Source organism: Sphingomonas sp. SRS2 (assembly GCF_000971055.1).
In the GTDB taxonomy this organism is placed as follows: domain Bacteria; phylum Pseudomonadota; class Alphaproteobacteria; order Sphingomonadales; family Sphingomonadaceae; genus Rhizorhabdus.
This window is the reverse complement of record NZ_LARW01000110.1, coordinates 1-55,209: the sequence shown is the minus strand read 5'-3', so window position 1 is coordinate 55,209 and position 55,209 is coordinate 1. Positions and strand designations below refer to the sequence as shown.

Here is a 55,209-nt window from a genome sequence, read left to right as displayed (position 1 = left end):
CCTCTATCTCGGGGCGAGCAATCTCGTCATCGGCATCATGGCGAGCGCGCCATTCCTCAGCCAGCTTCTCCAGGCTCCCGCCGTTCTGCTCATTGAGAAATTGCGTGAGCGCAAGCGCATCGCCGTGCTGTCGAGCATCATCGGACGATCGATGCTGGCGGTGATGGGGTTCGCCGCTCTCCTCCCCCCGCCGCTGGCCCTCGCCGCCATCGCCATGGGGCAGATCGTCTTGTGCAGCATGAGCGCGTTCGGCAGCTGCGCCTGGAATGCCTGGTTGCGCGACCTCGCGCCCGAAGGCCGGCTCGGACAGGTTTTCGCGCGGCGCACCACCTGGGCGACGGCGGTGAGCCTGATCGCCGGAGTCGCCGCCGCGGTGGTACTGGACCGTACCGCGGCCGGATCATCCGGCCGGGCGATCGCCTTCGCGGCCCTCTACACTGTCGCCTGCATCGCCGGACTGATCTCCGCCGCCATCGTCGCGCGTATTCCGGAGCCGGTGATGAAGGAACGTGCGGAGGGAGCGCTCAACCTTGGAGCCCTCCTCCGCGAGCCACTGCACGACCGCAACTTCCGGCGCCTGATGATCTTCCTGTCGAGCTGGCAGTTTGCGGTGAACCTCGCCACGCCTTTCTTCACTGTCTTCCTCGTGCGCCAGCTCGGCTACTCGATGACCTTCGTGATGATCCTGACGGTCGTGAGCCAGCTGTCCAACCTCGCCGCGCTACGCAACTGGGGGACATTGAGCGACCGTTTCACCAATAAGTCCGTTCTGCTGGTAGCGGCCCCTACCTACATCGTCTGCATCGTGGCGATGATCGGCGCATCCCAGATCGATCACCGCGAGACGCTGACCGCCTATCTTGTCCTGCTTCACCTCGCGATGGGGGCCGCGGTCGCGGGGGTGACGCTGGCGACGACCAACATCGCGCTCAAGCTCTCTCCGAAAGGCTCGGCGACAGCCTATGTCGCCACCAGCGCGCTCGCGACATCGGCCGCTGCCGGTCTCGCTCCGATCATCGGCGGAGCCTTCGCCGATTTCTTCAGCGCGCGGCGGCTCGAATTGCTGCTGCGCTGGACGAGCCCCGATGGTGTCGTCCTGCTGTCGCCGTTGCGGCTCTCGCATTGGGATTTCTATTTCCTGACCGCCGGCATCCTGGGCCTCTTCGCGCTGCACCGCCTCAGCCTCGTCCGCGAAAAAGGCGAGATCGAACGGCGCGAGATGATCGAGCAGCTGCTCCACCAGACGCGCCGCTCGGTGCGGAACCTGTCGACCGTGGCGGGCTTGCGCGCTCTGACCGAAATCCCGGCAACGCTTGTCCGCGATGCTCATGTCCGGCTGCGGTTCACGCGAAAGCGCCGGCAGAGGGCCTCGACATGACGCGCCGCCGCGCTCCGGTTGGGGCACGAACCGCCGGGGCTCGATCAGGCGATGCCCGGATTGCCCTCACTGCTAACAAGGAGAGAGACAGATGACCGACATTAGCGACGCACATACCGAACAGCCGAGCCTCGATGGGCGCAAGGCGATCGTCACCGGCGGCACCACGGGAATTGGCCGCGCCATCGCCGTGCTGCTCGCGAGCGAGGGCGTGAAGGTCTTCATCTGCGGACGGACCCGCGAACATCTCGATGACGCCCTCGCCCGCATTCGAGAGGTAGGAGAAGGCGACGGGATCAATGTCGATCTGAGTAAGCGGGAAGATGTCGAACGCTTCTTCAAGGCCGCCGACGCCTATCTTGATGGGCTCGACATCGCGGTCATCAATGCCGCGATCCCCGCCGATGCGCTCGCCGACACCACGGAAGACGATCTCTATTACCAGACGGCGGTCGATCTCACCTCCTATCTCGCCACGACGCATGGCGCGGTGAAGCGGATGAAGGCGGGAAGCGATGTCATCCTGATCGGATCTATGTCGGCGGTGTCCAGATCGCCCGGCTCGTCGGTCTACGTCGCCGCCAAGGCCGGCATCGAAGGCTTCTCCATGGCGCTGCGCAAGGAGCTGTCGGGAAAGGATATCAAGGTCGGACTGATCGAGCCGGGCTTCACCGGCGCGGACTTCCAATATCCCGACTTTCCACCGGAAAAGCAGGTCGAACTGATCAAGGAGCACAAGATGCTCCGCGCCGAGGACATCGCGGTCGCCGCGCAGTTCATGTTGACCCAGCCTCGGCGCGCCGCAGTGTCGATGATGCGGGTGGAGACGAGGCTGAATCATCCATGAGGTCGGCGCGCCGGTCTTAATCCGCGACGTGGCGATCCACGACGATGAAGTGGATTAGCTCCGGCCCGTTCCGAAAATCATAAACTGCACGCATGCATATGGATCTGGACAGCGATTATTATCTCACCCGCGCCGAAGCGGAACTCGTCCTCGCCCAGCGAGCGAGCCACCCAGCCGCAGTTCGCGCCCATTATTATCTGGCCGGACACTATCTCGACAAGGCGTATAGCAGGGGGATCGAGAAGGCCCCTTCGCCCCTGCAAAAAGCCATGGGCATGTCCTTGTCGATGGACGTCGCATAGCTGCGCTGTCGGTCGGGATAATTCAACTAAACCTATGTTAATAGGTGTTTTTATTTCGCATCTGCGCGACTGACGCCGGAACGGCGTCCATCTGCGATTGTTATGCGAAGGCATGGCTGCCGGAGATAGACATGACCGATGCGCACCCGGATTCAATGAGCGGCAACGATCCTGAAGCGCGGACCGACGGCGTTTCGCGCCGCACCGTCATGGCCGGCACCGCCATCGGGCTCGCCGCCGCCGCCGCGCCGGCGATGGGAGCGGCCGGCCAGAAGGCCCAGGCCGATCCGCGCGCCAAATATCCCAAGCCACCCTTCGCCGAACAGAAGCAGCCCTGGCCCGGCCTTGCACGCGACATGCAGCCGCGACCCGACCATGGCGAAACGAGCTAGAAGGGCTCCGGCCGGCTCGCGGGCCGCAAGGCGCTCATCACCGGCGGCGATTCGGGCATGGGACGCGCCGCCGCGATCGCGTTCGCTCGCGAAGGCGCCGATGTCGCGATCAACTATTATCCGACCGAAGAACCCGACGCCCGCGAGGTGATCGACCTGATCCGCCGCGAAGGCCGCAAGGCAGTCGCGATCCCCGGTGACCTGCGTCAGGAAAGCTTCTGCAAACGGCTGGTTGCCGATGCTCTCAGCGGCCTCGGCGGGATCGATATCCTCGTCATGAACGCGGCGCGGCAACAGACCAAAGCATCGATCCTGGACATCACCACCGACGATTTCGACGCCACCATGAAGACGAATATCTACGCGCCCTTCTGGATCATCAGGGCGGCGCTACCGCATCTCAAGCCGGGCGCCGCGATCATCGGCACCGCGTCCGAACAGGCGGAAAACCCATCGGGCGAACTCTACGACTACGCCCAGACCAAGGCCGCGACCACGAATTATGTGAAGTCGCTCGCCAAGCAGCTCGGCCCCAAAGGCATCCGCGTCAACGGCGTCGCACCCGGACCGATCTGGACACCACTTCAGGTCAGCGGCGGGGCGACGATGGAGAAGCTGCGCGAATTCGGCGGCGACACCGCGCTGGGCCGGCCCGGCCAGCCTGCGGAGCTTGCCGGCATCTATGTGCGCCTGGCGGAGGATGACGGCAGTTTTGCGAGCGGCGCGATCTACGGCGCGAACGGTGGCGGCAAGATCTGAGGAGACTATGGTGGAACAGCAAAAGTCCGATACCCCTCAAAATGAGGGCAAGTCGAGCAGCGAGCCTGCGGAAGGGGCCAACGACACCCCGCCGCCGACGAAGGATTCGCCCTCAGAGTCAACCGACATGGCCACACAGGCGGGCGCGACGGAAGCCCCACCTGAGCCGCGATAAAAGAGCTCACTCGATCTTTTTTGGACCGAAGCCAAAGGATCGAAGCGCGGCACCCGTCCTTCAGCGCCAAAGGATCAGCGCCGCTCTTCGGCATGGATCTTCGGCGCGATCTGCCCCGCTCAGGGCAAGGCCGCCGGCATCGTTATGCCACGGTGCAACAGCGAGGCGATGAGCATGCACCTTCGGGAGATCGCCTTCCACGTTGTGCCGGGAGCGCACGCCGTGGTCCTGCTCGACCAGGCCGGATGGCATGGATCGGCCGAACTGGTCGGGCCGCCCAACATCACGCTGATGCCGCTGCCGCCGAGATGTCCAGAGCTCAATCCCGTCGAAAATATATGGCAATTCATGCGCGACAATTGGCTGTCCAACCGCATCTTCAAATCCTACGACGATATCGTCGACCACTGTTGCCATGCATGGAACAACCTCGTTGATCAGCCTTGGCGGATCATGTCCCTCGGCTTACGCCAATGGGCGCATGGGTCATGATCAATGCGCGTTGGTATTAGGCTGCCCTTGCTGGCACTTTGATGCTGCGGTCACTTCCGGCCAGCGCCCCCCACCGAGCCGACATCTTCGCAGAGTATTCTCCGGGAATGATATTCATGATTGGCAGCCCTCCAGGGCTGATCCATAGCGGTGAATGATCAACCAATTTCTTATTGTATAGACAAAATATCTATGTAAGTTTCGCCCGCTACGGAGCCGGCGGGCAGCATGGCATTCGATCCGCAACGCGTGCTAGCGAACGGATGTTGATCTCTCCCGCCGAACGCCACCCGATCCCGAAGGACCATCATGACCGATCGTCGTCGATTTCTCGCTGGAGCCGCCGCGATGCCGGGCGCAGCCCTCATCGGATTTCAGGGGTTGCTCGCCGCGCCCGCCGCTTCATCCGCTCTTCCGCCCAGCTATGCAGGGCTCGATTTCGCCGGAATGCAGCGCAGGCTCGTCGCGGCCTATGACGTCGATACGGCAGTGATCAACTTCGACGCCGGCTATTATGGCGCAATGACCCGCGCGGTGCAGGCCGCCTATGTCGAGCGGATCGGCTGGGTCAATCGCTACAACTCCACCTTCCTGCGCGGCGGCGTTCCCGGCAAGCCGCTCGCCGGCGAGTTGAACAAGGCGCGCGCCGCCGTCGCTCGGACGATCGGCGCGGATATGGAGGAAGTCGCGCTCTGCGGGGGCGGCACCGACGCGCTCTACGCGCTGATCGCCAATTACCGCGACATCAAACCGGGCGATGCGGTGCTGTACTGCGACATCGATTATGACGAGATGCAGTGCGCGATGGACTATCTGGAAACGAGCCGCGGCGCGAAGGTCGTGCGCTTTTCGCTGCCCGAGCCGCATAGCCGCGCGAGCATCCTCGCAACCTACCAGAAGATGCTGGACGAGACACCGCGCGCCAAGCTGCTGTTGCTGACCCATGTGTCCAACCGCAACGGACTGATCCCGCCAGTTGTCGAGATCATTGCGATGGCAAAGGCGCGCGGGGTCGACGTCATTCTCGACAGCGCGCAGGCGGTCGGCCAGATGCCCTTCGATGTCCGCGCAACCGGCGCCAACTTCGTCGGCTTCTCGCTACACAAATGGCTTGGCGCGCCTTTGGGCACCGGCGGAATCTACATCAACAAGAAGCGCCTGTCCGATATCCTGCCGTGGTTCGGGAACCGGGTCTATCCGGCCGACGACATCATATCGCGCCTCCCCACCGGCACGGCCGATTTCGCCGCCCGCCTCACCATCCCGATGGCGGTTGCGCAGCAGGAGCAGATTGGCATCGATCGCAAGTTCGCGCATCTGCGAGCGCTTCGCGACCATTGGGTTTCCCGCGCCGCCGACATCCCCGGCGTCACCATCACCCTGCCGCCGGAGCCGGACAATTATGGCGCCATGACCGGCTTCCGCCTTCGGGGGATGCACACGCCCGAACAGGCGAAGCGCGCCCAGGCGGTCTTCCTTGAAAAGCACAAGCTGCTGGTCGTCGCCAAGGCCGGGCTGAAGGCCGGCCCGGTTCTGCGGGTGACGCCATCGCTGTTCAACACCACGGCGCAACTCGACCGGCTGGTCGATGCGATCAAGACCGAGCGTAAGCTCTTCGAATGAGAGACAGCCGGAGGCCGCCGCCGGGTGGCCTCCGAAACGGCTAGAGGACCTTCGAGAGAAATTCCCTGGTCCGCGGATCGCTTGCGCGCGCGAAGAAATCCGCCGGCGGGGCATGTTCGACGATGACGCCCCGGTCGGTGAAATAGATATGATCGGCCGCCTCCCGGGCGAAACCCATCTCATGGGTCACGAGGATGCAGGTCATGCCGCCTTCGGCTACGTTCCTGACCGCTGACAGCACCTCCTTCACCATCTCGGGGTCGAGCGCGGCCGTTACCTCGTCGAACAGGATGACTTCGGGCTCCATGCAAAGCGCCCGGGCGATCGCCACGCGCTGCTGCTGCCCGCCGGACAGTTCACCGGGATAGGCGTTCGCCTTGTCCGGCAGGCGCATCTCGGCAAGCAGCAGCCGGGCGCGCGCCTCCACGTCGGTTCGCGGCTGCTTCAGCACCTGGATCGGCGCCATGGCGACATTCTCCAGCACCGTCTTGTGCGGGAAAAGATTATATTGCTGGAAGACCATGCCGACGCGGTGGCGGAGCTTCACCTTGTCGACCTGCGGATCGTCGACCCGGATCTCGCCGACGCTGATCGTGCCCTCGTCGATCGGAGTCAGTCCGTTGATCGTGCGCAGGATCGTCGACTTGCCCGATCCAGAGGGGCCGATGATGGCGACCACCTCGCCCTTACGGATATCCATGTCGATGCCGCGCAAGACCTCCACGGCCCCGAAGGACTTGCGGACGGCGCGCAGCGAGATCAGCGGCGGCGATGAAGGGGAAAAGGTCATATCGGTCTCATTTCGCGCGGAAGCGGCGTTCGAGCATCAGGGAAAGGCGGCTGATCGGCCAGGTGTAGAGGAAGAACATCGCCAGCAGCATCAGATACATCGGTATCAGCATTCTCGAATCCGATAGAGCCTGCACCGCCGCCTGCGTCCGGCCTAGCACCTCCTCCACGCCGACGATCACCGCCAGCGGGGTCGCCGTCAGCAGCAGCGCGTAGAGGTTCATCCAGGGCGGGATCATCCGGGTGATGCACTGGGGCAGGATGATCCGGAACAGCGTCGCGCGCCGGCCATAGCCCAGTGCTTCGGCGGCTTCCCATTGGCCGCGCGGGACGGAGCTGACCGTTCCCCGCACGATCTCCGAAAAATTCGCCGCGACCGGAAAGGACAGGCCGATGGTCGCGCGCAGCCAGCTGGGCAGGACGATCGCCAGCCCTCCTATCTCGATCAGATAGGGCACCAGGAAAATACAGTAGAACAGCAGAACCAGCCACGGCGCATTGCGAAACAATTGCGTGGCGAACCGCGAGGGCACCCGCGCGATGCGCAGCGTCGAAAGCTGTCCCAGGCCAAGAAAGGTCCCGAACACCGTGCCGATGACGATGGCCAGAATGCTCATCAGGATATTGAGCCCGAAGCCGCTGAGGACGAACGGCATCCATTCCATCGCGCGGACGAGCAGGTTCGCGTCCTCTGTCATGCGCCTTCCAGCCCAAAGCCCGGCAAGCGCATCGCCGCTTCGATGCGATTGATGATGAAAACGACGCCGCCGGTCAGCGTCAGGTAGACCAGCAGCATCACGTTCATCATCTCGATGGTGTTCAGCGAATCCGACCAGATCTGGTTCGACACATAGAGAAGCTCCGCCACGCCGATCGCATAGGCCACGGTCGTCGCCTTGGTGAGATCGACCAGATTATTCGACAGCGAGGCGAAGGAGAAGCGCAGCGCCAACGGGACCGTGACGGAAATAAACGCCTGCACACGCCCGAAACCCAGCGCCAGAGCGGCTTCCTCATAGGAACTATGGACCGCTCCAATGCCCGACCGGAACGTCTCGACGTTGAACGCGCCGGCATATAGCGAAAGCGAGATGACCGCCCAGCTGAAGCTGCCAAGCAGCGGCACCGGCAGGCCAAGCTCATCCTGCGACACCGGCATCATGCCGCCGATCGCGAAATAGAAAAAATACATCTGCACCAGCAGCGGGGTATTCCGGAACAGCGCGACATAGGCCCGCACCAGCGCCGCGCCAGGCCCTTTGCCGAGCGTCAGCACCGCCGCCCCCAAAGCGCCGATCACGATGGACAGAAAGGCGCTCAGCACGATCAGCAGAAGCGTATTGCCCAGACCCGTGACGAAGCGGCTGAAGTCGAACGCATCATAGAAGATCGTCAGATTGATGCCGGAATCCGCCAGCTCGCGAAAAAAGCGCTGCACTTCAGCAAGCATGTCCGGCCACCCCTAAATGCGATCCCTGAGCGCTTCGTGCATCCGGGCCAGATAGGCTGAATTGGCGATGCCGTTGCTCTTCTCGAGCGCGAGCAGAGTACCGTCACGGTGCATCTGGGAGATTACCCCGGCCAGAAAATAATAATATGGCGATTGCTTGTCGGATTGCCTGACCGCCATGCCCCACGGCGTCTCGTCCTCGACCGGCAGCGGCATGTGATAGCCGGTCCATTTCGGGCTGCTGAGCCGAACGTTGATCTGGTTGTCATCCTCGATCAGGCCCAGGCAACGCCCTTGGATCATCGCGGCTTCGGTTTCGGCGGTGCCCGCAAAGGCGAGGATATTTACGCCGAATTTCTCCTGCGCGGGCTTGTTATACCAGGCCCCCTGCACCGCGCATAATGTCTTGCCCGACATCCGGCGCCAGTCGTCCATCTTCACGACCTTGGGCAGCAGCGCGGTATAGCCGGAGGAATAATAGTTGGGATGAACGAAGGCGACCACCTTGCGCCGCTCCGCGGTGTCGGACGCGGACGCGATCATCAGGTCGATCTGCCCCTGCGCCAGGAATTCGAAGCGGTTGGCCGAATTGACTTTGACGAACTCGGCCCTGACGCCGAGCGCGTCGGCAATCCGCTTGCCGATGTCGACTTCCATGCCCTTGAAGCTGCCGTCGGGGGCCCGATAGGACCAGGGAACATAATCGTCCTTGGTTCCGATCCTCAGCACGCCAGCGGCCTTGATCCGGCAGAGCGTATCGCCGCCGCAATCGGTGGTGCGGGCGCAGGCAGTGCCGACGATCAGAAGGAGGCAAGCCGCTAGCGTCTTCAGCTTGGCCATCTTTGTCTCTCTGATCGATCCAAACTTGCGTCCCCTTTGATCCGCCCGGTCCATCCGCTGCTGAACAGCGACGATCCGACGCCATCGAACCTGTTGAAACTTCCGCCTTGCGGCAATGCGTAAATCCACATTATTAATAGATCTACTAGAAAACATTATAATGGCTGCTCATGCCCCTTCCAGACCTATACGCACTCGAGGTCGCCGCGACCGTGATCCAGGAAGGCAGCATGAGCGCTGCCGCGGCCCAGCTCGGCCTTACGCAGTCCGCGGTGTCGCAGGCGATGAAGCGCGCCGAGGCTCAGGTCGAGGTGACGCTGGTCCATCGCGATCGACGGCCGCTCGTCCCTACCGAAGCGGGTCGGGTTCTTGCCGCCCATATTCATGAGATCGCGGTTCGGGTCGAGCGCGCTATCGAGGACATTCGGGCCGCCGCATCGCGCCCCGAACATCAGGATCTTCGCCTCGGGATGGTCGACACCTTCGCGTCAACCGTCGGGCCGCTCCTCATCCGCGATCTCATGGAGGGCTCGATCGCCCTGCGCGTCACCGCCTTTTCCGGGCTCGCGCATGCGCATGCCGACGCGCTCATGCGCCACGAGATCGACGCCGCGATCAGTTCGGATCTGATGGACGAACTCGACGGCCTCACCCGCTTCCCGCTTTTTCGGGAGCCCTTCGTTCTTGTCTGCCCCGCACCCCTGGCAGAATCCCTCAACGGCCGGCCGCTGCGCGATGTGCTCCTCGAACATCGGCTGATCCGGTACAGCGCCCGATCGCACATGGGCATGCAGATCGAACGACATCTGCGGCGGCTGCGTATCGAACATGAGCAGGTTCTCTCCTTCGACACATCGGATTCCTTGCTGGCGATGGTCGCGGGGGGTGTGGGCGTGGCGATCACCACGCCGCTATGCCTGGCGCAGGGCGCGATGAACCGGTCCGCGCTTGTCGTGCTGCCGCTGCCAAGCCCCGGCTTCTCCCGGGAACTGACCCTCATCACCCGGCGCGACGAATTCGATACGCTGGGGCCGCGCATAGCCGATGCGGCACGCGGCATGCTTCGGCGGCACATGGTTCCGCAGATCGCGGCGCAGATACCCTGGCTGGGCGAACTGGCGGACGAGATGGTCTGGAAGCCGCCCGCTCCAGACGAGGCTCAGAGCGACTGAAATACGGTCCGGATCGCGGCGGCATCATCGCCCCGCGCGAGACAGAGCGCGAGCAATATTCTGGCCTTTTGAGGATTGAGATCGTTGCCCGCGATGATCCCCAGCCTTTGGTGATGGGCGCTGTCGACCACCGGCCCCGCCCCGGTGCGAGCTGACTGGACGACGACGACCCCCTGCACGATCGCATCGGCAAGAGCCTCCGTCTCGGCCGGCGTTCCCAGTCCGGGGCCGAACCCTGCCGACACGATCCCCTTCGCGCCAGCCGCTGCAAAGGCGCTGATCGCCGATCCATCGGCGCCGACATAGCTGTAGACAATATCGACGCGCGGTAAGCGGCGCAGCAGATCGCCCGAGAAAAGCGGAGACCTTTCCCGCTGCTCCCGCCGCCCGATATTGACCGCCGGTCCATCGATGGTGCCCAGCGGGCCAGACCATGGCGACTGGAACGCGTTGAGCCGCAGCGTGTGCGCCTTCGTGACCGTGCGCGGCGAATGAATCTCGTCGTTCAGGACGACATGGACCCCGCCCCTGCCCGTCGGATCGGCCGCGACGCGCACTGCCGCTGCAAGATTTGCTGCGGCATCGGAAGACAGACCGGTCAGCGGCCGCATGGAGCCCGTGACGACGACGGGTATTTCCAGGTCGAGCACCAGCGACAGCAGCCATGCCGTCTCTTCCAGACTAGCTGTCCCGTGCCCGATCACGATCCCGTTCAACGCCGGATCGCGCGCCAGCTCTTTGCACAGGTCCGCGAGATCGGCCCAGTCTTGCAAGGAGATCGCCGTGCTGTCCAACTGGCGGAAGTCGACCGGAACGATCTCGGCGATCACGCCATCCAGGCCAGTGCGGTCGAGGATCGTGGCCGCGTCCACGCGTTCGCCGGAGGCATTATAGTCCAGCAAGTCGAACGGATCGCTTCCGATCGAAGCTATCGTACCCCCGGTTCCTATGAAGGCGATCCTGACCGGCAACCCATAGCCCTCCGCAGCAAGGTAGAATGATTACCGGGTCGGACGCGCGACCCGCAACGCTCTGCGGTGATAATAAGCTTAAATTATCTTATGCAGTAAATTGCCTTAAGATCGCCACGCATGGTTCAAATCATAAGGCGGGTTTGTCATGCTTGGCCACATCATATCGCTTGTGGAAAATCATGCCAGGCATCCGTATCGACGAAGTCTCAGCGCGCGTCCAGCACGCCACCGCTCGCACAGCCGGCGCGCCGCGGTGCGGGCGTCGCGGAAGTTGTGGCGCATGAGCGTTTACTCGGCATTGTCGGTCCTTCGGCAAGGCCTGGCCGGGAACAGGCAGTGGAGCCGCGCATGGCGCGACCCGCAGCCGAAACCCGCTTATGACGTGGTAATCGTCGGCGGCGGCGGGCACGGCCTCGCCACCGCATATTATCTGGCCAAAGAGCATGGCATCCGCAACGTCGCGGTGATCGAAAAGGGCTGGCTCGGCGGCGGCAATGTCGGCCGCAACACGACCATCATACGCTCGAACTACATGATGCCCGGCAACACCCTGTTCTACGAACGGTCCATGAAGCTGTGGGAAAATCTCAGCCAGGACCTCAACTACAATGCCATGGTGTCGCAGCGGGGGCAGTATAATCTCTGCCACTCACCGGCGCAGATGGATGCCGCGCGCCGCCGTGGCAACGTCATGCGGGCCAATGGCATCGACGCCGAACTGTTCGACCGGGCCGAGGTCATGCGCCGGATCCCCTATCTCGACTATTCGGCCAATGCCCGCTTCCCCATCCATGGCGCGATCTATCAGCCGCGCGCCGGCACGGCCCGCCACGATGCGGTCGCCTGGGGCTATGCGCGCGGCGCGGACCGAGAAGGCGTCGACCTGATCCAGCAGTGCGAGGTCACCGGCTATATCTGGGACAAGGACCGGATCGTCGGCGTCGAAACCACCCGCGGTCCGATCCGCGCGAACAAGGTTGCGCTGGCGGTGGCCGGACATACGGGCCATCTCGCCGCGAAAGCCGGGCTTCGCCTGCCGATCGAAACGCATGTGCTCCAGGCGTTCGTGACCGAGCCTCTCAAGCCGCTGATCGACAGCGTCATTTCCTTCGGGGCCGCCCACTTCTACATCAGTCAGTCCGACAAGGGCGGTCTCGTGCTGGGCGGCGATCTCGACGGGTTCAATTCCTATGCTCAGCGCGGCGGCCTGCCGATCGTCGAACATGCGTTGGCAAGCGCCAAGGCGCTGATGCCGTCGCTGTCGCGCCTGCGCCTGTTGCGCCACTGGGCCGGGGTGATGGACATGTCGATGGACGGTTCGCCGATCATCGCCAAGATGCCGGTCGACGGCCTCTGGCTGAACGGTGGCTGGTGCTATGGCGGCTTCAAGGCGACGCCGGCATCCGGCTGGTGCTTCGCCTGGACGATCGCCAAAGGCGAGCCTCACCCCGACAACGCCGAGTTCACGCTCGAGCGCTTCGCGCGGGGCTATCAGATCGATGAAAAGGGCGCGGGCCCTCAACCCAACGCGCATTGAGGTCAGGCCATGCTACGAATCCATTGCCCGGTCTGCGGCGTGCGGGACGAAACCGAATTCACCTATGGCGGCGACGCTACGGTCAAGCGGCCGGACATGGCGGAAGCCGATCCGCAGGTCTGGGTGGACTATGTCTTCATGCGCGATAACCCGCGGGGACCGCACAGCGAATATTGGCATCATGTCGCCGCCTGCCGGCAATGGCTCGTCGTCGAACGTGATACGCTCACGCATGACATCGGTTCGGTGAGACTGGCGCGCGAGGCCGCATTGTGAGCGCGCGCAGGCTCCCCACCGGCGGACGCATCGACCGAAGCCGGACCCTCGAACTGACATTCGACGGCCGGTCGCTCACCGCCCACCCCGGCGATACGCTGGCATCGGCCCTGCTGGCCAGCGACCGGAAACTGATCGCACGCAGCTTCAAATATCATCGTCCGCGCGGGCTGATGGCGGCGGGCGTCGAGGAGCCCAACGCGCTCGTCCATCTCCGCGACGGAGCGCGGCATGAGCCGAACGCCCAGGCGACGACGATCGAAGCCTTCGACGGGCTGAAGGCCTATCCGCAAAATGCCTGGCCCAGCCTCCGGTTCGATATTGGTGCGGTCAACGGGCTGCTGTCGCGCTTTCTGGGAGCGGGCTTCTACTACAAGACCTTCATCGGGCCCTTCAGCGGCACGGGCTTCTGGATGCTGTGCGAGCGCTTCATCCGCAGGGCAGCCGGCATGGGCCGCGCCTCGACGCGCGACGATCCCGACTCCTATGAGAAGATCAACGCCTTCTGCGACACGCTCATTGTCGGCGCGGGGCCATCGGGCATCGCCGCCGCACTCGCTGCGGGTCGCACAGGCGCCAACGTCATCCTGATCGAACAGGATCATCGGCTGGGCGGATCGCTTCTGGATGAAGTCGCCGGCGGTGAAAGCGATGTCTGGCTGCGAGATGCCGAAGCCGAACTGCGCACCCTCCCGAATATCCGCATCCTGACGCGGACCACGGCGTTCGGCGCTTATGACAGCGATGTGTTCGGCTGTGTCGAGCGGTTCCAGGATCATGTCGACGTTCCCAACGCAGCCATGCCGCGACAGCGCTACTGGCTGATCAGGACGGCGCGCGCGGTCCTCGCGACCGGGGCGATCGAACGCCCAATGGTCTTTTCCGGGAATGACATCCCCGGGGTGATGCTCGCTTCCGCCGTGCGCAAATATCTCAACCGCTATGCGGTGCTGGCCGGCAGCACGATCGTTCTCACGACCAACAACGACAGCGCCTACGCGCCGGCTGTGGATCTCGCCAAAGCCGGCGCGCGCGTCACGGTCTGCGACCTTCGCCACGATGTTCGCGCGGATCTCATCGACGGCCTGCACGACGCCGGCATCGATCTGCGACCCGGACATGCCGTGCTGAAGGCCGAGGGCGGAAAGTCCGTGCGGGCCGTCCATATCGTCCCGGTCGACGGCCAGGGCGGGGTCGTCGGCAAGGCAACCCGCATCGCTTGCGATCTTGTCGCCGTCTCAGGCGGCTGGGCTCCCGCATTGCACCTGTGGAGCCAGCGCTTCGGCAAACCGGTTCATCATGCGGAGCTCGACGCCTTCCTGCCCCCGGCGAAAAAGGGAGCATTTGCCTGCGTCGGTTCGCTGATCGGCGCGGCGTCCTTGGCCGAGGCGCTCTCGCAAGGTCATGAAGCCGGAGGCGGCGGCGGAAAGAAACCTTCGCTGGCCGGACGCGACGATTTCTGGGGTCGCGGCCTGATGCCGGTGACGGTCATCACCAGACCGGATGGCAGCACGCCCGGAAAGGCGTTCGTCGACTTCCAGCATGACGTGAAGCTGGCGGATATCGATCAGGCGCATCTGGAAGGCTATGTCTCGGTCGAGCATCTGAAGCGCTACACCACGTCCGGGATGGCCGCGGATCAGGGCAAGACGTCCAACCTGAACGCCCTCGCCCGCATGGCCACGCTCCGCGGCATGGATATCCCTTCGGTCGGCACGACCACTTTCAGGCCGCCCTACACACCGGTCGCGATCGGCTCGATCGTCGGCCACGATCACGGACTGCATTTCCGCCCCATCCGCCTGTCGACCATTCACGACTGGCATGTGGAACATGGCGCGGAGATGATCGAGGCGGGCCCGTGGCTCCGGCCATGGTACTATAAGGCAGATGGCGAAAGCCTCCGCGAAGCCTATGTCCGCGAAGCAGCCCATGTTCGCGAGCATGTCGGCATCATTGACGTCTCCACGCTGGGCAAGATCGCGGTGCAGGGTCCCGATGCCGCCGAGTTCCTCAACCGCGTCTATATCAACGGCTTCAAGACCTTGCCGGTCGGCAGCCTGCGCTATGGCGTGATGCTGCGCGAGGACGGCTTCGTCATGGATGATGGCGCGACCGCGCGGCTCGGTGAGAATGACTATTTCATGTCGACCACCACGGCCAACGCCGCAAAGGTGCTCGCCACTGCCGAACATCTTCTGCAAACCGCCTGGCGCGATCTCAAGGTCCATGTCACGACCGTGACCGACCAATGGGCGGCAGTCGCGATTGCCGGGCCAAAGTCCCGCGACGTGCTGACCGGTCTGACGCGCGCCGACCTGACTGGCATAGCGCTCCCCAATAACCGCTTCACGCATGTCATCATCGCCGGCGTCCCGTGCCGACTTCACCGGATGAGCTATTCGGGCGAACTCGCCTACGAGATCTACATCCCGGCGAAGTCCGGACGAACGGTCTGGGAGGCGCTCGTCGAGGGCGGCGCGCGTCACAACCTGCTGCCCTATGGTACCGAAGCCATGGGAGCGCTGCGTATCGAGAAGGGCCATGTCGCCGGCGCCGAAATCGAGGGCCGGACCACATTGAAGGATCTCGGGCTCGAAGGGTTCGCTTCCGGCAAGAAGCCCTTCATCGGCTCGGTACTGCGCAAGCGTGCGCTGCTCGACGATCCGGCCCGGCCGTCACTCGTCGGGCTGGAGATTGTCGGCGATACCGGCGCGCGAGCCGGATCGCTGCTGTTCGCGGCGGACGGAGCGGTCAGCGGACATGGCGACGGGTGGGTTTCCTCGACGACCTACTCCCCCGCGCTCGGCAGGAATATCGCGCTCGCCCTTCTGTCACGCGGACCGGAACGTCTCGGCGAAAAGATCCGGGTGGTCGATTTTCTCGGCGACCAGACGCTTGAAGCCACGGTCGTTTCGCCACGTTTCTTCGATCCGGAAGGACATCGTCAAAATGGGTAGGCCTTCCCTCCCGTTCACCGGCGCCACCAGCGACGGCCACCTCGTCACGATGCGTGAGGGCGATGTCCCGATCCTGACCCAGTTGGCCGGTTGGGACCGTTTCGAGGAAGTCGCAGACGCCCTGCTGCACCCCTTCTCGCTTTCGGTCCCGCGCGATTATCGCCGGCCGATCCGACGTGACATGGACAGCATATGGCGCACCGCGCCGGACCGGGCGCTGATCCTGTCGGCAAAACCGCTCGGCCTGGAAAGCTCCGGCGACATCGCGGTGCTCGATCTTTCGCATGCACGGAGGCGGCTGATCGTGGAAGGTCCCGGCGCTGGAGATCTTCTTAGCCGCGTCATGGCGCTCGATTTCTCGGAGCAGGCCTTTCCGGTGGGAAGCTTCGCCCAGGGCTCGCTCCACCATGTCGGCGTGCTCGTCGATCGTCACGCCGCCGACAGATTCGACCTGCTCGTTCCGACGACCTGGGCGAAATCACTGATCGACCTGATGGCGGATCATCTTCGCCGAGCTTCGTAGTGGACAGGAAAGTCCGAAGGACACCCAGCATGAAACATTATGTCCTCACGGTCCAATGCCCCTCCCGCAAGGGCATCGTTGCCGCGATTGCCGGCTTTCTGGCGCAGAGCGACTGCAACATCACCGACTCAGCGCAATTCGACGATCCGCTGACCGCCAGCTTCTTCATGCGCGTGACCTTTCATTCGGAAAGCGGCACGGCCCTCGAAGCGCTGCGCAGCGGCTTCCAGTCGGTCGCCGATACATTCGAGATGACCTTCGCATTCCATGACAGCGCGCACCGCACCCGCGTACTGCTGATGGTCTCGAACTTCGGTCATTGCCTCAACGACCTTCTGTACCGCTGGCGCATCGGCGCCCTGCCGATCGACATCGTCGCGGTGGTATCGAACCACCTGACCTATCAGAAGCTCGTGGTGAACCACGACATCCCTTTCCACCACATCAAGGTGACGAAGGACGGCAAACAGGCCGCCGAAGATCGCCTGATGGAAATCGTCGAGGATTCGCAGGCGGAGCTCGTGGTCCTCGCGCGCTACATGCAGATCCTGTCAGACCGCGTGTGCACCAAAATGGCGGGCCGCGTGATCAATATCCACCATTCGTTCCTGCCCAGCTTCAAGGGCGCCAGCCCCTATACGCAGGCTCATGATCGCGGCGTGAAGCTGATCGGCGCGACCGCCCATTATGTGACGGCCGACCTCGACGAAGGCCCCATCATCGAACAGGACATCGTCCGCATCACCCATGCACAGTCGGCGAAGGACTATGTCGGCCTGGGCCGTGACGTCGAGGCGCAGGTGCTGGCACGGGCCATCCACGCCCATATCCATCATCGCGTCTTCCAGAATGGCAACCGCACCGTGGTCTTTCCGGCCAGTCCCGGAAGCTACGCGTCCGAACGCATGGGCTGACGTACGGCCCTCAACAACATCGGCCGCCGCCGCGTCCCCCGTACCGGCTCAGCTGCCGTTCGCGAAAGAAGGCGACCCTGTTCATCGGTTCGCGATCGGGATGATGCTCCCTGACGTGCCGGCAATAGCGGTCATAGTCCGGCAGTCCGATCATGTGCAGCGCCGCTTCGACGCAGCGCGCCCGCAGCCTCGCGAAGCCCGCGCGGATCATGCGGCCGCCTGCGCATAATGGATTTCGGTCACGCTCGGCCCGGGCGCGGCATGCGCCGCACGGCAGGCGCGAACGGCCTGGACGAGGATCACGGCCATGACGATCAGGAAGAGCCCGCACATCGCGGCATCGACCCGGTCGTTGAGGATGATCTGTTCCATCTGCGCCAGCGTTTTTGCGGGCGCCAGGATCGTGCCTGCGCGCTGCGCATCGACGAACTTCGACGCATGCGCGAGGAAGCCGATCGCCGGCTCGCTGGAAAACAGCTTCAGCAGCCCCGCATAGCCGGTACAGATCACCAGCCACCCGGCGGGTATCGCCGTGACGAGCACCAGCCTGCCGCGCTTCATCCGGAACAGCACCACCGTCGCCAGCATCAGCGCCATCGCCGCCAGCATCTGATTGGCGATCCCGAACAGCGGCCATAGCGTATTGACGCCGCCAAGCGGGTCGGTAGCGCCCTGATAGAGGAAATATCCCCAGCAGACGACGCACAGCATGGTCGCGATCACGCCGCCCAGAAAGGAGTGAACCTTGGCCCGCGGCGCGATGGCGCCGAATATATCCTGCAGCATGAAGCGGCCTGCGCGTGTCCCCGCATCGACCGCGGTCAGGATGAACAGCGCTTCGAACAGAATCGCGAAATGATACCAGAAGGCCTTCATCGCGTCGCCGCCGACCGCCCGGCTGAATATCTCGGCCATGCCCATCGCCAGCGTGGGTGCGCCCCCGGCGCGCGAGATGATCGTATGCTCGCCGACGGAGGCGGCCGTATCCGAAATCGTCTGCGCCGTGGTTGGATATCCCAGCAACGATACGGCATCCGCCGCCGACTGCGCCGTCGTCCCCAGCAACGCCGCCGGGCTGTTCATCGTGAAATAGATGGCGGGGTCGAGGATCGATGCCGCGATCATCGCCATCAGCGCGACGAAGCTTTCCATCATCATCGCGCCATAACCGATGAAGCGGGCGTCGGCCTCGGTCGCGATCAGCTTGGGCGTGGTCCCGCTTGCGATCAGCGCATGGAAGCCGGACACCGCGCCGCACGCGATGGTGATGAAGAGGAATGGGAATAGCCCACCCGACCATACGGGCCCGCCGCCACCGGCGAAGGGCGTGATGGCGGGCATCCGCAGCACCGGCTGAATCACGACGATGCCGATCGCCAGCGCGACGATCGCGCCGATTTTGAGAAAGGTCGAAAGATAGTCGCGGGGTGCGAGCAGCAGCCATATCGGAAGGATCGACGCGATCGCCCCATATATGATCAGCGTGATGCACAATGTCGTGGCGTCCAGCGTGAAGGCCGCGGCCCAGGCCGGCGAGGCCGCGACCCACTGGCCGGCGACGATCGCCAGCAACAGCCCCCCGAGCCCGATCAGCGATGCCTCGCCGACGCGTGCGGGGCGTATCCACTGCGTATAGATGCCCATCAGCAGGGCGAGCGGGATCGTCGCCGCCACCGTGAACAGACCCCAGGGGCTATCCGCGAGCGCCTTTACGACGATCAACGCGAGCACCGCGAGGATGATCACCATGATCATGAAGGTGCCGAACAGCGCCACCAGCCCGGCGAAATTGCCGAGCTCCATCCGGACCAGTTCGCCGAACGAGCGCCCGTCGCGCCGCATGGAGATGAACAGGATGATGAAATCCTGCACCGCGCCCGCGAACACCACGCCGGCCAATATCCACAGCGTCCCGGGCAGATAGCCCATCTGGGCCGCCAGCACCGGGCCAACGAGCGGCCCGGCCCCGGCGATCGCAGCGAAATGATGTCCGAACAGGACGTATCGGTTGGTCGGCACATAATCGAGGCCGTCGCATCGCCCCACCGCGGGGGTGATCCTGTCGGGATCGATCGCCAGCACCCTTCGGGCAATGAACATTCCGTAGAATCGATAGGCGATCAGATAGACCGAGACGCCCGCCGCCAGCAGCCAGACCGCATTGACCTGCTCGCCGCGGTTGATGGCTACCATCGCCATCGCGAATACGCCGAGCGTTCCGATGGCGATCCAGGGCCAAGGCCCGAAAGTGCGGCTCTTCGTCATCTGCTCTCCTCGCCTCAGCGTTTTCGCGCGGCAATCATGCTTATCTCGATCCGCGCCCCGCGGGGAAGCGCCTTAACCTCGACCGTGGCCCGCGCGGGCGGGGTCTTGAAGAAGCCGGCATATGTCTCGTTGATCGCCGAAAATTCGCTTAGGTCGGTCACGAAGACATGCGCCATGACGGCATCATCCAATGTCATGCCGCGTGCCGCAAGCACCGTTTGCAAGTTCTTCAATACCTGCTCGGTCTGCTTGCGGATGTCGCCTTCGACGATGCTGCCGGTCTTGGGATCGAGCGGCAGCTGGCCCGAAAGGTAGAGCGTATCGCCAGCCGTGACGGCCTGAACATAGGGGCCGATCGCCTTCGGCGCTTCGTCGGTTGTGACGACCACGCGTTGCGCGTGCGACGGGCAGCCAAAGCCAAGGCCAGCAACGACGAGCGACAGGACCGCAGTGCGAAGATGCGACATGACTTTCCCTTTTTTTTACACGGTGATGCGATCGATGGGCGCCAGCTTCACTTGGCTTTGCGGCGCGGCAGCTCTCCCGATTGGATTTTCTGCAGGAAGGTGAGCGTGGTCAACACCTGGGAGCGAACGCCGACCTCGAGCGCGCCTTCATCGACGACGTCGAAAAATGGCGAGTGGTTGGTGCCCTTCGGAAAGCCGATGCCGAGATTATAATAGATCGACGGATATAGGCGCGAGAAATAGGAATAATCGTCGGAGCCCGTCGCGGGGTCGATCTGGTTGTCGATGCCCGCCTTGCCCGCCGCCTTGCGTAGCGCATCGGTCATCGCGGCCGTGAGTTTGGGGTCGTTGATCACGGCAGGCGTAGGCGCGGTCCAGATGAACTCGGCGCTGCCGCCGTAAAGCGCCGAAATAGAGGCTACGCTCGCCTCCGCCTTAGCCATCGCCAGCTTCCGCATTTCAGGATCGAAGGTGCGCAGCGTGCCGAGCAGCGTCATGCTTTCGGGGATGATGTTGAACCGGTTGCCGCCGTTGATCGCGGCGATCGTCAGCACGGTCGGCGCATGGGTTACGTTCACCTGGCGCGACGCGATATGGGCGAAGTCCTGGACGATACCGCTGGCGATGGCCGGCATGTCGGTGCCGTCCCACGGACGCGCGCCATGCGTCTGCTTGCCGGACAGGCGGATCTCGATCCGGTCCGACGCCGCATACATGCCCCCCGAACGCCAGAGCAGCTTGCCCGATTCACCCGGCACGACATGGATCGCGAAGATCGCGTCGGGCTCCAGCGCGCCGAACAGGTTTTCCTTGATCATCAGCTCGGCGCCACTGACGCGGGGGCCGAGCGTGCCCTCCTCGGAGGGCTGGAAGACGAAGATGACGGTGCCGGCAATGTCGGCTTTCATGCCCGCCAGGATCTTGGCCGTGCCCATCAGCATGGCGACATGGGCGTCATGGCCGCAGGCATGCATCACGGAAGTTTGCTTGCCGTCGTACATCGCCTTCACCTTGGACGCGAAGGGCAGTCCGGTCTGCTCCTCGACCGGCAGCGCGTCCATGTCGGCGCGCAGCGCCACGACCCCCCCGGGCTTGCCGCCGCGCAAGATGCCGACCACGCCGGTCTTGGCGATACCGGTGCGGACCTCGAGGCCAAGCGCGCGAAGATGATCGGCGACGAGCTTGGCGGTCCGGACTTCCTCTTCGGAAAGCTCAGGGTGCTGATGAATGTCGCGACGCCACTTCACGACGTCCGCCTGTACCGCGGCGGCCTGCGCTGCGGCTCGCTCATCGAGCGAAACGGCGCTCTGCGCCGCCGCCGGCATTGCCATGAGGAGAGCCAGTGACGCCGCGCCTCCCAGCGCAGCAATTCCAGTGAGCATCTTCATTCTGGATACCTCCCTCGCGATACGACCGTCGATACGAAGTGTTCGAGCAAATATGATCTAATGTCTATACATTTTTGCGCGGCGAGACGCAGGCGGGAAGATTCAGCAGAGTGGATATCGTCGATCGCGAGAGATCGCCAGCGTGGTCCTTGCCTATGCCGATCACCGCATGTTGCCTATGCCGATCACCGCATGCTTATTGTTCCGGGCCCGCCATGGTTGATTGCATCTCTGGCGATGGGCATAAGCTCCCGACCGCCATCGACGAAAAGCCGTAGGCGGTTCGATACGGCAGTGCTTTGGGGAAACTGATCGCGTGAAGCAATCGCTGTACGAACGAATACGCTCCGACTTCGAAACGCGCATCCTCCGCGGGGAAATGGCCCCCGGCGACCGGCTGCCGATCGAGCAGGATCTGGTCCAGCAATATGGCTGCTCGCGGATGACCGTGAACAAGGCCCTCACGGCACTCGCCAACGCAGGCCTTATCGATCGGCGCAAGCGGGCCGGCACCTTCGTCGCGCGTCCCAAGGTCCATTCGATGGTGCTCGACGTCCCCGATCTGGCGGCGACGGTACGCGCCCGGGGACAGGATTATGGCTATGTCGCGCTCAGGCGCCACGTTCGGACGCACAAGGAGCAGCTTCCGGAACACGCCGCTCTCGCTGCGGGCGGTCCGCTGCTCGAGCTTGACTGCCTTCACCTTGCGAACGGCATACCGCTGGCGGTCGAGCACCGCCTGATCAGCGTGAAATCGGTTCCCGAGATACTCGCGGCGGATCTTGAAAGCGTACCGCCCGGAACCTGGCTGCTCCAGCATATTCCCTGGACCGAGGTCGAAACGCGTATCTCCGGGGTTGCGGCGGAACCGCACGAGGCCAGCCACCTGAAGGTCAAGACGGGCACGGCATGCCTGCAAGTCGAAAGGCATACCTGGCGCGGGTCCGACGCGATTACCTATGTGCGCCAGATATTTCCGGGCGACGCCTATGATCTCGTCGCACGCTTTGGCCAGAGCGCAACGGCCGACCCTGCGCCGCGAAGCTGAGCTCCGAAGAAGTGAAACGGGGACGCGTCGCACGGCGCACGGCGCATCCCCGGCCTCTTACTTTACCGAGAAGCTGTATCCTCCGGCAGCTTTGCGCTTGTCGGCGGCGACGGCGTGCCACTTCACCTCATATGTGCCGGCCACCAGCGCGCGCGGAAAAGTGATGGACATCGTCTTGCGGTTGGCGCTCAGCGCGGTCTTGGAGCCCGACATCTTCATCGGGCCGTGATGCGCCATGCCGGGCATGCCAGTCATGATGACCTCCGCGCCGGATGCCTTGTCCGAAACCGCCTCGGAAAAGGTCAGCGACAGAACGGTGAGGTTCGACACTTTCGCATTGGCCGCGGGGGTGGCGCTGACGAGCTTGGGGGCAGCTGCCATGGCGCTCGTCCCGGCGAATGCCATGGCGATGAGAGCGGAAGCGGCGACCGGATAGAGATGACGCATTGGCGATCCTTCGATTTTTACAATGTGGACAGGGCCAATACGCGCGCCGCCTTCCCTGCCCTCATCGATATGAGGGATTTTTCCGGCAAGTGCGTATAGTCCGGGCCGGAGGAGTATAAGATGAACGACGTTGACGATCTGCTGGGCGGCCTGCGCGACACGGCCGCGGATCCCCGCCTGGACGATATCGGCGCCGCGGTGATGGCGGGCGCCGCCGCTCAGCGCGCGCGCAGAGTGGGCCGCCGCAGCCTCGTGCTGGCGGGCGTTCTGGCGATGAGCGTGGGTGTGATCACCAGCCTCGCGTCCCCGCAGCGCGCGCAAGCGGAACAGACCGTCGCCCTCAACGCCATTCCCGCCAATGCGCCGTCCAGCCTCCTGCTGGGCGCCCGCTAGATCATGGCGCGCTATCCGGTCCTGTTGATCATCCTCGCATTCGTTGCGGCGCTGGCGGGGGTTTTGGCGGGGCGCATGCTGTTTCTGCCGCAGCCGCCGATCGAAAACCGCTTTCACGCGATGATCCATCGCGAACTCGATCTCGATGCCGGCCAGAAAGCCCGGATCGAGGCACTGGAAGAGCGCTTCGCCGCAGAACGGCAAGGCTATGAGCAGGAGATGCGCGACGACAACCGCCGGCTCGCCGCCGCCGTCCAGGCCGAAAAGGGCTATGGTCCCAAGGTCGGGGATGCCGTCGATCGATCGCATCAGGCCATGGGCATGCTGCAGAAAGCGACGCTCAGGCACCTGTTCGCCATGCGCGCCGTGCTGCACCCCGAACAGGCGCGCCGCTTCGATCAGGCGATGGTAGACGCGCTCACCGCGCCGCAGCAGTGACCGCGAGCGAAAACGGGGTCCAGGCCGACAGCGACCTCGCCGCGCGGGCGATCGAGGGTCAGGAAGATGCCTGTCGCGCGCTGATGGAACGTCACCGCGCAGCGGTCTACCGTCTGATCCACGCGCAGATCGACGACGCCGATGCCGCGCTCGATGTCACGCAGGACAGTTTCATCGCGGCCTTCGCCAATCTTCATCGCTATGATCGCACACGCCCGTTCCGCTTCTGGATCATGCGGATTGCGCTGAACAAATGCCGCGACTGGCGTCGGCGGCGCGCGGTCCGCAGCTTTTTTTTCCGCGCCAAACCGATTGAGGAAAGCGTCCACGTCGCCGACGACTCGCCCGGTCCCGAACTGGAAATCGACCGCCGCCGGGAGCTTGCGCGCGCACGCCGGGCCATCGACCTTCTGCCGGAAAACCTGCGTTCGGTGCTGCTGCTGCGCACGATCGAAGGGATGAGCCAGGCAGAGGTTGCCGCCCTCCTCGCGATCAGCGAAAAAGCGGTGGAGACGCGGCTTTATCGCGCGCGCGCGAAATTGACGGCAATGTTGAGGGAAAGCCCTGCGACGCGCGTATGATCAGATATGGCTTGAGCGTGCGGCGCCAATGAGCCTGGTGAATTGGGTGGATTCCTTTGGCAAGGAATCGAAAATGGGGGAAATCGCGATGACCATGGCATATCAAGAGCGGGTGAAAACGCCTTCCATACTCCCCGTCGGTCAGGTCTGACGAACGATGTCCCCTGCCGCACAGCGCCTGCTTTATGCCCTTCACCGCTGGGGCGGCGTCGCCCTTTGCATCGTTCTCTTCATGTGGTTCGCGACCGGCATCATCATGATGTATGTCGGCTTTCCGAAGCTGACCCAGGCCGAACGGCTGTCGCATCTCGGCGACATCACCACCGCCAGCTGCTGCGCGCCGCTTGCCGACGCGATGGCGCATCAGCACCAGCATTCGCACAGCGAGCCCGCCAGCATCCAGGCGCTGGTGGTGGCCGGCCAGCCGATCTACCGCTTTGGCTACCATATGAGCTACAGCCGCGCCGATGCACGCACGGGTCAGCCGCTGCCCGACGTAAACTCTGCCGAAGCGCTCCGTATCGCCGCCCGATATCTGCCCGGTTCGACCGGGCGGCACGACGGCCTGATCGAGGAGGATGTGTGGACGCGCACGATGCGTTTCGCTGCGCACCGCCCGATTCACCGCATCCAGATGAACGATCCGGATTCGACCCTGCTCTACATTTCCTCGCGAACGGGCGAAGTGGTGCGGGACGCGCCGCTCAGCGAGCGGATCTGGGGCTATGTCGGGGCCTGGACGCACTGGCTTTACATGTTCAAGACCAAATATTCCGATCCGGTCTGGCAATGGGTGGCCGTCTTCTTCTGCGTGGTCAGCATCGCCCTGGTGATAACCGGCACATGGATCGGCATCTCCCGCTGGAGGTTCAAGGGTCGATACAAGTCCGGCAGCAAATCGCCCTATCCCCAGCCGATGTACCGCTGGCACCATATCGGCGGTCTCCTCTTCGCCTTCTTCACGCTGACCTGGCTGCTGAGCGGCCTCGCGTCGATCAACCCGATGGGCATATTCGATCGCAAGGCCGCCAGCGTCGATAAAGTAGCCTATCACGGCGGGAGCCTGTCGCCCGATCGGTTCGCACTCGACCCGGCCGCGGCGATCGCGCGGCTCGGCCCGTCCTTTAAGCCGCGCGTGCTCGACTGGACGTCGATCGGCGGCGATCCCTATATCGTCGCGACCGACGCGAACAATCGGGTGCGCGTCCTGCCCGCCGGGGAAGGCGCCCCCGCCGTCCTAACGCGCATCCCGGCGGCATCGATCAACCGCGCCGTGCAACAGCTGATCCCCGGCGCCGCCGTCGAGAAGATCGAGCTGCTGACCGACTATGACAGCCATTTTTATGCCCGCGCCCAGCACACCTTGCGCGGCGACGAGAACCGCCGCCTGCCGGTATTCCGCGTGAGCTATGATGATCCGTCCCGTTCGACCGTCTACATAGACGCGCATACCGGCGAGATCGTAGCGCACCACGATCGGTCGACGCGCGTATGGCATTGGACATTCAATTTCGTGCATAGCTGGGAATGGGCCCCGCTGCTGAATACGCGGCCGTCCTGGGACATCGCCATGATCGTGCTGAGCGCGGGTGGCCTCGTCATGAGCGTCACCGGTCTGATCCTCGGTATCCGCCGGCTGAAGTTCACTTTCCGCAAGCGCCGTCAGAAGCGCCGCCCAGCCTGAGACGCCGCCGCCGTCTGCCCCGTCCCCGCACGCGACGTGCGGAGACGGGCCTATCAGCCGCAACGCATATCTGATCGCCAGACGGGGAGCCTCTGACGGGTGCCTCCTGCTGGCGACCCGGCTTGAGGGCGTGGACGCGTAGCTCGACCGCATGCCTCCATCGGTCCGGCCGGATCTCACGATGCGGGGCTGTCGAAGCAGATGGTGATCATGCCCGCGCGCCGGACAAAGCGGTCACCCGGCCAGACGCCGAAACCTCGGGTCAAGTCTGCCGCTTGCCGCTGCGACATCCCAACGGTCCTTCCCTTCGGAGAAACGGCCTATGGACCTTGTTAATCAGGCCGCTGCCATGCGGGCTCGATAATCGAGCGCTAAGACGGCCTCGCCGACAAGAGCTCCCAGCTGCGCCCGCCGGCTCACGAACACACAATAAAAAACGAGGCGCCGGCCAACCGACGCCTCGTTTTCTGTTGGATGACAAGGAGCAATTTCACAGCGGACTATATTAGATGTCCGCTAGAATATCATGCTTCAACGAGATGCCGGAGCAGCAGATCCGATAGGCTCGGATCAGGGCCGCTCCGGCCCGTCGCCTCAGAAGCCCTTGCGCAGATTGATACCGATCGTGCGCGGCGGCGAGGATGTCGTGTTGTTGGACGACGGCCACGAAGCCTGGGTCTGCCGGTTGATCGCGACCTTGTCGAACATATTGTTCACGAACAGGTAGAGCCCGGTGTTGCTCTCCTCGAAGTCGACACCGATACGTGCGTTGACCAGCGTATAGGATTCGACCTTTTTGCGGTTCACGTTGGTGGGACGGAACTCCGAGTAGGACGCGCCGACATAGTTGGCGTCGGAGCGCAGGAACAGATCGACACCGTCGCTGACCGGCACCGTATATTCAAAGCCGATCGCGCCGGTCCAGCGTGGAACGAACGGGATCCGGTCGCCCTTCCGGCCTGCTGCCGTGATGTTGGCGTTGATCTGGTCCTCGGACAGCTTGGCGCTGTTGTAGTTGCCCGACAGCGTGAACTGAAGGCCCCTGGTCGGACGGAGGAAAGCCTCCGCTTCAAGGCCGCGGATCCGGGCTGCGCCGGCGTTGGACAGGAAGCTGTACACACCGTCCAGCGTGCGGCCGCGCACGATGATATTGTCCCAGTCGACCTGATAGGCGGCGAGGTTGAGCGTCAGCTTGCGGTCGAGCAGCTGGAGCTTGGTGCCCGCCTCGTAGTTCCACAGCCGATCCGCCTCATAGCTCGTCAGCGCACCGGGCAGCCCGATCACCGAGTTGGCGCCGCCGGGCCGGAAGCCCTGTGCCGCCGTGGCATAGAGGAAGATATCCGAACTCGCTTCCCACGATGCGTTGAACTTCAGCAGCGTGCCCTTTTCCGAAGCGTCGACGAACTTGGGCGGCAGCGCGCCTGCGCCGATCAGCGGCAGCGGAATGTCGACAAAACCGCCGACCGTCTTGTCATAGTCGAAATAGCGGATGCCGGCGGTCAGCTTGAGCTCGGGCGTAACCGCGAAGGTGCCCTCGCCGAATGCCGCGAGCTGGCGAAGCTCGTCCCTGACGCGCCGCCGATATGCCGGCGCCGTCAGCGGCTTGATGATCTCACCGGTTGCCGCATCGGCCAGGACGTCCTCATAACGGCCCTCATTCTTGCGCTTCTGGTAGAAGCCGCCAAGCGTCCAGCTGAACGCGCCCTCGCCCGTCGAGGACAGACGCACTTCCTGCGCGAAATCCTTGACCTTGGCGTTCACGACGGCCGCCATCGGAAAGAGGCTGTCGACATAGTCGAAGAAGCCGGTCAGCTGTGTGGGGGAGCAGGCTGCCCCGCCATTGACCACCGTGGCGCAGCGCCCCGGGGTGCGGAAGGTGGCGGTATACCAGGTGTCGTCGAAGCCGTCTTCGGTCTTCCGCTCCTGATAGGACGTCACCGAGGTCAGCGCGGCAGGACCGAAATCCCAGTTCGCGGTCAGGCTGTAGAGCTGAGAATTGCCGTTGTTGGGCGCAAGGACCTGCTCGAAATTCTTATAGGCGCCGAGATTGGCCTGCCAGATCGGCGAGATCGCCTCCACATCCTCATACATCGCCGATGCGTCGAGGGTGAAGGTTTCGGTCGGGGTGAAGCGCACCGTGAGCCTGCCGCCCGTCACCTTGGCTTCGTTGACATTGTCGCGGCCGAGGAAGGTGTTGTCGACATAGCCGCCGCTGAAACGGCGATACATCACGGCACGCGCCGCGATCAGGTCTTCCACCAGCGGCACGTTGACCATTGCGTTGATGGCGTGGTTCTTGTCGCCGCCCCGGGTGGTCGAAATCTGCGCGTCGACCAGGCCTTCGAACTTCTGGGTCGGCTTGTTGGTGATGACGCGAATGGCTCCGCCCATCGCACCGGCGCCATACAGCGTGCCCTGCGGGCCGCGCAGCACCTCGACACGATCGACATCGAACATCGTGAAGTCGCCGGTGCGCCCTGCGGCGTCGCTCGCCGTGCCCACCGATCCGGTCAGCGCGACATCGTCGAAATAGGTGCCGACGGTCGGTTCGCCCGATGCCTGAATGCCGCGAAGACTGATGCGCCGCTGGCCCGGCCCGAGATCGATGATGCGAAGGCTGGGAGCGAACTTGGCATAATCCAGCACATCGACGACACCGGCATTGGTCAATGTCTCGCCCGTCAATGCCGTGATTGCCATCGGGGTGGTCTGCACGGTCGATTCCCGGCGCAGAGCCGTGACCACAATCTCGTTCTGCGATGTATCGGCATCAGCCGCCGCTCGCGACTCGCCGGACTGCGCAAGTGCGGGCATCGAGACGCCACCAACCAGAGCCGTCAGCGCAGCACCGACACTCAAGCGAAGCACCATCTTGGATTTCAGCGATATTCTGGTCACATTAAACCCCCTTAGTTATCGGTTGAAGATTGGCGGCAGCGCCTGGAGCTTATGTTTTACGCTACCCCGCCTCCGGAAGTGGAGATTATATACATACATTTAATTGTCTAGACAAAATAACACCGAGACTTCTGCCAAGAACGATCAAGCCAATCGGCTTGACTGAATTGCGTTGATTTCGATGAAATTTTTCTTATAAAAAGCCCTATCAGACTTCAGCTTTACTTACGCATGGGTCATAATTTCGAGAAAGGCCTTTAGCCTCGCCTCGTTGATGACGAGCAATACGGCACGAATTGCCGCAACCTCCTGCGTTGCTGAATCCGGCCAGCTTCCCTTCGATGGAAATCTTTCCCATCTTGGTTCGGCATGTCGCTTGGGGCACCATAACGGCACTCGGCGAACCCGATCATTCTTCAGACTTAAAAGGCAAATTCAAATATTAGTGACGATTATTAGAAAAGTTAATATATCATATTAGAGGAGCGACTGGCATAGCCGCTGCATCTAGCATCGCCCCTGACAAATGCAAAATGCGGCGCTCAACCATCAGTGGCCCCGTCCCTAGACAGGCCTATCAATAGCTGGACGTAAACGGGCATGGCTGAACATCGTACCTTCAACGATCGCGTTACGGTGGAGATCAGTGATCATGTCGCGCAGGTCCGGCTCGATCGGGCCGAAAAGCTCAACGCGCTCGACATGGCGATGTTCGAAGGGTTGTGCGCGGCGGCCGACTGGCTTGCCGCGCAGCAGGATGTCCGCGCCACGGTCCTGTCGGGTGCAGGCGCCAGCTTTTGCGCCGGCATCGATCTTGCCGAGGCGGTCAGGTTGCAATCGCCCGACGCACGGCGTGGGATCGAAACTCGAAGCCATGGCGACGCCAATCTGGTCCAGCGTGCGGCGCTCGCCTGGCGCGATATGCCGGTGCCGGTCATCGCAGCGCTGCACGGCGCCGTATTCGGCGGCGGCCTCCAGATAGCGATGGGCGCCGATATGCGCCTGTGTTCGGCCGATAGCCGCTTCTCGATCATGGAGGTCCGCTGGGGGCTCGTCCCCGACATGGGCGGGATGGTGACGCTGCGGGGCATATTGCGTGAGGATCATCTTCGCGACCTGACATATAGCGCGCGGATCGTGGATGCAGGCGAGGCGGTGGCGATCGGCCTCGCCACGCGCCTCTGCGCGGACCCGCATGCCGAGGCGCTAGCCGCCGCCACCGCCATCGCGCGCAACAGCCCCGCGGCGGTGCGCGCCGCCAAGCGGCTGCTGAATGCAACGGCGGCCGGCGACCGGGCACAAGCCCTGATCGCCGAGACCGCCGAACAGCTCGATCTGCTCGGCGGTCAGGATCAGATCGAGACGATGCGCGCTCATGCGGAAAAGCGTGCGCCGCGCTTCGGCGGTAGCCGCCACTAGCGCCGCTTGTTATCTCTGACCTGGACCAAGGGCATGGGACGTAGCTCCGCTCGAAATGGTGATCGGTTCGACATCGAAACGATAAGGTGAGCGCTGGAGGCGACCGAAGCATCCGCCTCCCGTTTTCCTGTGAGCACGATCACACGGGACGGTCCCCGCCCCATTGTAATCAGATGGACGAGCCGGCGACCCACATTGCCGGCTCGATCGGACGGAACTCACCGGCTAAGCCCCCCCGCCGGTGGGTTCCAATCCGAACGTCTGACTTGGGGAGCATGCGGAATGGACAGCCACGAGATCAGCCGCCGAACCCTCGTCATCCGGAAAGCCATCGAGCGCCTCGGGCACAAGGACGCCGCCGCATTCCTGCATCAGCCGCATCATGCGCTGGGCGAACAGCGGCCACTGACGATCGCCGAGAGCAGCGACATCGGCCTGCGCGCCGTGCTCGGCCTGCTGGCGATGCTGGCCCTCGATTGAGCCGCTGGCCGCCGCCCGCGATCCTCAACGGCAAAAGCCCCACCCGCCTCTCGATGCCTGATCCAGATGCAGATGATCGCGATGCAATGCGTTGTAATCGGGCGACAAGACCGTCGAGAACATCCGGCACGCGCCATCGCGGACATCGCGCAGGAAAGCGCCGTCCGCATCTGTCCGTGTCCAGCCGCCCGCAACGCTGATCCTGCGCCCGTCGGCCAGCCGGAAAGCTGCTATGTCGATCGCATTGGCGCGCGCATGTTCGCTCCACCGCCCTTCCCGGCCGCCGCGCACAGGCCGGCAGGCATAGCTGCCGAACGTATCGATCCGCGTCACTTTCTGACCGAAATGGCGCATCGCGGCAGGCTCGACCACCTGCTTTTCCCATAGGAACAGGCCTATCGCCACGGAGCAGGACGTGTCGGCCCGCGGCGCATAGACCCCACCGCTGTCACGTCCCAACCGCACGCCATCGTCATATCCGCAGGCGCCGCCTGCCGCGACTGGCGTCAGGACCGTATAGTCGACCTGACCGCGATCGAGGACCGCGCGGCACCCCGGAAAATCATCGCGCAGCCGCGCGATCTTGTACTGGGTGAAACGCCCCGTCGCGTCGGCGAGGATCAACGGCGTCCAGGGCAGGTCCTGGGGATGCCCTTTGCCCCAACTATAAAGCGCCAGCCCGCCGGCTGCGACAATCACCAGCGCGAACAGGCGGAATCCGAGCGGTGCGAGGCGCATGGTGGCAGTACGAACGAGATGGCGCGCGGTTTCTTCGCGCCCGATGGATCGAGCCTTAGCGGCGCGCTCCACCTACGATCGACGACCAGCCGGCGACCGCCAGCAGGAATGCGAAGTCCGCCGCCAATATCCCGATCGCGAGGGATTCGGTCGCGGTTGCGGCGAAATAGCCGGGGATGGCGAATATCGCCGCGGCGACCAGCCCGCCGACAAGCCGGACAGGAACCTTGGACGCCGCGCGGCGCTGCGGAACCGCAACGGCGGCGACGCGCGCAGGCGGGGTCCGACGGGGCTGAACGGGCGCCGTCGAGGGCGGGAGTTCGGATTGCAGAAATGCCATCGCCAGTATCACCATTTCAGGATCGCGACCTTCGCAGACCCCTGTTGCAACCTATATAGGGACGACAGGTACCGATCGGTACACCATATCCCGCAACACAGCGTTTATATTCTTTGACGATTCGCGAAGTGACGCTGCTCACACCCAGGACGGAATCCTGCGCCGGCAACCTTCATGCACCAAAAATACTGCAAAATGATTTACTGCCGATGGATGGCGCTGCGGCGCGCCAACCTGTCCGGAGGAGGGAGGAGAAGACACCCCTGCCCCGCGGAGGCGCTGCTCGCGCGCACCGTTTTCGTTGACGACAGCCTTTCCGAAAGCAGCGGAAACGCTCCAGGCGGTCCGGAAACCACGGAAACCATTTTTTATCGTTCAGGAAAAGTGGATGCCCCGTGAGGATTCGAACCTCAATTAACGGAGTCAGAGTCCGTAGTCTTACCTTTAGACGACAGGGCATCAATGACAGAGCGGCGCACATAAGGATGGGCGCGCGGCCTGTCAACGGGCTCCGGTCGGCCTGGCCTTGCCGTGGCGCGCATCCCGCATTAGGCTCGGCGCCAAGTTCCATGCGGAAACTGCCCGCATGGTGAGATGAAGAGACACAGAATATGGCGCATGGCCCCGATACGGCCGCGCCCCGCCCTCCGCGTGAAGGGGGGCGTCGGGCGCATTCTCCTTCCAGCAACGCGCAGGGCCGGTACAGTTATGCCGCGCTCGATCTGGGCACCAACAATTGCCGCCTGCTGATCGCACGTCCCGCCGATGACGGCTTCGTGGTGGTCGACGCCTTTTCGCGGATCGTCCGGCTGGGCGAGGGGCTGGCGGCGACGGGCAGGCTGTCCGACGCCGCGATGGACCGCGCGGTCAGCGCGCTGTCGGTGTGCGCCGACAAGCTGCGCCGCCGCCGCGTCGGCCTCGTCCGCTCGGTTGCGACCGAAGCATGCCGCCGCGCGGCCAACGGGCGGGAGTTCGTCGAGCGCGTCTACCGCGAAACCGGCATAGCGCTCGAGGTCATCACACCCGAGCAGGAGGCCCGCCTCGCCGTTCTCGGTTGCCACGCGCTGCTCGAACCCGGCGAGGGCAGCGCGCTGGTCTTCGATATCGGCGGCGGCTCGACCGAACTCATCCTGATCGACGCCGACAATAGCCCGCCACGCGTGATCGACTGGTTCTCCGCGCCCTGGGGCGTCGTCTCGCTCTCCGAAACCGAACCGCATGTCGGCGACGACCGCGACAGCCTGCTCGCCAGCTATGCCCGAATGCGCGCGCGCGTCGCCGAGGGGTTTTCCCAATTCGCCGCGCGGCTCAATCGGGGCACGCTCCCTGGCCGTCTGCTGGGCACCAGCGGAACCGTCACCACCCTCGCCAGCGTCCATCTCGACCTGCCGAGCTATGACCGGCGGCAGATCGACGGCCTGATCGTTCCCGTCACCGCAATGCGCGATATCAGCGCGCGGCTCTCGGGCATGTCGGTGTCCGAGCGCGCCGAACTGCCCTGCATAGGCCAGGAGCGGGCCGACCTCGTCGTCGCCGGCTGCGCGATCCTCGATGCGATCCTCGATATCTGGCCGGCCGAACGGCTCGGCGTCGCCGATCGCGGTATCCGCGAGGGCATTCTTCGTTCGCTTATGGCGCGCGACCGGGCCCAGGCGATGTCGAGGCAGGCGGGATCGCCTGCCGGCCCGGACATCGCGGCAGACAAGAATCGGAACATGCAATGACTCGGGGCGATGGCGGACGGCAGCGGATCAAGACCGCAAAGGGGCGCAGCGCCTCCTCGATCAAATGGATCCAGCGCCAGCTCAACGATCCCTATGTCCGCAAGGCGCAGGCCGAGGGCTATCGCTCGCGCGCGGCCTACAAGCTGATCGAGCTCGACGAGCGCTTCCAGTTCCTGAAGGGCGCGAAGCGCGTGATCGATCTGGGCATCGCGCCCGGCGGTTGGACGCAGGTCGTGCGCAGGCAATGCCCGCAGGCGGCGATCGTCGGCATCGATCTGCTGCCGACCGACCCGATTGACGGCGCGACGATCCTCCAGATGGATTTCATGGACGAGGAGGCGCCCGGCGTGCTGGCCGAGGCGCTGGGCGGGCCCGCCGACATCGTCCTGTCCGATATGGCGGCGAACACCGTCGGCCACCCCCAGACCGACCATCTGCGCACCATGGCGCTGGTCGAGGCGGGCTGCCTGTTCGCCAGCGAAGTGCTGCGCCCCGGCGGCACCTATGTCGCCAAGGTGCTCGCGGGCGGCGCGGACAACAATCTCGTCGCCGAACTCAAGCGGCTGTTCACCACCGTCAAGCACGCCAAGCCCCCCGCCAGCCGCAAGGATTCGTCTGAATGGTATGTGATCGCGCAGGGGTTCAAGGGCGATGCGGTGCGGCCGAAGCGGGACGACGAGGCTTAAATCAGTCTTTTCTAGCGGCGGGGCGACTCAGCGTATCCGAACGCTGCTCTCCGGCGCCGCCCCACCCTGATGCGCCGGACAGGCCGTCGGCCGGAAGCTCTTGTCGAGGCAGATCCACACCTCCTCCATCCAGCCCTGCTTGCCGACGTTCAGCCGCATCTGATCGGCGTGCATCCCCGCATTGGCGGCGGCGAAAGCTTCCTGGAAAGCCTGGGCAGTGATCGTCCGGCCGCTCATCTTCTCCATGTCGGGGAATTTCAGCGCGGCGAACAACTCACCGCTCCGGGCGAAATAGTCGGCCGGCGCCTTCGCCATGCAGGTACCGTGCTTTTCCCATTCATGCTGGATCAGCTGGGGCGACGGGGTGCTGCAGAAATGCTCGCGAACCACCTTGTCCGGCACCAGCCGGGTCGGCGCGCAATATTGCGGCCATTGCGCGCCCTCGCCGTCGGGCCACAAGCCGTGGAGCGTGAAACCGAACCGGCCCGCCTCGCCGCCGCAGCGCGCATGATCCTTCGGGCTGCTCATCCGGCTCGCGCAATATTCGGGCGACCATGTGATCGCGAGCGTATAGCCGCCGATCGGCAGCAACCGGCGCGGCTGGTCGACCGTCGGCCCTTCGAGCATCGGGCGCGGCAGGTTGGCGGGGACCACGCAACTCGGCGCATCCTTCTTCGCGCAGGCGGGGCCGATCAGCAGCGCCGCGAGGGCCATGAGAAGCTTGAGTCGCATCACCTGGGATTACGGGGTCTTGTTCTCCCCGTCATCCCGCAGAAGGCAGGACGTTGCGTAAACTCGCCCCACTACGTCATGCCAGCGAAGGCTGCATCTCGTGAGACGGCGCGCGCGCTGCACTCCTGAGGTGCCGGCCTTCGCGGGACGACGAGCCTATATGGCCCGGAAATCCAGCCCGATATCCGCCGCCGGCGCGGACTGGGTCAGTCGCCCGACTGAGATATAGGTAACGCCGGTCTGCGCGATCGCCTTGATCGTGTCGAGCCGCACCCCGCCCGAAGCTTCGGTCGGCACCCGTCCGCCGACCAGCGTCACCGCGCCGCGCAGCGTCGGCGGGTCCATATTGTCGAGCAGCAGGTGCGTCGCCCCCGCCGCCAGCGCCGGCTCGATCTGGTCGACACGGTCGACTTCGACGATGATCCGCTCGATCCCCGCGGCCACCGCGCGGCGCACCGCCTCGCCGATGTCGCCCGCGACCGCGACATGATTGTCCTTGATCATTGCGGCATCGTCGAGCCGCATGCGGTGGTTGGTGCCGCCGCCCATCCGCACTGCATATTTCTCCAGCACGCGCAGGCCCGGTATCGTCTTTCGCGTGTCGAGCAGCGTCGCCCCGGTGCCGATGATCGTATCGACATAGAGGCTGGTCAGCGTCGCCACCCCCGACAGATGCTGGACGCTATTGAGCGCCGAACGCTCGGCGGTGAGCAGCGCGCGCGCCTTGCCGCGCAGCCGCATCAACACCCCGCCCTTCGCGACGCGCGCGCCATCCCGCACCAGCGTCTCGATTTCCACGTCGGGGTCGAGCGCACGGAAAAAGGCTTCGGCGAGCGGCAGGCCCGCCACGCTGATCGCATCGCGGCTCGCCATCTCACCCTCGAACAGCGCATCGGCGGGGATGGTCGCGGTGGAGGTGATGTCGCCCCCTTGCCCCATATCCTCGGCCAATGTGGCGCGAACGAAAGCGTCGAGATCGAAATCGTCGAGAATGAAAGCCGTCATCTTTTCTCATATCGTCGCCCCGGCGGAGGCCGGGGCCGCTAGAGGATCGCGTACCGCAGGAGCCGCCTGCGGCCCCGGCCTCCGCCGGGGCGACGGCTTAGAGCTTGGGCCGCCCCACATCGGGCCCGGACAACCCGCCGGTCATCTCCAGCATCCGGTCGAGCGAACGCTTCGCGGCGATCCGCGTGGGCTCGTCGACATGGATCTGCGGGGTCAGGTCGCGCAACGACAGATAGAGCTTCTCCATCGTGTTGAGCGCCATGTACGGGCACATGTTGCAGTTGCAATTTCCGTCCGCACCGGGGGCCCCGATGAAGGTCTTGTGCGGCGCCGCCTTCTCCATCTGGTGGATGATGTGCGGCTCGGTCGCGACAATGATTGTCTGATCGGGAACCTTCAGCACATAATCGAGGATGCCGCGCGTCGACCCGACATAATCGGCGTGGTCGAGGATATGGACCGGGCATTCGGGATGCGCCGCCACCGGCGCGCCCGGATGCTGCATCTTGAGCTTGATCAGTTCGGTCTCGGAGAATGCCTCATGGACGATGCAGCTGCCTTCCCACAACAGCATGTCGCGTCCGGTCTTGCGCGCGAAATAGCCGCCGAGATGGCGATCGGGCGCGAAGATGATCTTCTGGTCCATCGGGATCTGCGACAGGATCGTCTCGGCCGACGACGAGGTGACGATGATGTCGCTATGCGCCTTCACCGCCGCCGAGCAATTGATGTAGGTCAGCGCGAGATGATCGGGATGCGCCGCGCGGAAACGGGCGAACTCCTCGGGCGGACAGCTGTCCTCCAGGCTGCATCCGGCATCCATGTCAGGCAGGATGACGGTCTTCTCGGGCGACAATATCTTCGCAACCTCGGCCATGAAGCGCACCCCGCAAAAGGCGATGACCTCGGCATCGGTCGCCGCCGCCTTGCGCGAGAGATCGAGGCTGTCGCCGACGAAATCGGCGAGGTCCTGAATCTCGGGCGCCTGGTAATAATGCGCCAGGATCACGGCGTTGCGCTCCTTGCGCAGCCGGTCGATCTCGGCGCGCAGGTCCAGGCCGGTCAGGCTCTCCACGGGGGCGTTCATATTCTCAACTCTCCAGCAACGGCGCTACGCCGCCAAACTCCATAACGCGTCGTCGTGCCGCACGAAACCGCGCGTCTCGAGATCGATCAGATGGGCGAGCACCGACAAGCCTGCCGCGCCGTGCAGCCGGGGATCGACCCCGACATACATCTGGCTTACCATCTCGGGCACCGCACCGGGCTGCTTTTCCAGAAAGCGCAATATCTGCCCCTCGCGCTGCCTGCGATGGCCGGCGAGGCCGCGCACGAAACGCTGCGGCCGGTCGATCGGATCGCCATGCGCCGAATAATAAACCGCATCCTGCTCGCGGCCGATCAGCCGTTCGAGGCTCTCCATATAGTCTGCCATGTCGCCATCGGGCGGCGAGACGACCGTGGTCGACCAGCCCATGACATGATCGCCGCTGAACAGCGCCTGCGCCTCCGGCAGCGCGAAACAGATATGGTTGGAGGTGTGGCCGGGCGTGTGGATCGCCTCCAGCGTCCAGCCATCCCCCTGAATCGTCGCGCCGTCGCGCATCGCCTCGTCGGGGGTGTAGCTGCGGTCGAAGGCGGCGTCGGCGCGCGGGCCGCTGTCATCGAGGATCAGCGGCGCGCAGCCGATGATCGGCGCGCCGGTCCGCGCCTTCAGCTCGGCAGCGGCGGGGCTGTGATCGCGGTGGGTGTGGGTGCAGACGATCGCCCGGACCGGCGCATCGCCGATCGCGCGCAGGATCGCATCGACCTGACCGTCCAGGTCGGGGCCCGGATCGATCACCGCGACGTCGCGATTGCCGACCAGATAGGTCTGGGTGCCGGTATAGGTGAACGGCCCCGGATTAGCCGCAAGCAGGCGGCGCACCAGGGGATGCTGCGTCTGGGCAATACCGGCAAGCTGCTCGCTCATGGCCGCCATGTGGCATCGCGCGGGGGCAATGTGAAGGGGCGGCGTCAGCCGGCGTCCTCGCCATCCCAATATTGCCGCACCGCGCCCATGTCGAAAATACGGTCGCCGCTTCCCAGCGCATCGACGGCCACCTTGTTCGAATCCGGATAAACGCAGACTTCGTTGGGGTTGCGCTCGCCGATCATCAGATAACGGCACGGCCCTTCGCCGCCGTTGACGATGCTGTGCCCGGCCCTCTGCCCGGCAGGGAAGCACACATAGTCGCCCACCGTCATGACATGGCGCTCGCCGCCCAGGATCAGCACCGCCTCGCCCTCCAGGATCAGCACATGCTCCTCTTCCAGCATATGATAATGGCTTGGCCACAGGCGCACGCCGGGCTCGGGAGATTCGATCAGCACGCCGACATGATAGTCGTCGCCCATCACGGACCGGGTCAGGTGCCGCGACCGCCCGCGAAAGCGCGGGCCCTCGCCTTCCACCCGCCACTCGACATCGCCCGACGAGATCGGCGGGATCGGCGCGTGGGGCTCGAAGCTGGCCGGGCCTTCGACCGGCGATCCGCCATGCGATGCTCCTCCACTATCCTCGCCGTCCCAATAGGTTCGCGTCGCCGCCATATCGAACAGCGCATTGGGGCCGAGCGCCCGCACCAGCAGCTTGTTGCTGTCGGTATAGACCGCGACCTCGCTGGGGTTATGCTCGCCGATGATCACATAGCGGCAGGGCGCGTCCCCCTCATTGATCAGGCAATGACCCGCCCTCCGTCCGGCCGGGAAGCAGACATAGTCCCCGGCGCGCATCGCATGGCGTTCGTCGCCGATCCGCACGGTGAGCGCACCGTCGAGGACATAGACATGCTCCTCCTCGAAGATGTGATAATGCGCGGGCGTGCTCTGCCGACCGGGTTCGAGCTCCTCGATCGCCACGCCGACATGATATCCCTCGCCGATCGCCGCCAGCGTCAGATGCCGGTATCGCTCGCCGAAGCGCGTTCCTTCGGTCCATGCCCGCCAGGGCACGTCCTCCGATGCGACCGGCTTGGAAGCGATAGTCTCTTCAACCGCCATTTTCCGGCAATCCTCAATCAAAACAATCGCATGCCCTGTTGCCTTCGCTGAAGCGCCAACCGGCAAGGCGAGTCCGTCAATAGCATCCTTAGCCGGCCTAGATCAGCTTGCCACGGGCCAAGGATACATTGCCCGGGCGGCATTGCCACGCCTCTCGATCTGGCTAATGTCCGCGCCGAATGCCCGTCACCCGGCGGGATGTAAGTCTTGCCGGACCGTTATCTTTCATGCCCGAACTTTCGATCGACCTCATTCAAGCCGTGCTGCCTTTCATTGCGGTTGGCTTCTTCGCGCAGCTGATCGACGGCGCGCTGGGCATGGCTTTCGGGGTGATCACCAACACGCTGCTGGTCAGCGTCATGGGGGTCGCGCCGGCGCGCTCCTCCGCCAGCGTCCATCTGGTCGAAAGCTTCACGACGGCCGCCTCTGCGGTCAGCCATGTTGTCCAGCGCAATGTCGACTGGCGGCTGTTCGCGCGGCTCGTCATTCCCGGCATGATCGGCGGCGTGACCGGGGCCTATCTGCTGTCGAACATCGACGGCGCGGTCGCCCGCCCCTATGTGATGACCTATCTCACCGCGATCGGCATCTACCTGCTGTGGCGCGCGTGGCGGATCGATCATGGCGCCGCCTACAAGCCCGCCCGCGTGGTCGCGCCGCTGGGATTGGTAGGCGGTTTTCTCGACGCGGCGGGCGGCGGCGGATGGGGCCCGATCGTCACCTCCAACCTGCTCGTCCAGGGCACCGAACCGCGCTCGACGATCGGCACGGTCAACACCGCCGAATTCTTCCTGACCACGACGATCTCGATTACCTTCATCGTCACGCTCGGTATCGAGGCCTTCTCGATCGCCGTCGTCGGCCTGATCATCGGCGGCCTGATGGCCGCGCCACTCGGCGCGCTCCTGGTGAAACGGATCGCGCCGAAACCGCTGCTGACGATGGTCGGCTGCGTCCTGATCGCAACGAGCCTCTTCGCGCTGGTGAGGGCGCTGCTCTAACCCTTCACGTCACCCCAGCGAAGGCTGGGGTCCATGTCTCTCGTCAGCCAGAGTCCGTCCGAGATGGCGACAGCTCTGGGAGCCGGGCCCCGCTGACGTGTCAGATATGGGGTGGAGTGCTGACAGTCCGCTCTCGGGAGCGCATAAGGCGCAAGCTGTCGTCCGTTTACGATTGCGGGCTATTGGCAGGAAGCGCCGTTGGGTCATTCGGCAAAGCTGCGATGTGCCAGCGCATGACAGCCATAGCCTACATCGGAGCGGCAATCGCCGAGATTGCCGGTTGCTTCGCCTTTTGGGCTTGGCTGAAGCTCGATAAATCAGTCCTGTGGCTAATCCCCGGAATGGGCGCCCTGGCCCTATTCGCCTATTTGCTTACTCTCGTTGATGCGGAGCACGCAGGACGTGCATACGCAGCCTCTGGGGGCGTCTACATTGTGTCGGCAATTGCTTGGCTGTGGGCTGTGGAAGGCACCCGCCCAGACCGATGGGATGTTTTGGGAGCGGCCGTTTGTATCGGCGGGGCGGCGGTTATCCTGTTTGGCCCGCGTCCATCATCACCTCGACCTACCCCTCGACAGCCGTGCGAACGATCGATCATAATTGGCGTCGAGATCGGCCGATGGTCGGCAAGTCCGCTAAAGCCGCACGACCTCGCCATCTTCTTTGGTGAATTGCTCAGGTTTTTTGTCGAGCAACTCTAGGACCGTCTCCGACGGCCGACAGAGCTTTGTCCCTTTTGGCGTGACCACGATCGGCCGGTTGACCAGGATGGGGTGCTCGATCATCGCGTCGAGCAGGGTCTCCTCGTTGATCTCGCTAGCTAGCAGTCCAAGCTCTGCGGCCGGCGTGCCCTTCTCGCGCAAGACATCGCGTGGTCGCGCGCCCATAGCCGTGAGCAGCGCGTGCAGTTGGGCCTTCGTCCAGCCGGTCTCCAGATACCGAACCACCTCTGGTGCATAGCCCGCCGCCTCTACTATGGCGACGGTATTGCGGGAGGTGCCGCAGGACGGATTGTGGAAAATCGTGATCTGGAAGGGATGGCTCATGTGGGATGTCGTTCCTTGAGAAGCCAGCCAAACACGACAGCGGACAATACTGCGCCGACGAGCTGAGCAGCTATGAATAGAGGGGCGGAGCTTGGGGCAATGCCGGCGAAGCTGTCGCTCAGCGAGCGGGCTATAGTGACGGCCGGATTGGCGAAAGAGGTCGAGGCTGTGAACCAGTAGGCCGCGGTGATGTAGAGGCCGACGGCCAGCGGCGTAGCTTCGGGTTTGAAGCGGATCGATCCCAGAATCGTGCCGATCAGACCAAAGGTGGCGACGATCTCCGACCATCCCTGCGCAGGCCCATCGCGAAACTTAGTCGAGACTTGGAGGATCGGCTCCGCGAACATGGCGTGGGTGAGCCACACCCCGCAAATCCCGCCAAGGCACTGCGCAGCAGTATAGAGAAGGGCAAGGCTAGCGCTGAACTCGCGGCGCAGCGCGAACACCAAGGTGACCGCGGGGTTGAAGTGCGCGCCGGAGATCGGCCCGAATATGGTGATTAGGACTACCAGACCAGCGCCCGTGGCGATGGTGTTGCCCAATAAGGCGATAGCGTCGTTCCCGTCCGAGAGCCGCTCTCCCATGATGCCGGACCCCACCACAATGGCCATCAACAACGCCGTGCCCATCGCCTCGGCCACTAGCCGCCGGGTGGTGGAGAAGGGGTGAATCGGAGGCTCAAGGCTGGCTTGGGGCGCAGGATCTTGGCTGGCCGTTCGCATCATCCGCTCGCCTGGGTCTCATCGGCGCGCCGGCCAATCTCCCGCAGCCTCGCCTGTAAGGACATCTTGTCGAGCGAGCCGATCGGGAGGCTGAGAAAGAGGCGAATGCGGTTGCCGAGTTGGCGCGCGGCGTCGCTGAAGGCCGCGGCGATTTCAGCCTCCGAGCCTTCCGCCGCGGCGGGATCGGGAACCCCCCAGTGGGCGGTAATCGGCTGCCCTGGCCAGACCGGGCAGACCTCGCCCGCCGCGCTGTCACAGACGGTGAAGACGAAATCGAGCTGCGGCGCGCTTGGGCTTGCAAACTCTTCCCATGACTTTGAGCGGAAATCGGACAGGTCAAAGCCGCAGGCCTCAACGATCGGTCGGGTGTGCGGGTTTACGTGGCCGGTGGGCATCGAACCAGCGGAGTAGGCCTTGAAGCGCCCTGCCCCCTCCTTGTTCAGGAGGGCTTCGGCGATGATCGAGCGCGCTGAGTTTCCGGTACAGAGGAACAGGACATTGTAGATTTTGTCGGTCATAGGTGCTCCTTCAGGTGCAGGCGCCTTGGGCCCCGCAGCTCTGGCTTGCGATGGCTATGAGGGGGGCGCAGATTTCCGGGGAGCCGGCGCAGCAGTCCTCCATTAGGAAGGCAAGCAACTGTCGCATGGTGTCGTAGTGGGCGGTGTAGATGATCGAGCGGCCTTCGCGCCGCGAGTCGATCAACCCGGCGTGGCTCAGAATGTTGAGGCTGGCGGAGAGGGTATTGGGCAGTACGCCCAGCCGTCGGGCGATCTTTCCCGCCGCGACCCCGTTGGGGCCGGCTTGCACTAGCAGCCGGAAGATCGCCAGCCGTCCTTCGTGCGCAAGGGCGGCAAGGCTTGTAACTACGGACTTGGTTTCCATATTTCTACGATATAGGAATTATGCGACAGTTTGAAGTCGCCTTTTGAAAGTCGCACATGACCGAGCTCCCCGCCCTACAGCCCCAGTTCCTCGACACCCCGACGTTAGAGAAGCTCGAGCCGCGTGCTGTCGCCACGCACCCCCCGCGGATCCTGCTGCTCTATGGTTCACTGCGCGAGCGCTCTTACAGTCGGCTTCTCACCGAGGAAGCGGCGCTCATTCTTCAGCGATTCGGCGCCGAGACGCGGATCTTCGATCCACGAGACCTGCCGCTTCCGGACGCGGTTTCTCCCGACCATCCGAAGGTGCAGGAACTCCGGGCGCTATCGTTGTGGTCAGAGGGTCAGGTCTGGTGCAGCCCCGAGCGCCACGGTGCGATTAGCGGCATCATGAAAGCCCAGATCGACTGGATCCCCTTGGAGATTGGCAGCGTGCGTCCGACACAAGGACGCACCCTGGCAGTGATGCAGGTCAGCGGCGGATCTCAGTCGTTCAACGCTGTAAACAGCCTTCGCCTGCTAGGCCGCTGGATGCGCATGATCACCATCCCCAACCAATCCTCGGTCGCTAAGGCGTATCAGGAATTCGACGACGCAGGGCGCATGAAGCCGTCGCCCTACTATGATCGCGTGATCGACGTGATGGAGGAGCTCTACAAGTTCACCCTGCTCACGCGTGATCGCGCCCCTTATCTGGTGGACCGGTTCAGCGAACGTAAGGCGGAGGGGCGCCTCGTCCCTGGCGCAGAGCTTGCGGCCGCCGCGATGGCGCACGAGGCAATCGATTAGGTATACCCAGCTGAGGACGCTGCTCGGGTTCGCAGAACGCAAAGTCCCCGCGAAAGCGTTGCGACCCTCCGTCCGGAGCAGGCAAGTAGATCTGCCTTATGATGTCCTGGCGAATGCTGCGGAACATCCGCCACGTGTATCGGCCAGCCGGACGCGGCGAGGGCGGAAAGCTGACCGTCCGGTCTTAGGGGTTTGAGCGAGCCAGCTCTACGACTGGCATTGGGTCGTTCCTGACAAGCCATTCTCACAATCGTCACCCGTCCATCACTGCCCAGCCGCCGCCCGCGCCGCTACCGCCTCGCCGGGAAAATCGCTGAACAGTCCATCGACCCCATAGCCAAGAACCCGCCGATACTCCGCAGCGGCATCACCCCGTCCCCCCTGACCCTCCCCAATCCGGTCCCCCGCCGGCAGGAAGATATTCTCACTCCGAAAAGTCCAGCTGTGGACGCGGAGTCCGGCGGCGTGCGCGTCGTTCACGAGGGTCGTTGCGGGCAGCGCCTGCCCCGCCGCGTCGCGGGGCTCGATCAGCAGCTTGTACGGGCCGATCGCATCGGCATAGCCCGCGATAGCCTTCAGCCCCGCCGGCGTCACCATATCCGCCACCGTCAGCCCGGTGCCGCTCTCAACCTGGTCATAAGGTGGCTCGTCGCCATCGATCAGCTGGACGAGGCGGAGCCGGGTCATGCCGCGCAGGGCCTTGAGGTTCGACACCTCGAACGACTGAATGAACACCGGGTCGTCGGCGCGCGTGAAGCCCGCGCGCGTGAGCGCATCGATCAGCGCGCGCTCCATCGGCTTGCCGATCGCCGCGAAATAGCTCGGATGCTTGGTCTCGGGATAAATGCCGACCGGCCGCCCCGCCGTGCGGACCAGCGCCAGCGCTTCGTCGAAAGTCAGGATATTCTCATCGAGCCAGCCGGCATTGGCCGGGCGTAGTTGCGGCAACCGCTCCCGCGCGCGCAGCGTCTTCAGTTCCGCGAGGGTGAAATCCTCGGTGAACCAGCCCACCACCGGCTTGCCGTCGATCGTCTTGGTCGTCCGCCGGTCGGCGAACTCCGGATGATCGGCGATATTGGTCGTGCCCGAAATCTCATTCTCATGGCGGACGACGAGGACATTGTCCTTCGTCATCACCAGATCTGGTTCGATGAAATCGGCGCCCTGCTCGATCGCAAGCTTATAGGCGGGCAGGCTATGCTCGGGACGCGCGCCCGACGCGCCGCGATGTGCGATGACGATCGGTTGCGCGACCGTAGCGGCAGCCATCACCATCGCGGCGAACAGCGCGAGGAGACGGCGCACTAACGGCTCAGGCGCGGGCGACGCCCTTTTCTTCCAGCATGTCGGCCAGTTCGCCCGCTTCGTACATCTCCATCATGATGTCCGATCCGCCGACGAATTCGCCCTTCACATATAGCTGCGGGATCGTCGGCCAGTCCGAGAATTCCTTGATGCCCGCGCGGATGCCCGGATCCTGCAGCACGTCGATCGTCGCATATTCGACGCCGAGATGCTCGAGGATCGCGATCGCCTTGCTGGAGAAGCCGCACTGCGGAAACAGCGGCGAGCCCTTCATGAACAGCAGCACGTCGGCCGCATTGACCGCCGTCGCGATACGGGCCTGAACGTCGTCACTCATCGAAATCACTCCTTATTCGGGTGTCGCGGTGGTGAGCTGCAGCGCGTGCAGCACGCCCCCCATCCGTCCGCCCAAAGCTTCATAGACACGCTGATGCTGGCGCACGCGCGGCATGCCGCGAAATCTCTCGCTCACCACTCGCGCCGCATAATGATCGCCGTCGCCGGCAAGGTCGGTAATCTCGACCAGCGCATCGGGCAGCGCCGTCTTGATCATTGCCTCGATCTCGGTCGCCGCCATCGGCATGATTTTATTTGCCTTCCATCAGCTGGCGGCGGGCCTCGACCAGCTTGGTATCGATCGCGGTGCGGATCGTCGCATCGTCGATGTCGACCCCGGCCGAAGTCAGGTCGCCCAGCAGCTTCCGGATCACGTCCTCGTCGCCTGCTTCCTCGAAATCGGCCTGGACCACGCCCTTGGCATAGCTGTCGGTTTCCTCGGGAGTGAGCTTCATCAGCCCCGCCGCCCACTGGCCGAGCAGCCGGTTGCGCCGCGCCGTGATCCGGAACGCCATTTCCTGGTCGTGGGCGAACTTGCTCTCGAAAGCCTTTTCGCGGTCGTCGAAGGTCGTCATAAGTCCCCTGCTCACCGAATATCGTTCATAAATCAGATAGGCATGCTGCCCGGCCTGCGCAACCGCACAAAGCGGGCGGCCCGAGTTTCATTCCATCAAACCACCCGCTGGATCGCGCCGCCTATAGCCAGGGCCGGTCCGCCGCCATCTTGCCCTCGAAGGTCGAGATCACCGCGTCCTGCGCCAGCGTCATACCGACCTCGTCGAGGCCGTTGAGCAGGCAGTGCTTGCGGAAGGCGTCGATCTCGAACGAGAAGCGGTCCTGGAATGGCGTCGTCACGCTCTGATGCTCCAGATCGATGCTGATCGGATCGGTCTTCGCGACCTCGAGCAAGCGGTCGATCGCCTCCTGTGGGAGCACCACGGTCAGGATGCCGTTCTTGAACGCATTGCCCGAGAAGATGTCGGAGAAGCTCGGCGCGATCACCGCGTCGATTCCCATGTCGTTGAGCGCCCAGGCGGCATGCTCGCGGCTCGATCCGCAACCGAAATTATCGCCCGCGATGACGATGTTCGCACCCGCATATTCGGGGTCGTCGAAGACATTGCCTTCCTGCGCCCGGATCGTCTCGAACGCACCGCGGCCCAGCCCCTTGCGGGTGATCGTCTTCAGATAGTGCGCCGGGATGATCACGTCGGTGTCGACGTTCTTCAGGCCCAGCGGATAGGCGCGGCCCTCGACCTCACGGATCGGCTTCATCATTCGGCTCCTTGCGGGAAGGCGGGCAGCTTGGCGACATCGCGCGGGTCATGCTGGATGATCGCGACCGCCTTCAGCGACTTGGCGAGCTTGCGGAAACGATCCATCGCCGCGAGCGAATCCGCGCGATCCGTGTTGAAGGGCGGCACGCCATCGCTGTCGAGATTCTCGTGGAAATGCGCGACATCGCCCGACAGCAGCACCGCGCCGGTCTTCGGCAGGCGCACCAGCAGGCCATGATGCCCCGGCGTGTGACCGTGCAGGTCCACCATCGTCACGCTGCCGTCGCCGAACACGTCCTTGTCGCCGGTCACGCCCTCTACCTTCGCGCCTTCGCCCAGCCAGTTGGCGATCGGTTTGCCGATCTCCTCATTCTTGCGCGCGGCCTCCAGGTCGCCCGCGCCAATCATCAGCTTGGCTTTGGGAAAATCGGCAGCCTGGCCCGTATGGTCGAAATGATGATGGCTGATGCCGATCAGGCCGATCTGCTCGGGCTTCACCCCGATTTCGGCGAGCTGCTCGACGATCGTCTTGCCGAGCGTCGCGCTCATCGGCTTGGCCGGGTCGATCGGCAGGCCCTTCGCCGCCGCGGGCAGGCCGGTGTCCCACAGCATATAGGCGTCACCGTCCTTGATCAGATAGCAGCTCCCGACGAGCCGGCGGCTCTGCCCGGTATAGCTCTGCGTGTCCGAAAAGAGGTTGAGCTGGTTGACCTGCGCCGCGCCGCAATCGAGCCGCCACAGCTTGTCCACCGTGCCCGGCGCGGCCTGCGCGACGCCCGACATCGCAAGGAGGACCGCGCCCAGCGCTATCTTCATGCGATCTTCTCCAGCGTGCGGACGTCGGCGAGACGCCCCGTCACCGCCGCCGCCGCCGCCATGGCGGGCGAGAGGAGATGGGTGCGCGATCCCGGCCCCTGGCGGCCGACGAAATTGCGGTTGGAGGTCGATGCGCAGCGCTCCCCCGGCGGAACCTTGTCGGGGTTCATCGCCAGGCACATCGAGCAGCCCGGCTCGCGCCATTCGAAGCCCGCGTCGGTAAAGATGCGGTCGAGCCCTTCCGCCTCGGCCTGGCGCTTGACCAGTCCCGATCCCGGCACGATCAGCGCCTGGCGGACATTGGCTGCGACCTTGCGGCCCTTCACGACCGCGGCGGCGGCGCGCAGATCCTCGATGCGGCTGTTGGTGCAGCTGCCGATGAAGATATTCTCGACCGGCACATCCTGCATCCGCGTGCCCGGAGTCAGCCCCATATAATCGAGCGACTTCTGCGCGGCGATCTGCTTGGACGGATCGGCGAAGCTCGCCGGATCGGGCACCACGCCGGTGATCGCCACGACATCCTCGGGGCTGGTGCCCCAGGTCAGGCAGGGGGCGATATCGGCGGCGTCGATCACCACGACCTTGTCATATTTCGCGCCCGGATCGGTCGCGAGCGTGCGCCACCAGCTGACCGCATTGTCCCATGCAGCGCCCTTCGGGGCCATCGGCCGGTCCTTGAGATAAGCGAAGGTCGCGTCGTCCGGCGCGACGAGCCCGGATCGCGCGCCATGTTCGATCGCCATGTTGCACACGGTGATACGTCCCTCGATCGACATCTCGCGGAAGACGTTGCCGGTATATTCGACGACATAGCCGGTGCCGCCCGCCGCGCCGATCACCCCGGTGATGTGCAGGACGACATCCTTCGGCGTCACGCCCTCGCCCAGCACGCCGTCGACCCGGATCTCCATCGCCTTCGACCGCGCGAGCAGCAGCGTCTGCGTCGCCATGACATGCTCGATCTCGGACGTGCCGATGCCGAACGCCAGCGCGCCCAATCCGCCATGCGCCGCGGTATGGCTGTCGCCGCATACGATCGTCGTGCCGGGCAGCGAGAAGCCCTGCTCGGGGCCGACGACATGGACGATGCCCTGCTCGCTCGCCACCGCGTCGATATAGGGGACGCCGAAATCGGCGACATTCGTCTCCAGCGCGGCAAGCTGCCCCGCCGATTCCACATCGGCGATCGGCACCCGCTTGCCCGCCGCGTCGACACGCGCGGTGGTCGGCAGATTATGGTCGGGCACCGCCAGGGTGAGATCGGGCCGCCGCAGCTTGCGCCCGGCGACGCGCAGCGCCTCGAACGCCTGCGGGCTCGTGACCTCGTGGACGAGGTGGCGGTCGATATAGATCAGGCAGGTGCCGTCGTCGCGACGATCGACGACATGGGCGTCCCAGATCTTTTCATACAGGGTGCGGGGCGTGTTCGACATGCGGGCCGATCTAGCTCCGCCCGCGCCAATGTCAAAGCAGAGACGGCTTTAAGGTGGAAAGCAGGGCTTTCTACATATCGTCGCCCCGGCGGAGGCCGGGGCCGCCAGAGGCTCTTGCTGCGACGTATTCGCGTACAACGTGCCGGCCCCGGTCTCCGCCGGGGCGACGCATATTATTTCCCCAGTTCCATCCAGTCCTTGAACGGCTGCCGGTACAGCATGTCGAACACCTCGAGCTGCATCCCCGTCGGTTCCACCGCTGCCGAGTTCCACAACATCCCCACCCCGGCCTTCAGCACCGGATCGAACAGGACCAGCGAGCGATAGCCGTCGACCGCGCCGCGATGGCCGATCACCTCGCGGCCATTATAGTGCCAGATGCGCCAGCCAAGGCCGTAGGACGCGTCCTTCAATGCACGGTCGAGGTCGCGCTGGCGGTGGATCGAGAAGGTGCGGATGCGCGGGCTATGCAGTTCGCGCAGCATCGCGGGCGACAGGACGCGCGGGGCCCTGCCCATCTGCGCGCGCATCCAGATGCCGAGATCGATGATCGAACTGTTGACCCCACCCGCCGCCGGCGTCCGGTAATAGGCGTCGGATACTTTCACCTCGCGGCGCCCGCGATGCGGCGGCGCCCAGTTCGGCGAGGATTCGAGCCCCTCGCGCGTCGTCGTCGCCGATTGCATGCCCAGCGGCGCGAACAGCTTCTCCTTGGTCAGTTCGGCATAGCTCTTGCCCCCCGCCCGCTCGGCCGCCTCGCTCGCCGCGTCATAGGCGATATTCTGATAGCTGTAGCATTTGCCCGGCGGGCACAGCAGCGGGATCTGGTTCAGCCGTCCGCGAATCTCCTTCGGGTCGCGGCCATCCTCCAGGTCCTGGTCATAGGCGTTCTTCCAGATGCCCAGGCTCTGCGAGAGGAGATTGTCGATCGTCGCGACATTCTGCGCATTTTCGGGCAGCTTGAGCGAAGGCGCCCAGCGCGCCACCGGGTCCTTCAGCGACAGCTTCTTCTCGCGCGCCAGCTGCACCAGCAGCGTCGACGCCACCCCCTTGGAAACCGATGCCCAGCGGAACACGGTATGCGCGTCGACGGGCTTGCCGCCCTCGCCATCGGTGGTGACGCCATAGCCCTTGGCGAAGCTGAGTTCGCCATTCTCGATCGTCACGATCGCCACGCCGACCACCGCGCGATCCTCCGCAAGCTGGCGCATCCGCTGGTCGAGCCGGCCATAGTCGATCCGCGTCGGCCCGCTCTTGCTGATGCCGATCTTGCTCAGGTCGATCGACAGCCGCGCCGCCCCCGGCTTCGGCGCTTCCTGCGCCTTGCGGAGGTAGAAGCCACCCGCCGCCAGAAAGGCGATCAGCACCGCGACCAGCACCGCGCCGGCGACGACCAGCGCATGCTCGATCTGGACGACCGTCGGGACTCGGGGCTCGCGCGGCGCGGGCGCCGGCGGTTTTCTGCTGTCGGGCATCAGGGCGACGGTCGCACCGGCGGCTGGACCATCCTATCTGCCTCCCTTGCCGGCCGGATCGGCCCATCTCTTGTCCATGGGGAAAACCTGGTCCCAATCACCCGTCACGCCCGATCCATAAACAGGATTGGGGAGGATGAACCAGCCGCTGCCCCACATCGATGCGACCGCCGGTGCCTGTGCGGCGGCGCGGCGCGCGGCGGGGTCGCCGGTGAACAGATCGCTGAAGTCGCCAAGCTGGTCGCCCGCCATCGCGATCACGCACCACCGCTGCGCGATCAGCGCGCGGCGGCCATCCTTGGCGGACTTGCCGTCGACATCGCCCTTCAGGAACATCGTCTCGCCATGGCGAAAATCGCCCAGCCCCGCCGCGGTCAGCGCTGCCGCCGTCGCCTTGGCGTTCGCGGCGCTGCGGTTGCTGTTGACGATCGGGGTGACGCCCATCGCGCGCAGAGCGGTCAGCGCGGTAACCGCGCCCGGCGCCGGCGATACCGCATGCGCGCCGCTCTGCTCCCACCGCCCCCAGCGCGCAGCATCGAACGACGCGCCGCTGCGCGCCTCGTCATATTCATAGCCCAGGTTGAGGACGAGCGTCTCGTCCATATCGAACAGCACCGCGGTCGGCCTGTCCCCGCATTCGGCGAAACGCAGCCGATCGAGCGTAGCCCCCGCCGCCAGCACCGCCGACGCACGACGCGGCAATCGCGCCGCGACCTGCCCGGTCAGCGCAGCATAAGCCTGCGCGCTCGCCGCCGCCGCCTCCGCCGAACCATAGAGATATTGCATCGTCGCAGGCGGCGTCGCGAGCGGCGCGGCCGACGCCGACGGCCCCGGCTCCCGCACCGTGGCGCACCCGCCCAGCCCGAGCAGCGACGCCGCAATCGCGAGACTCTTCAATGACGTGCTTCGGATCATCCGGCTCGCTCTAGCCCCGCCCGTCGCCATGGGTCAACGATCCCGGTCCGCCCTGCCCCCCCCGTCATCCCGGCGAAAGCTGGGATCTCGTGAAGCAGGGACAGATCGGGGAAATCGCGCCATTATTATCACATGCCGCGCGAAAAAATGCTGCGGACCGTTGACCATCGCCGGGCGTTTCGATCATCAGGCAGCGTGTGTGGAGGACCCGATGATCAAGGAACTGGCCGAAATCGATATCAAGCCTGGCCATGAGCAGGCTTTCGAGGAGGCTGCCGCCCTCGCCAAGGATCTGTTCCTGGCCTCGAAAGGCTGCATCGCCTTCCGCCTCCACCGCTCGATGGAACAGCCGAGCCGCTACCGGATGTTCGTCGAGTGGGAGACGATCGAGGACCACATGATCGAGTTCCGCAACTCCGACGCCTTCGTAGAATGGCGCAAGCTCTGTGGCCCCCACTTCCAGAACCCGCCAAGGGTCGAACATCTGGTGATCGTCGTCGAGGGGCATAACGAGGTGGCGCGCGCGGACTCGGTCGCGGCGGAGTGAGCGCCTGACCCGGCACTCCTGCCGAAATGGACTGATCGTCGATTGACGCCTTCCGGCGCTCCTTCATAACGCGCCAATGACCACCATTACTGTCACCGAAGGCTTCGTCTTCGCTCATTCCAAGCTCGATCTTTCACTCGCCTTCACCGCCGAGCTTAGCGAGCGCCTGCCGACCGCGCTGCGCTTCGCGCTCAACGACACGACCCAACTTCGGCTGACCGGCGCCGGCATCGCCTATGACTCCGGCAATCATCCGATCGATGGCCAGATCGACAGCATTCAAAGCTATGTCGGCAGCACCCTCGCCTACACGCTGACGGATACCGATCTCGACCTCGGCCCCGTCTTCGCCGCCGCCCCTTCGGCGCGCGCATCGACGGCGCGCATCGCGATCTTCGCTGGCGACGATCATGCCACAGGCGCGTCGCAGACCGATGTTTTCAATGTGCAGGGCGGCCATGATGTCGTGATGGGCGGCGCCGGCGCCGATTTCATCTTTGGCGGCGATGGCAACGACCATCTCTATGGTCAGTCGCCCAACGGTGGACCGGACGGTGACGACGATATCACCGGCGATTACGGATCCGACTATATCCAGGGCAATGCCGGAGAAGACCAACTCGACGGCGGCCCCGGTGCGGACCGCATCCAGGGCGGCGCGGACGATGACTATATCTTCGGCAATGAAGATAATGACACCCTCAATGGCAATAAGGGCGATGATTGGGTCGATGGCTGGATGGGTGACGATGTCGTGCGTGGCGGCCAGGGCAACGACACCCTGACCGGCGGGGGCGGCCGTGATATCCTGATGGGCGATCTGGGCAACGATCTCCTTGAGGGCCAGGCCACCACCGACACGCTGACCGGCGGCGAAGGTAACGATCGCTTCGTGACCGGTGATACTCGAACCCTGCCTGCCGACCCCTCCATACTGACGGTGATAACCGATTTCACCCATGGCGAAGACCGTATCGAGATCCGCGCCGGCATCGGGACGAGGCCCGAAGCGGTGTTGAGCGGTGCCGCGACCTCCTATCAGACGGCGGCACAAAAGGCGCAGGCGCTGATGGTCGCCACTACTGGATACAATGAGGTCGCTGCGATCCAGGTCGGCTCCGACACCTACCTCTTCTACACCGCGCTGCCGTCAAGCGATGTCCCGACAATGAGCCTGCTGGCGCCGAACGCGGACGCGAGCGATTTCACGCTCGATGACTTCGTCAGGTTTTGACTGGCGCCGGGTGGCTCAAGCGTCGGATACTTACGCTTCGCGAAGCGGGTTTAATTCAAGAGGAATTAAACTATCACCGTAATTACACTTTGCTCTCATTACCCCGGACTTGATCCGGGGTATAGTGATGAGTGCCGAAATGTCTGCCACTGAGCACACATGATCAGAGCAGTGCCATTTGCTCCGCAGATATCCATTCAAAATCACCGATAGATCGAGTTACGCCAGCTTGCCGCCGAATCTTTGATATAAAGTTATATTCAAGTGACGGCACGCGAGACCTATTTCTATCATATTCCAAAATATCGATATCCGAGAAGATACTAATATTTGTGTTAACAAATTCCGTAAGCCTTGGGCCTGTCTTCGCCCTATAGTTCTTTAGAGTTTTTAAACACCTTACCAGAGCGCCCAATGGATTCGGGTTTGGCTCGAAATTTATTTCGAGTCGAAGCTGAGAAATATTCTCAAAATATGACTGACCGACAATTATCTGGTTAGCTCTTATGTCATAAACAATGGCATCCCAGTTGAAAAACGTAGTGTCAATCAACGTATACTTCGTCCGAGGAATGGAGGTATCTTGAAGAAAAGCCCAAGTTCTGTCGAGCTCCCAGACGTCAAATAACCAGCGATCCCTAACTAACCTAAAACCACCAAACTTGTTCAGTTTGAAGCCGCTTTCCATCGCCCATTTTTGAAAAATCTGAACATCAAAAGGTCGGATAACGATATCAACATCGCTCTCGAAGCTAGCGACCCCTTCCAAGGCCAAATCCCTCAGTAGGCCGCCAAAAATGTAAACATCTGCTAGTTCGCTTAGGGCTGATACAACCTTCATAACAGCGCGCCGTTCAGGCGGCACATTCTCAAAAAAGCGCCTCACCCTCTTTTTAAGAACATCGCTATTTGTCGCTACCGCCACCGCGAACAACTCTCAACCGTTGGTGGAGCAAAGCCCTTTTAGCTCCTGTTCCAAGCTTACCGCATAGCTATCGGTCATGCCAGAAATCATGTCCGCTAGCAGCTGACTGCGCTTATAATTCAGAGGGAGGTGGTTGTTGCTATCCTCAAAAATCCTACGGTAATTTTCAGAAATTCGGTTGTAGACGTAGCGCTGGAAGACGTTCGCCTCTGAATCTCGGGCGTCAACAATCAATGGGTCGCCGCGCGCTGCGATCGCGTTCCACATCATGTCCATGAGGGAATGGATGACATTGTATCCCTGCAACTCGATTGCCAAGACGCTACGGTGAATGAAGGCATGCTTGAACGAAAAATCTTTTAGCCCCTTACACGCGAGCTTAGCCGTCGACGATCCGATCAAATCCCCACCGAACTTGCCGTTCATAATCAAATCATAGTTTTCCTCGAAGGCCATAATGACGGCGCTTATCATCGCACCTATCGCGAAAACCCTAAACATCTGCGTCGATATATCGTTCAACTCAGCAGGCGATAGTTTGTGGGATCTATGAACAGTATGCCGCTTCCTGGCGTTATCTACAATTTCTATGATCATTCTATCTTCTGGATAAGTCGCAGTAAGATAGTCAATAATATCAGAGAAAGAGACAAGGCCCTTCTTTACCGCGTCCTCTGCATCAAGAACGGAGTAGGCGATATCGTCACAGGCCTCCATGATGTAAGCCAGTGGATGCCTAACCCCCTTTCTCAAGCCAGTTTCATCGAACACCTCATCCAAACAAACCAGTTCTGAGTGAAAGCATCCGAATTTCTTGGTAGCCTTGCTATCGTCCGAGATAAGTTCTGAGGTTACAGGATATTTCATCAGCGCTGCCAGCGTTCCGCAACAGACGTTCAGACCAAACTCGTCATTAAGGATCTGTAGTTTAGTCAGGATTCTAAAAGTCTGGGCGTTGCCCTCAAAATTCAGGTAATCCGACTGCATACGTTGTATTTCTGTCGCGCCGATGCCCTCTGCCCCTTCGATATCAAGAGCCACTGCGGCATTTTTTTTGAACCATGAGCCAATCGCCTTCTCGCCTTGATGGCCAAAGGGCGGATTTCCTAGATCGTGCGCGAGGCCAATGGCCGCCAGCATCGACGGCAAATCTCGCTTCGCGTGATCGTCTTTTGGAACTTTGCTCTTGCAATCATAGACTAGGGTCGGGACTCATAACCACCATGTGACGGCTGCGGCGAGGTAGATAGCGCCAAGGAAATTGGTGGCGAGTTTGTCGTAGCGGGTGGCGATACGGCGATAGTCCTTGAGGCGGCAGAACATGCG

At 63.6% G+C, this 55,209-nt stretch carries 56 protein-coding genes, 1 tRNA gene and 4 pseudogenes (1 of these 61 only partly in view); 26 read left to right on the top strand and 35 right to left on the bottom strand.

Annotated features, from left to right (window positions below; genetic code table 11):
- From WP12_RS17545 to WP12_RS17520, 6 genes and pseudogenes are all read left to right on the top strand, one after another.
- Positions 1 to 1,378, top strand: the 3' portion of a protein-coding gene (locus tag WP12_RS17545; protein ID WP_052730470.1) for an MFS transporter. Its footprint begins 131 nt before the window's first position; only the last 1,378 of its 1,509 coding nucleotides appear in the window; its start codon lies beyond the left edge, outside the window; the stop codon is at positions 1,376 to 1,378.
- A 91-nt stretch (positions 1,379 to 1,469) separates the two neighbouring features.
- The gene (locus tag WP12_RS17540) at positions 1,470 to 2,225 is read left to right on the top strand and encodes an SDR family oxidoreductase (RefSeq protein WP_046194969.1); all 756 of its coding nucleotides are present in this window, start codon (positions 1,470 to 1,472) and stop codon (positions 2,223 to 2,225) included.
- Between the two features lie 98 nt (positions 2,226 to 2,323).
- On the top strand, positions 2,324 to 2,527 hold the full coding sequence (locus WP12_RS17535) for a hypothetical protein (protein WP_046194968.1): 204 nt from the start codon (positions 2,324 to 2,326) through the stop codon (positions 2,525 to 2,527).
- A 254-nt stretch (positions 2,528 to 2,781) separates the two neighbouring features.
- Positions 2,782 to 3,678: pseudogene (locus tag WP12_RS17530) on the top strand (SDR family oxidoreductase).
- 214 nt (positions 3,679 to 3,892) lie between these two features.
- Positions 3,893 to 4,345, top strand: a pseudogene (locus WP12_RS17525) (IS630 family transposase); the annotation flags it as partial.
- Positions 4,346 to 4,654: 309 nt separating this feature from the next.
- A complete protein-coding gene (locus WP12_RS17520) occupies positions 4,655 to 5,968 on the top strand; it encodes an aminotransferase class V-fold PLP-dependent enzyme (RefSeq protein ID WP_046194967.1) in 1,314 nt (437 codons plus the stop codon).
- Positions 5,969 to 6,008: 40 nt separating this feature from the next.
- Here WP12_RS17520 and WP12_RS17515 read toward each other — a convergent pair whose 3' ends face one another.
- From WP12_RS17515 to WP12_RS17500, 4 genes are read right to left on the bottom strand one after another with little or no spacing between them, the layout of a single operon-like run.
- Positions 6,009 to 6,758 carry an amino acid ABC transporter ATP-binding protein gene (locus tag WP12_RS17515; protein ID WP_046194966.1) on the bottom strand — a complete coding sequence of 250 codons (750 nt, stop codon included), beginning with the start codon at positions 6,756 to 6,758 and terminating at the stop codon, positions 6,009 to 6,011.
- Positions 6,759 to 6,765: 7 nt separating this feature from the next.
- On the bottom strand, positions 6,766 to 7,455 hold the full coding sequence (locus WP12_RS17510) for an amino acid ABC transporter permease (protein ID WP_046194965.1): 690 nt from the start codon (positions 7,453 to 7,455) through the stop codon (positions 6,766 to 6,768).
- Entirely contained in the window at positions 7,452 to 8,207 is a 756-nt protein-coding gene (locus WP12_RS17505; protein WP_046194964.1) for an amino acid ABC transporter permease, read from the bottom strand. Before WP12_RS17505 ends, WP12_RS17510 begins: the two co-directional genes overlap by 4 nt.
- A 12-nt stretch (positions 8,208 to 8,219) precedes the next feature.
- Positions 8,220 to 9,047 (bottom strand): transporter substrate-binding domain-containing protein, encoded by an 828-nt coding sequence (locus WP12_RS17500; protein WP_052730469.1) that lies wholly within the window; start codon positions 9,045 to 9,047, stop codon positions 8,220 to 8,222.
- A 170-nt stretch (positions 9,048 to 9,217) separates the two neighbouring features.
- Here WP12_RS17500 and WP12_RS17495 point away from each other — a divergent pair, with 170 nt between their 5' ends.
- The gene (locus WP12_RS17495) at positions 9,218 to 10,219 is read left to right on the top strand and encodes a LysR family transcriptional regulator (protein WP_046194963.1); all 1,002 of its coding nucleotides are present in this window, start codon (positions 9,218 to 9,220) and stop codon (positions 10,217 to 10,219) included.
- On the opposite strand, the gene WP12_RS17490 is transcribed toward WP12_RS17495, so the two are convergent.
- Entirely contained in the window at positions 10,207 to 11,190 is a 984-nt protein-coding gene (locus tag WP12_RS17490; protein WP_046194962.1) for an asparaginase, read from the bottom strand. The two genes, WP12_RS17495 and WP12_RS17490, sit on opposite strands and share 13 nt — an antisense overlap.
- Positions 11,191 to 11,473: 283 nt before the next feature.
- On the opposite strand from WP12_RS17490, the gene WP12_RS17485 reads away from it, so the two are divergent.
- Genes WP12_RS17485 through purU form a run of 5 tightly spaced genes read left to right on the top strand, consistent with a single transcriptional unit; the run spans position 11,474 to position 17,403 of the window.
- Positions 11,474 to 12,730, top strand: coding sequence for a sarcosine oxidase subunit beta family protein (locus tag WP12_RS17485; RefSeq protein ID WP_046194961.1), 1,257 nt, complete (start codon positions 11,474 to 11,476; stop codon positions 12,728 to 12,730).
- A 9-nt stretch (positions 12,731 to 12,739) separates the two neighbouring features.
- Positions 12,740 to 13,006 (top strand): sarcosine oxidase subunit delta, encoded by a 267-nt coding sequence (locus WP12_RS17480; RefSeq protein WP_046194960.1) that lies wholly within the window; start codon positions 12,740 to 12,742, stop codon positions 13,004 to 13,006.
- A complete protein-coding gene (locus WP12_RS17475) occupies positions 13,003 to 15,966 on the top strand; it encodes a sarcosine oxidase subunit alpha family protein (RefSeq protein WP_046194959.1) in 2,964 nt (987 codons plus the stop codon). The genes WP12_RS17480 and WP12_RS17475 overlap by 4 nt, the downstream gene beginning before the upstream one ends.
- Entirely contained in the window at positions 15,959 to 16,489 is a 531-nt protein-coding gene (locus tag WP12_RS23555; RefSeq protein ID WP_052730468.1) for a hypothetical protein, read from the top strand. The genes WP12_RS17475 and WP12_RS23555 overlap by 8 nt, the downstream gene beginning before the upstream one ends.
- Positions 16,490 to 16,518: 29 nt before the next feature.
- Positions 16,519 to 17,403 carry a formyltetrahydrofolate deformylase gene (gene purU, locus WP12_RS17465; protein WP_046194958.1) on the top strand — a complete coding sequence of 295 codons (885 nt, stop codon included), beginning with the start codon at positions 16,519 to 16,521 and terminating at the stop codon, positions 17,401 to 17,403.
- Positions 17,404 to 17,413: 10 nt separating this feature from the next.
- On the opposite strand, the gene WP12_RS17460 is transcribed toward purU, so the two are convergent.
- The 4 genes from WP12_RS17460 to WP12_RS17445 are packed head-to-tail and all read right to left on the bottom strand — an operon-like array spanning position 17,414 to position 21,523.
- Positions 17,414 to 17,614 carry a CstA-like transporter-associated (seleno)protein gene (locus WP12_RS17460; RefSeq protein WP_046194957.1) on the bottom strand — a complete coding sequence of 67 codons (201 nt, stop codon included), beginning with the start codon at positions 17,612 to 17,614 and terminating at the stop codon, positions 17,414 to 17,416.
- Complete coding sequence (locus WP12_RS17455; RefSeq protein ID WP_046194956.1) at positions 17,611 to 19,668, bottom strand: carbon starvation CstA family protein; 2,058 nt, start codon at positions 19,666 to 19,668, stop codon at positions 17,611 to 17,613. The genes WP12_RS17460 and WP12_RS17455 overlap by 4 nt, the downstream gene beginning before the upstream one ends.
- A 14-nt stretch (positions 19,669 to 19,682) precedes the next feature.
- Complete coding sequence (locus WP12_RS17450; protein WP_084691212.1) at positions 19,683 to 20,135, bottom strand: RidA family protein; 453 nt, start codon at positions 20,133 to 20,135, stop codon at positions 19,683 to 19,685.
- A 47-nt stretch (positions 20,136 to 20,182) separates the two neighbouring features.
- Positions 20,183 to 21,523 (bottom strand): amidohydrolase, encoded by a 1,341-nt coding sequence (locus WP12_RS17445; protein WP_200894546.1) that lies wholly within the window; start codon positions 21,521 to 21,523, stop codon positions 20,183 to 20,185.
- Between the two features lie 316 nt (positions 21,524 to 21,839).
- On the opposite strand from WP12_RS17445, the gene hutC reads away from it, so the two are divergent.
- Positions 21,840 to 22,571, top strand: a complete 732-nt coding sequence (gene hutC, locus WP12_RS17440; RefSeq protein ID WP_046194955.1) for a histidine utilization repressor — start codon at positions 21,840 to 21,842, stop codon at positions 22,569 to 22,571.
- A 57-nt stretch (positions 22,572 to 22,628) separates the two neighbouring features.
- On the opposite strand, the gene copC is transcribed toward hutC, so the two are convergent.
- On the bottom strand, positions 22,629 to 23,018 hold the full coding sequence (gene copC, locus WP12_RS17435; protein WP_046194954.1) for a copper homeostasis periplasmic binding protein CopC: 390 nt from the start codon (positions 23,016 to 23,018) through the stop codon (positions 22,629 to 22,631).
- A 120-nt stretch (positions 23,019 to 23,138) separates the two neighbouring features.
- On the opposite strand from copC, the gene WP12_RS17430 reads away from it, so the two are divergent.
- The 4 genes from WP12_RS17430 to WP12_RS17415 all read left to right on the top strand — a co-directional run bounded on the left by WP12_RS17430 (position 23,139) and on the right by WP12_RS17415 (position 26,114).
- Positions 23,139 to 23,411 carry a hypothetical protein gene (locus WP12_RS17430; RefSeq protein WP_046194953.1) on the top strand — a complete coding sequence of 91 codons (273 nt, stop codon included), beginning with the start codon at positions 23,139 to 23,141 and terminating at the stop codon, positions 23,409 to 23,411.
- 3 nt (positions 23,412 to 23,414) lie between these two features.
- On the top strand, positions 23,415 to 23,849 hold the full coding sequence (locus WP12_RS17425; protein WP_046194952.1) for a Spy/CpxP family protein refolding chaperone: 435 nt from the start codon (positions 23,415 to 23,417) through the stop codon (positions 23,847 to 23,849).
- Positions 23,846 to 24,430, top strand: a complete 585-nt coding sequence (locus WP12_RS17420; RefSeq protein WP_046194951.1) for an RNA polymerase sigma factor — start codon at positions 23,846 to 23,848, stop codon at positions 24,428 to 24,430. Before WP12_RS17425 ends, WP12_RS17420 begins: the two co-directional genes overlap by 4 nt.
- Before the next feature lie 157 nt (positions 24,431 to 24,587).
- A complete protein-coding gene (locus WP12_RS17415) occupies positions 24,588 to 26,114 on the top strand; it encodes a PepSY domain-containing protein (RefSeq protein ID WP_046194950.1) in 1,527 nt (508 codons plus the stop codon).
- Between the two features lie 594 nt (positions 26,115 to 26,708).
- Here the strand turns inward: WP12_RS17415 and WP12_RS17410 are convergent.
- Entirely contained in the window at positions 26,709 to 29,012 is a 2,304-nt protein-coding gene (locus WP12_RS17410; protein ID WP_235399186.1) for a TonB-dependent receptor, read from the bottom strand.
- A gap of 600 nt (positions 29,013 to 29,612) precedes the next feature.
- Here WP12_RS17410 and WP12_RS17405 point away from each other — a divergent pair.
- Together WP12_RS17405 and WP12_RS17400 are read left to right on the top strand one after the other, a co-directional pair.
- Positions 29,613 to 30,431, top strand: coding sequence for a crotonase/enoyl-CoA hydratase family protein (locus tag WP12_RS17405; protein WP_046194949.1), 819 nt, complete (start codon positions 29,613 to 29,615; stop codon positions 30,429 to 30,431).
- A 282-nt stretch (positions 30,432 to 30,713) separates the two neighbouring features.
- Positions 30,714 to 30,911 carry an antitoxin Xre/MbcA/ParS toxin-binding domain-containing protein gene (locus tag WP12_RS17400; RefSeq protein ID WP_046194948.1) on the top strand — a complete coding sequence of 66 codons (198 nt, stop codon included), beginning with the start codon at positions 30,714 to 30,716 and terminating at the stop codon, positions 30,909 to 30,911.
- Positions 30,912 to 30,935: 24 nt separating this feature from the next.
- Here the strand turns inward: WP12_RS17400 and WP12_RS17395 are convergent, their stop codons facing one another.
- The 3 genes from WP12_RS17395 to WP12_RS17385 all read right to left on the bottom strand — a co-directional run bounded on the left by WP12_RS17395 (position 30,936) and on the right by WP12_RS17385 (position 32,448).
- Positions 30,936 to 31,649 carry an extensin-like domain-containing protein gene (locus WP12_RS17395; RefSeq protein ID WP_046194998.1) on the bottom strand — a complete coding sequence of 238 codons (714 nt, stop codon included), beginning with the start codon at positions 31,647 to 31,649 and terminating at the stop codon, positions 30,936 to 30,938.
- A 55-nt stretch (positions 31,650 to 31,704) separates the two neighbouring features.
- Positions 31,705 to 31,989 (bottom strand): hypothetical protein, encoded by a 285-nt coding sequence (locus tag WP12_RS17390; RefSeq protein WP_046194997.1) that lies wholly within the window; start codon positions 31,987 to 31,989, stop codon positions 31,705 to 31,707.
- A 385-nt stretch (positions 31,990 to 32,374) separates the two neighbouring features.
- A tRNA-Gln gene (locus tag WP12_RS17385) sits at positions 32,375 to 32,448 on the bottom strand.
- Positions 32,449 to 32,600: 152 nt separating this feature from the next.
- On the opposite strand from WP12_RS17385, the gene WP12_RS17380 reads away from it, so the two are divergent.
- Positions 32,601 to 33,713: a Ppx/GppA phosphatase family protein gene (locus tag WP12_RS17380; RefSeq protein ID WP_084691210.1), complete on the top strand. Its 1,113-nt coding sequence runs from the start codon at positions 32,601 to 32,603 to the stop codon at positions 33,711 to 33,713.
- On the top strand, positions 33,710 to 34,399 hold the full coding sequence (locus tag WP12_RS17375) for an RlmE family RNA methyltransferase (protein WP_046194947.1): 690 nt from the start codon (positions 33,710 to 33,712) through the stop codon (positions 34,397 to 34,399). The genes WP12_RS17380 and WP12_RS17375 overlap by 4 nt, the downstream gene beginning before the upstream one ends.
- A 27-nt stretch (positions 34,400 to 34,426) precedes the next feature.
- On the opposite strand, the gene WP12_RS17370 is transcribed toward WP12_RS17375, so the two are convergent.
- From WP12_RS17370 to WP12_RS24975, 5 genes are all read right to left on the bottom strand, one after another.
- Positions 34,427 to 35,131, bottom strand: a complete 705-nt coding sequence (locus WP12_RS17370; protein ID WP_046194946.1) for a ribonuclease T2 family protein — start codon at positions 35,129 to 35,131, stop codon at positions 34,427 to 34,429.
- Between the two features lie 156 nt (positions 35,132 to 35,287).
- Positions 35,288 to 36,136 (bottom strand): carboxylating nicotinate-nucleotide diphosphorylase, encoded by an 849-nt coding sequence (nadC, locus tag WP12_RS17365; RefSeq protein ID WP_046194945.1) that lies wholly within the window; start codon positions 36,134 to 36,136, stop codon positions 35,288 to 35,290.
- 97 nt (positions 36,137 to 36,233) lie between these two features.
- Positions 36,234 to 37,223 carry a quinolinate synthase NadA gene (nadA, locus tag WP12_RS17360; protein WP_046194944.1) on the bottom strand — a complete coding sequence of 330 codons (990 nt, stop codon included), beginning with the start codon at positions 37,221 to 37,223 and terminating at the stop codon, positions 36,234 to 36,236.
- A gap of 24 nt (positions 37,224 to 37,247) precedes the next feature.
- Entirely contained in the window at positions 37,248 to 38,117 is an 870-nt protein-coding gene (locus WP12_RS17355; RefSeq protein WP_084691209.1) for an MBL fold metallo-hydrolase, read from the bottom strand.
- 35 nt (positions 38,118 to 38,152) lie between these two features.
- A complete protein-coding gene (locus WP12_RS24975) occupies positions 38,153 to 39,178 on the bottom strand; it encodes a cupin domain-containing protein (protein ID WP_052730466.1) in 1,026 nt (341 codons plus the stop codon).
- A gap of 227 nt (positions 39,179 to 39,405) precedes the next feature.
- On the opposite strand from WP12_RS24975, the gene WP12_RS17345 reads away from it, so the two are divergent.
- Positions 39,406 to 40,179, top strand: a complete 774-nt coding sequence (locus WP12_RS17345; protein ID WP_046194943.1) for a sulfite exporter TauE/SafE family protein — start codon at positions 39,406 to 39,408, stop codon at positions 40,177 to 40,179.
- A gap of 233 nt (positions 40,180 to 40,412) precedes the next feature.
- Positions 40,413 to 40,724, top strand: a pseudogene (locus tag WP12_RS24285) (YnfA family protein); the annotation flags it as partial.
- Between the two features lie 90 nt (positions 40,725 to 40,814).
- On the opposite strand, the gene arsC reads toward WP12_RS24285, so the two are convergent.
- The 4 genes from arsC to WP12_RS17325 are packed head-to-tail and all read right to left on the bottom strand — an operon-like array spanning position 40,815 to position 42,829.
- On the bottom strand, positions 40,815 to 41,225 hold the full coding sequence (arsC, locus tag WP12_RS17340) for an arsenate reductase (glutaredoxin) (RefSeq protein ID WP_046194942.1): 411 nt from the start codon (positions 41,223 to 41,225) through the stop codon (positions 40,815 to 40,817).
- Complete coding sequence (locus WP12_RS17335) at positions 41,222 to 41,950, bottom strand: MIP/aquaporin family protein (protein ID WP_268794740.1); 729 nt, start codon at positions 41,948 to 41,950, stop codon at positions 41,222 to 41,224. The genes arsC and WP12_RS17335 overlap by 4 nt, the downstream gene beginning before the upstream one ends.
- Complete coding sequence (locus WP12_RS17330) at positions 41,947 to 42,465, bottom strand: arsenate reductase ArsC (protein WP_046194941.1); 519 nt, start codon at positions 42,463 to 42,465, stop codon at positions 41,947 to 41,949. The genes WP12_RS17335 and WP12_RS17330 overlap by 4 nt, the downstream gene beginning before the upstream one ends.
- Before the next feature lie 10 nt (positions 42,466 to 42,475).
- Complete coding sequence (locus WP12_RS17325) at positions 42,476 to 42,829, bottom strand: ArsR/SmtB family transcription factor (protein WP_046194940.1); 354 nt, start codon at positions 42,827 to 42,829, stop codon at positions 42,476 to 42,478.
- A 56-nt stretch (positions 42,830 to 42,885) separates the two neighbouring features.
- Between WP12_RS17325 and arsH the strand changes: the two genes are divergently transcribed.
- On the top strand, positions 42,886 to 43,617 hold the full coding sequence (arsH, locus tag WP12_RS17320; RefSeq protein WP_046194939.1) for an arsenical resistance protein ArsH: 732 nt from the start codon (positions 42,886 to 42,888) through the stop codon (positions 43,615 to 43,617).
- A gap of 264 nt (positions 43,618 to 43,881) precedes the next feature.
- Here the strand turns inward: arsH and WP12_RS17315 are convergent, their stop codons facing one another.
- From WP12_RS17315 to WP12_RS17275, 9 genes are all read right to left on the bottom strand, one after another.
- A complete protein-coding gene (locus WP12_RS17315) occupies positions 43,882 to 44,922 on the bottom strand; it encodes a glycerophosphodiester phosphodiesterase (protein ID WP_443027886.1) in 1,041 nt (346 codons plus the stop codon).
- Between the two features lie 7 nt (positions 44,923 to 44,929).
- On the bottom strand, positions 44,930 to 45,259 hold the full coding sequence (grxD, locus tag WP12_RS17310) for a Grx4 family monothiol glutaredoxin (protein ID WP_046194938.1): 330 nt from the start codon (positions 45,257 to 45,259) through the stop codon (positions 44,930 to 44,932).
- Positions 45,260 to 45,271: 12 nt separating this feature from the next.
- The gene (locus WP12_RS17305; RefSeq protein WP_046194937.1) at positions 45,272 to 45,505 is read right to left on the bottom strand and encodes a BolA family protein; all 234 of its coding nucleotides are present in this window, start codon (positions 45,503 to 45,505) and stop codon (positions 45,272 to 45,274) included.
- 4 nt (positions 45,506 to 45,509) lie between these two features.
- Positions 45,510 to 45,833, bottom strand: a complete 324-nt coding sequence (locus tag WP12_RS17300) for a DUF1476 domain-containing protein (protein WP_046194936.1) — start codon at positions 45,831 to 45,833, stop codon at positions 45,510 to 45,512.
- Positions 45,834 to 45,954: 121 nt separating this feature from the next.
- On the bottom strand, positions 45,955 to 46,533 hold the full coding sequence (leuD, locus tag WP12_RS17295; protein ID WP_046194991.1) for a 3-isopropylmalate dehydratase small subunit: 579 nt from the start codon (positions 46,531 to 46,533) through the stop codon (positions 45,955 to 45,957).
- Complete coding sequence (locus WP12_RS17290) at positions 46,533 to 47,351, bottom strand: N-acyl homoserine lactonase family protein (RefSeq protein WP_046194935.1); 819 nt, start codon at positions 47,349 to 47,351, stop codon at positions 46,533 to 46,535. Before WP12_RS17290 ends, leuD begins: the two co-directional genes overlap by 1 nt.
- Complete coding sequence (gene leuC, locus WP12_RS17285) at positions 47,348 to 48,787, bottom strand: 3-isopropylmalate dehydratase large subunit (protein ID WP_046194934.1); 1,440 nt, start codon at positions 48,785 to 48,787, stop codon at positions 47,348 to 47,350. Before leuC ends, WP12_RS17290 begins: the two co-directional genes overlap by 4 nt.
- A 173-nt stretch (positions 48,788 to 48,960) precedes the next feature.
- Complete coding sequence (locus tag WP12_RS17280) at positions 48,961 to 50,262, bottom strand: serine hydrolase domain-containing protein (protein ID WP_046194933.1); 1,302 nt, start codon at positions 50,260 to 50,262, stop codon at positions 48,961 to 48,963.
- A 33-nt stretch (positions 50,263 to 50,295) separates the two neighbouring features.
- Positions 50,296 to 51,177, bottom strand: a complete 882-nt coding sequence (locus tag WP12_RS17275; protein WP_052730465.1) for an HAD family acid phosphatase — start codon at positions 51,175 to 51,177, stop codon at positions 50,296 to 50,298.
- A 211-nt stretch (positions 51,178 to 51,388) separates the two neighbouring features.
- Between WP12_RS17275 and WP12_RS17270 the strand changes: the two genes are divergently transcribed.
- Both WP12_RS17270 and WP12_RS17265 read left to right on the top strand, forming a co-directional pair.
- Positions 51,389 to 51,724 carry an antibiotic biosynthesis monooxygenase family protein gene (locus tag WP12_RS17270; protein ID WP_046194989.1) on the top strand — a complete coding sequence of 112 codons (336 nt, stop codon included), beginning with the start codon at positions 51,389 to 51,391 and terminating at the stop codon, positions 51,722 to 51,724.
- Between the two features lie 76 nt (positions 51,725 to 51,800).
- Positions 51,801 to 52,958 carry a calcium-binding protein gene (locus WP12_RS17265; protein ID WP_046194932.1) on the top strand — a complete coding sequence of 386 codons (1,158 nt, stop codon included), beginning with the start codon at positions 51,801 to 51,803 and terminating at the stop codon, positions 52,956 to 52,958.
- A gap of 163 nt (positions 52,959 to 53,121) precedes the next feature.
- Here the strand turns inward: WP12_RS17265 and WP12_RS17260 are convergent, their stop codons facing one another.
- From WP12_RS17260 to WP12_RS17250, 3 genes and pseudogenes are all read right to left on the bottom strand, one after another.
- Entirely contained in the window at positions 53,122 to 53,883 is a 762-nt protein-coding gene (locus WP12_RS17260; protein ID WP_152664058.1) for a hypothetical protein, read from the bottom strand.
- Positions 53,884 to 53,895: 12 nt separating this feature from the next.
- Positions 53,896 to 55,044: pseudogene (gene dgt, locus WP12_RS17255) on the bottom strand (dGTP triphosphohydrolase); the annotation flags it as partial.
- 51 nt (positions 55,045 to 55,095) lie between these two features.
- Positions 55,096 to 55,209, bottom strand: a 114-nt coding sequence (locus WP12_RS17250) for a transposase (protein WP_152663832.1), incomplete at its 5' end; no start/stop codon positions are given.

Excerpts from the sequence above, each read along its gene's own strand:
- WP12_RS17540 (WP_046194969.1), top strand. The coding sequence starts at position 1,470 with ATGACCGACATTAGCGACGCACATACCGAACAGCCGAGCCTCGATGGG.
- WP12_RS17535 (WP_046194968.1), top strand. The coding sequence starts at position 2,324 with ATGGATCTGGACAGCGATTATTATCTCACCCGCGCCGAAGCGGAACTC.
- WP12_RS17520 (WP_046194967.1), top strand. The coding sequence starts at position 4,655 with ATGACCGATCGTCGTCGATTTCTCGCTGGAGCCGCCGCGATGCCGGGC.
- WP12_RS17515 (WP_046194966.1), bottom strand. The coding sequence starts at position 6,758 with ATGACCTTTTCCCCTTCATCGCCGCCGCTGATCTCGCTGCGCGCCGTC.
- WP12_RS17510 (WP_046194965.1), bottom strand. The coding sequence starts at position 7,455 with ATGACAGAGGACGCGAACCTGCTCGTCCGCGCGATGGAATGGATGCCG.
- WP12_RS17505 (WP_046194964.1), bottom strand. The coding sequence starts at position 8,207 with ATGCTTGCTGAAGTGCAGCGCTTTTTTCGCGAGCTGGCGGATTCCGGC.
- WP12_RS17500 (WP_052730469.1), bottom strand. The coding sequence starts at position 9,047 with ATGGCCAAGCTGAAGACGCTAGCGGCTTGCCTCCTTCTGATCGTCGGC.
- WP12_RS17495 (WP_046194963.1), top strand. The coding sequence starts at position 9,218 with ATGCCCCTTCCAGACCTATACGCACTCGAGGTCGCCGCGACCGTGATC.
- WP12_RS17485 (WP_046194961.1), top strand. The coding sequence starts at position 11,474 with ATGAGCGTTTACTCGGCATTGTCGGTCCTTCGGCAAGGCCTGGCCGGG.
- WP12_RS17480 (WP_046194960.1), top strand. The coding sequence starts at position 12,740 with ATGCTACGAATCCATTGCCCGGTCTGCGGCGTGCGGGACGAAACCGAA.
- WP12_RS23555 (WP_052730468.1), top strand. The coding sequence starts at position 15,959 with ATGGGTAGGCCTTCCCTCCCGTTCACCGGCGCCACCAGCGACGGCCAC.
- purU (WP_046194958.1), top strand. The coding sequence starts at position 16,519 with ATGAAACATTATGTCCTCACGGTCCAATGCCCCTCCCGCAAGGGCATC.
- WP12_RS17460 (WP_046194957.1), bottom strand. The coding sequence starts at position 17,614 with ATGATCCGCGCGGGCTTCGCGAGGCTGCGGGCGCGCTGCGTCGAAGCG.
- WP12_RS17455 (WP_046194956.1), bottom strand. The coding sequence starts at position 19,668 with ATGACGAAGAGCCGCACTTTCGGGCCTTGGCCCTGGATCGCCATCGGA.
- WP12_RS17450 (WP_084691212.1), bottom strand. The coding sequence starts at position 20,135 with ATGTCGCATCTTCGCACTGCGGTCCTGTCGCTCGTCGTTGCTGGCCTT.
- WP12_RS17445 (WP_200894546.1), bottom strand. The coding sequence starts at position 21,523 with ATGAAGATGCTCACTGGAATTGCTGCGCTGGGAGGCGCGGCGTCACTG.
- copC (WP_046194954.1), bottom strand. The coding sequence starts at position 23,018 with ATGCGTCATCTCTATCCGGTCGCCGCTTCCGCTCTCATCGCCATGGCA.
- WP12_RS17430 (WP_046194953.1), top strand. The coding sequence starts at position 23,139 with ATGAACGACGTTGACGATCTGCTGGGCGGCCTGCGCGACACGGCCGCG.
- WP12_RS17425 (WP_046194952.1), top strand. The coding sequence starts at position 23,415 with ATGGCGCGCTATCCGGTCCTGTTGATCATCCTCGCATTCGTTGCGGCG.
- WP12_RS17415 (WP_046194950.1), top strand. The coding sequence starts at position 24,588 with ATGTCCCCTGCCGCACAGCGCCTGCTTTATGCCCTTCACCGCTGGGGC.
- WP12_RS17405 (WP_046194949.1), top strand. The coding sequence starts at position 29,613 with ATGGCTGAACATCGTACCTTCAACGATCGCGTTACGGTGGAGATCAGT.
- WP12_RS17400 (WP_046194948.1), top strand. The coding sequence starts at position 30,714 with ATGGACAGCCACGAGATCAGCCGCCGAACCCTCGTCATCCGGAAAGCC.
- WP12_RS17395 (WP_046194998.1), bottom strand. The coding sequence starts at position 31,649 with ATGCGCCTCGCACCGCTCGGATTCCGCCTGTTCGCGCTGGTGATTGTC.
- WP12_RS17390 (WP_046194997.1), bottom strand. The coding sequence starts at position 31,989 with ATGGCATTTCTGCAATCCGAACTCCCGCCCTCGACGGCGCCCGTTCAG.
- WP12_RS17380 (WP_084691210.1), top strand. The coding sequence starts at position 32,601 with ATGGCGCATGGCCCCGATACGGCCGCGCCCCGCCCTCCGCGTGAAGGG.
- WP12_RS17375 (WP_046194947.1), top strand. The coding sequence starts at position 33,710 with ATGACTCGGGGCGATGGCGGACGGCAGCGGATCAAGACCGCAAAGGGG.
- WP12_RS17370 (WP_046194946.1), bottom strand. The coding sequence starts at position 35,131 with ATGCGACTCAAGCTTCTCATGGCCCTCGCGGCGCTGCTGATCGGCCCC.
- nadC (WP_046194945.1), bottom strand. The coding sequence starts at position 36,136 with ATGACGGCTTTCATTCTCGACGATTTCGATCTCGACGCTTTCGTTCGC.
- nadA (WP_046194944.1), bottom strand. The coding sequence starts at position 37,223 with ATGAACGCCCCCGTGGAGAGCCTGACCGGCCTGGACCTGCGCGCCGAG.
- WP12_RS17355 (WP_084691209.1), bottom strand. The coding sequence starts at position 38,117 with ATGGCGGCCATGAGCGAGCAGCTTGCCGGTATTGCCCAGACGCAGCAT.
- WP12_RS24975 (WP_052730466.1), bottom strand. The coding sequence starts at position 39,178 with ATGGCGGTTGAAGAGACTATCGCTTCCAAGCCGGTCGCATCGGAGGAC.
- WP12_RS17345 (WP_046194943.1), top strand. The coding sequence starts at position 39,406 with ATGCCCGAACTTTCGATCGACCTCATTCAAGCCGTGCTGCCTTTCATT.
- arsC (WP_046194942.1), bottom strand. The coding sequence starts at position 41,225 with ATGAGCCATCCCTTCCAGATCACGATTTTCCACAATCCGTCCTGCGGC.
- WP12_RS17335 (WP_268794740.1), bottom strand. The coding sequence starts at position 41,950 with ATGATGCGAACGGCCAGCCAAGATCCTGCGCCCCAAGCCAGCCTTGAG.
- WP12_RS17330 (WP_046194941.1), bottom strand. The coding sequence starts at position 42,465 with ATGACCGACAAAATCTACAATGTCCTGTTCCTCTGTACCGGAAACTCA.
- WP12_RS17325 (WP_046194940.1), bottom strand. The coding sequence starts at position 42,829 with ATGGAAACCAAGTCCGTAGTTACAAGCCTTGCCGCCCTTGCGCACGAA.
- arsH (WP_046194939.1), top strand. The coding sequence starts at position 42,886 with ATGACCGAGCTCCCCGCCCTACAGCCCCAGTTCCTCGACACCCCGACG.
- grxD (WP_046194938.1), bottom strand. The coding sequence starts at position 45,259 with ATGAGTGACGACGTTCAGGCCCGTATCGCGACGGCGGTCAATGCGGCC.
- WP12_RS17305 (WP_046194937.1), bottom strand. The coding sequence starts at position 45,505 with ATGCCGATGGCGGCGACCGAGATCGAGGCAATGATCAAGACGGCGCTG.
- WP12_RS17300 (WP_046194936.1), bottom strand. The coding sequence starts at position 45,833 with ATGACGACCTTCGACGACCGCGAAAAGGCTTTCGAGAGCAAGTTCGCC.
- leuD (WP_046194991.1), bottom strand. The coding sequence starts at position 46,533 with ATGAAGCCGATCCGTGAGGTCGAGGGCCGCGCCTATCCGCTGGGCCTG.
- WP12_RS17290 (WP_046194935.1), bottom strand. The coding sequence starts at position 47,351 with ATGAAGATAGCGCTGGGCGCGGTCCTCCTTGCGATGTCGGGCGTCGCG.
- leuC (WP_046194934.1), bottom strand. The coding sequence starts at position 48,787 with ATGTCGAACACGCCCCGCACCCTGTATGAAAAGATCTGGGACGCCCAT.
- WP12_RS17280 (WP_046194933.1), bottom strand. The coding sequence starts at position 50,262 with ATGCCCGACAGCAGAAAACCGCCGGCGCCCGCGCCGCGCGAGCCCCGA.
- WP12_RS17275 (WP_052730465.1), bottom strand. The coding sequence starts at position 51,177 with ATGATCCGAAGCACGTCATTGAAGAGTCTCGCGATTGCGGCGTCGCTG.
- WP12_RS17270 (WP_046194989.1), top strand. The coding sequence starts at position 51,389 with ATGATCAAGGAACTGGCCGAAATCGATATCAAGCCTGGCCATGAGCAG.
- WP12_RS17265 (WP_046194932.1), top strand. The coding sequence starts at position 51,801 with ATGACCACCATTACTGTCACCGAAGGCTTCGTCTTCGCTCATTCCAAG.